General features: G+C 37.8%; 58 protein-coding genes (1 of these 58 running past the window's edge). 56 read left to right on the top strand and 2 right to left on the bottom strand.

Features of this window, described 5'->3' with window-relative positions:
• On the top strand, positions 1-1,100 hold the 3' portion of the coding sequence (locus JEOSCH030_RS08135; protein ID WP_185126094.1) for a cytochrome P450. It extends 169 nt beyond the left edge of the window; 1,100 of the gene's 1,269 nt are visible here — the last part of the coding sequence; its start codon lies beyond the left edge, outside the window; the stop codon is at positions 1,098-1,100.
• 482 nt (positions 1,101-1,582) lie between these two features.
• Here the strand turns inward: JEOSCH030_RS08135 and JEOSCH030_RS08130 are convergent, their stop codons facing one another.
• Positions 1,583-1,882: a rhodanese-like domain-containing protein gene (locus JEOSCH030_RS08130; protein ID WP_235962258.1), complete on the bottom strand. Its 300-nt coding sequence runs from the start codon at positions 1,880-1,882 to the stop codon at positions 1,583-1,585.
• Between the two features lie 90 nt (positions 1,883-1,972).
• Here JEOSCH030_RS08130 and rsgA point away from each other — a divergent pair, with 90 nt between their 5' ends.
• From rsgA to JEOSCH030_RS08110, 4 genes are read left to right on the top strand one after another with little or no spacing between them, the layout of a single operon-like run.
• Positions 1,973-2,833, top strand: coding sequence for a ribosome small subunit-dependent GTPase A (gene rsgA, locus JEOSCH030_RS08125; RefSeq protein ID WP_185126092.1), 861 nt, complete (start codon positions 1,973-1,975; stop codon positions 2,831-2,833).
• A 2-nt stretch (positions 2,834-2,835) separates the two neighbouring features.
• The gene (rpe, locus tag JEOSCH030_RS08120; RefSeq protein ID WP_185126091.1) at positions 2,836-3,483 is read left to right on the top strand and encodes a ribulose-phosphate 3-epimerase; all 648 of its coding nucleotides are present in this window, start codon (positions 2,836-2,838) and stop codon (positions 3,481-3,483) included.
• Position 3,484: 1 nt separating this feature from the next.
• A complete protein-coding gene (locus tag JEOSCH030_RS08115) occupies positions 3,485-4,096 on the top strand; it encodes a thiamine diphosphokinase (protein ID WP_185126090.1) in 612 nt (203 codons plus the stop codon).
• Positions 4,097-4,106: 10 nt separating this feature from the next.
• Positions 4,107-4,808, top strand: a complete 702-nt coding sequence (locus JEOSCH030_RS08110; RefSeq protein ID WP_185126089.1) for a DUF554 domain-containing protein — start codon at positions 4,107-4,109, stop codon at positions 4,806-4,808.
• A gap of 54 nt (positions 4,809-4,862) precedes the next feature.
• Here the strand turns inward: JEOSCH030_RS08110 and rpmB are convergent, their stop codons facing one another.
• On the bottom strand, positions 4,863-5,051 hold the full coding sequence (rpmB, locus tag JEOSCH030_RS08105) for a 50S ribosomal protein L28 (protein ID WP_026867566.1): 189 nt from the start codon (positions 5,049-5,051) through the stop codon (positions 4,863-4,865).
• A 190-nt stretch (positions 5,052-5,241) separates the two neighbouring features.
• On the opposite strand from rpmB, the gene JEOSCH030_RS08100 reads away from it, so the two are divergent.
• From JEOSCH030_RS08100 to rpsO, 51 genes are all read left to right on the top strand, one after another.
• Positions 5,242-5,610: an Asp23/Gls24 family envelope stress response protein gene (locus tag JEOSCH030_RS08100; protein ID WP_185126088.1), complete on the top strand. Its 369-nt coding sequence runs from the start codon at positions 5,242-5,244 to the stop codon at positions 5,608-5,610.
• Positions 5,611-5,631: 21 nt separating this feature from the next.
• On the top strand, positions 5,632-7,278 hold the full coding sequence (locus JEOSCH030_RS08095; RefSeq protein WP_185126087.1) for a DAK2 domain-containing protein: 1,647 nt from the start codon (positions 5,632-5,634) through the stop codon (positions 7,276-7,278).
• A 57-nt stretch (positions 7,279-7,335) separates the two neighbouring features.
• Positions 7,336-8,001 (top strand): L-serine ammonia-lyase, iron-sulfur-dependent subunit beta, encoded by a 666-nt coding sequence (sdaAB, locus tag JEOSCH030_RS08090; RefSeq protein ID WP_185126086.1) that lies wholly within the window; start codon positions 7,336-7,338, stop codon positions 7,999-8,001.
• Positions 8,002-8,004: 3 nt separating this feature from the next.
• Entirely contained in the window at positions 8,005-8,880 is an 876-nt protein-coding gene (sdaAA, locus tag JEOSCH030_RS08085; RefSeq protein WP_185126085.1) for an L-serine ammonia-lyase, iron-sulfur-dependent, subunit alpha, read from the top strand.
• The gene (gene recG / locus JEOSCH030_RS08080; protein WP_185126084.1) at positions 8,881-10,851 is read left to right on the top strand and encodes an ATP-dependent DNA helicase RecG; all 1,971 of its coding nucleotides are present in this window, start codon (positions 8,881-8,883) and stop codon (positions 10,849-10,851) included.
• Positions 10,852-10,859: 8 nt separating this feature from the next.
• Positions 10,860-11,480, top strand: coding sequence for a sortase (locus JEOSCH030_RS08075; protein WP_185126083.1), 621 nt, complete (start codon positions 10,860-10,862; stop codon positions 11,478-11,480).
• 153 nt (positions 11,481-11,633) lie between these two features.
• On the top strand, positions 11,634-12,206 hold the full coding sequence (gene fapR / locus JEOSCH030_RS08070; RefSeq protein WP_185126082.1) for a transcription factor FapR: 573 nt from the start codon (positions 11,634-11,636) through the stop codon (positions 12,204-12,206).
• Positions 12,199-13,182 (top strand): phosphate acyltransferase PlsX, encoded by a 984-nt coding sequence (plsX, locus tag JEOSCH030_RS08065; RefSeq protein ID WP_185126081.1) that lies wholly within the window; start codon positions 12,199-12,201, stop codon positions 13,180-13,182. The genes fapR and plsX overlap by 8 nt, the downstream gene beginning before the upstream one ends.
• Positions 13,175-14,080 carry an ACP S-malonyltransferase gene (fabD, locus tag JEOSCH030_RS08060; RefSeq protein ID WP_185126080.1) on the top strand — a complete coding sequence of 302 codons (906 nt, stop codon included), beginning with the start codon at positions 13,175-13,177 and terminating at the stop codon, positions 14,078-14,080. The genes plsX and fabD overlap by 8 nt, the downstream gene beginning before the upstream one ends.
• Positions 14,073-14,810: a 3-oxoacyl-[acyl-carrier-protein] reductase gene (gene fabG / locus JEOSCH030_RS08055; RefSeq protein WP_185126079.1), complete on the top strand. Its 738-nt coding sequence runs from the start codon at positions 14,073-14,075 to the stop codon at positions 14,808-14,810. The genes fabD and fabG overlap by 8 nt, the downstream gene beginning before the upstream one ends.
• Positions 14,811-14,846: 36 nt before the next feature.
• Positions 14,847-15,086 carry an acyl carrier protein gene (locus JEOSCH030_RS08050; RefSeq protein ID WP_185126078.1) on the top strand — a complete coding sequence of 80 codons (240 nt, stop codon included), beginning with the start codon at positions 14,847-14,849 and terminating at the stop codon, positions 15,084-15,086.
• A gap of 83 nt (positions 15,087-15,169) precedes the next feature.
• Positions 15,170-15,931: a ribonuclease III gene (gene rnc, locus JEOSCH030_RS08045; RefSeq protein ID WP_185126077.1), complete on the top strand. Its 762-nt coding sequence runs from the start codon at positions 15,170-15,172 to the stop codon at positions 15,929-15,931.
• Between the two features lie 3 nt (positions 15,932-15,934).
• Positions 15,935-19,489, top strand: coding sequence for a chromosome segregation protein SMC (smc, locus tag JEOSCH030_RS08040; RefSeq protein WP_185126076.1), 3,555 nt, complete (start codon positions 15,935-15,937; stop codon positions 19,487-19,489).
• Positions 19,490-20,599, top strand: coding sequence for a signal recognition particle-docking protein FtsY (gene ftsY / locus JEOSCH030_RS08035; protein WP_185126075.1), 1,110 nt, complete (start codon positions 19,490-19,492; stop codon positions 20,597-20,599).
• A complete protein-coding gene (locus JEOSCH030_RS08030) occupies positions 20,589-20,921 on the top strand; it encodes a putative DNA-binding protein (protein ID WP_185126074.1) in 333 nt (110 codons plus the stop codon). The genes ftsY and JEOSCH030_RS08030 overlap by 11 nt, the downstream gene beginning before the upstream one ends.
• A 13-nt stretch (positions 20,922-20,934) precedes the next feature.
• A complete protein-coding gene (ffh, locus tag JEOSCH030_RS08025; RefSeq protein WP_185126073.1) occupies positions 20,935-22,281 on the top strand; it encodes a signal recognition particle protein in 1,347 nt (448 codons plus the stop codon).
• Positions 22,282-22,374: 93 nt separating this feature from the next.
• The gene (gene rpsP / locus JEOSCH030_RS08020; RefSeq protein WP_185126072.1) at positions 22,375-22,650 is read left to right on the top strand and encodes a 30S ribosomal protein S16; all 276 of its coding nucleotides are present in this window, start codon (positions 22,375-22,377) and stop codon (positions 22,648-22,650) included.
• 5 nt (positions 22,651-22,655) lie between these two features.
• Complete coding sequence (locus JEOSCH030_RS08015) at positions 22,656-22,883, top strand: KH domain-containing protein (protein WP_185126071.1); 228 nt, start codon at positions 22,656-22,658, stop codon at positions 22,881-22,883.
• Between the two features lie 54 nt (positions 22,884-22,937).
• Positions 22,938-23,432 carry a ribosome maturation factor RimM gene (rimM, locus tag JEOSCH030_RS08010; protein WP_185126070.1) on the top strand — a complete coding sequence of 165 codons (495 nt, stop codon included), beginning with the start codon at positions 22,938-22,940 and terminating at the stop codon, positions 23,430-23,432.
• Positions 23,432-24,100: a tRNA (guanosine(37)-N1)-methyltransferase TrmD gene (gene trmD / locus JEOSCH030_RS08005; protein ID WP_185126069.1), complete on the top strand. Its 669-nt coding sequence runs from the start codon at positions 23,432-23,434 to the stop codon at positions 24,098-24,100. The genes rimM and trmD overlap by 1 nt, the downstream gene beginning before the upstream one ends.
• A gap of 149 nt (positions 24,101-24,249) precedes the next feature.
• Positions 24,250-24,597 (top strand): 50S ribosomal protein L19, encoded by a 348-nt coding sequence (gene rplS, locus JEOSCH030_RS08000; protein WP_185126068.1) that lies wholly within the window; start codon positions 24,250-24,252, stop codon positions 24,595-24,597.
• Positions 24,598-24,714: 117 nt separating this feature from the next.
• Positions 24,715-25,692, top strand: a complete 978-nt coding sequence (locus JEOSCH030_RS07995; RefSeq protein WP_185126067.1) for a nuclease-related domain-containing protein — start codon at positions 24,715-24,717, stop codon at positions 25,690-25,692.
• Positions 25,693-26,037: 345 nt separating this feature from the next.
• Entirely contained in the window at positions 26,038-26,892 is an 855-nt protein-coding gene (gene ylqF, locus JEOSCH030_RS07990; RefSeq protein WP_185126066.1) for a ribosome biogenesis GTPase YlqF, read from the top strand.
• 4 nt (positions 26,893-26,896) lie between these two features.
• Positions 26,897-27,646, top strand: coding sequence for a ribonuclease HII (locus tag JEOSCH030_RS07985; RefSeq protein WP_185126065.1), 750 nt, complete (start codon positions 26,897-26,899; stop codon positions 27,644-27,646).
• Between the two features lie 98 nt (positions 27,647-27,744).
• Positions 27,745-28,950, top strand: coding sequence for an ADP-forming succinate--CoA ligase subunit beta (gene sucC / locus JEOSCH030_RS07980; RefSeq protein WP_268883987.1), 1,206 nt, complete (start codon positions 27,745-27,747; stop codon positions 28,948-28,950).
• A gap of 17 nt (positions 28,951-28,967) precedes the next feature.
• The gene (sucD, locus tag JEOSCH030_RS07975) at positions 28,968-29,876 is read left to right on the top strand and encodes a succinate--CoA ligase subunit alpha (protein WP_185126063.1); all 909 of its coding nucleotides are present in this window, start codon (positions 28,968-28,970) and stop codon (positions 29,874-29,876) included.
• A 157-nt stretch (positions 29,877-30,033) separates the two neighbouring features.
• Positions 30,034-30,822, top strand: a complete 789-nt coding sequence (gene dprA, locus JEOSCH030_RS07970; RefSeq protein ID WP_185126062.1) for a DNA-processing protein DprA — start codon at positions 30,034-30,036, stop codon at positions 30,820-30,822.
• Positions 30,823-30,927: 105 nt separating this feature from the next.
• On the top strand, positions 30,928-32,991 hold the full coding sequence (gene topA / locus JEOSCH030_RS07965; RefSeq protein ID WP_185126061.1) for a type I DNA topoisomerase: 2,064 nt from the start codon (positions 30,928-30,930) through the stop codon (positions 32,989-32,991).
• 262 nt (positions 32,992-33,253) lie between these two features.
• Positions 33,254-34,141, top strand: a complete 888-nt coding sequence (gene xerA, locus JEOSCH030_RS07960) for a site-specific tyrosine recombinase/integron integrase (RefSeq protein ID WP_407929474.1) — start codon at positions 33,254-33,256, stop codon at positions 34,139-34,141.
• Positions 34,138-34,665 carry an HslVU peptidase proteolytic subunit gene (gene hslV, locus JEOSCH030_RS07955; RefSeq protein ID WP_185126059.1) on the top strand — a complete coding sequence of 176 codons (528 nt, stop codon included), beginning with the start codon at positions 34,138-34,140 and terminating at the stop codon, positions 34,663-34,665. The genes xerA and hslV overlap by 4 nt, the downstream gene beginning before the upstream one ends.
• 17 nt (positions 34,666-34,682) lie before the next feature.
• Complete coding sequence (hslU, locus tag JEOSCH030_RS07950) at positions 34,683-36,059, top strand: ATP-dependent protease ATPase subunit HslU (RefSeq protein ID WP_185126058.1); 1,377 nt, start codon at positions 34,683-34,685, stop codon at positions 36,057-36,059.
• Between the two features lie 19 nt (positions 36,060-36,078).
• The gene (gene codY, locus JEOSCH030_RS07945; protein WP_185126057.1) at positions 36,079-36,849 is read left to right on the top strand and encodes a GTP-sensing pleiotropic transcriptional regulator CodY; all 771 of its coding nucleotides are present in this window, start codon (positions 36,079-36,081) and stop codon (positions 36,847-36,849) included.
• 143 nt (positions 36,850-36,992) lie between these two features.
• Positions 36,993-37,757, top strand: a complete 765-nt coding sequence (gene rpsB, locus JEOSCH030_RS07940; protein WP_185126056.1) for a 30S ribosomal protein S2 — start codon at positions 36,993-36,995, stop codon at positions 37,755-37,757.
• Positions 37,758-37,832: 75 nt separating this feature from the next.
• Complete coding sequence (gene tsf / locus JEOSCH030_RS07935; RefSeq protein WP_185126055.1) at positions 37,833-38,711, top strand: translation elongation factor Ts; 879 nt, start codon at positions 37,833-37,835, stop codon at positions 38,709-38,711.
• A gap of 66 nt (positions 38,712-38,777) precedes the next feature.
• Positions 38,778-39,500, top strand: a complete 723-nt coding sequence (gene pyrH, locus JEOSCH030_RS07930; protein WP_185126054.1) for a UMP kinase — start codon at positions 38,778-38,780, stop codon at positions 39,498-39,500.
• A gap of 17 nt (positions 39,501-39,517) precedes the next feature.
• Positions 39,518-40,075 carry a ribosome recycling factor gene (frr, locus tag JEOSCH030_RS07925; RefSeq protein WP_185126053.1) on the top strand — a complete coding sequence of 186 codons (558 nt, stop codon included), beginning with the start codon at positions 39,518-39,520 and terminating at the stop codon, positions 40,073-40,075.
• A gap of 112 nt (positions 40,076-40,187) precedes the next feature.
• A complete protein-coding gene (locus JEOSCH030_RS07920) occupies positions 40,188-40,949 on the top strand; it encodes an isoprenyl transferase (RefSeq protein WP_185126052.1) in 762 nt (253 codons plus the stop codon).
• Positions 40,939-41,724 (top strand): phosphatidate cytidylyltransferase, encoded by a 786-nt coding sequence (locus JEOSCH030_RS07915; RefSeq protein WP_185126051.1) that lies wholly within the window; start codon positions 40,939-40,941, stop codon positions 41,722-41,724. The genes JEOSCH030_RS07920 and JEOSCH030_RS07915 overlap by 11 nt, the downstream gene beginning before the upstream one ends.
• 14 nt (positions 41,725-41,738) lie before the next feature.
• Positions 41,739-42,866: a 1-deoxy-D-xylulose-5-phosphate reductoisomerase gene (gene dxr / locus JEOSCH030_RS07910; protein ID WP_185126050.1), complete on the top strand. Its 1,128-nt coding sequence runs from the start codon at positions 41,739-41,741 to the stop codon at positions 42,864-42,866.
• Positions 42,867-42,871: 5 nt separating this feature from the next.
• Complete coding sequence (gene rseP, locus JEOSCH030_RS07905) at positions 42,872-44,155, top strand: RIP metalloprotease RseP (protein WP_185126049.1); 1,284 nt, start codon at positions 42,872-42,874, stop codon at positions 44,153-44,155.
• A 12-nt stretch (positions 44,156-44,167) separates the two neighbouring features.
• On the top strand, positions 44,168-45,862 hold the full coding sequence (locus JEOSCH030_RS07900; RefSeq protein WP_185126048.1) for a proline--tRNA ligase: 1,695 nt from the start codon (positions 44,168-44,170) through the stop codon (positions 45,860-45,862).
• 54 nt (positions 45,863-45,916) lie between these two features.
• Positions 45,917-50,200, top strand: coding sequence for a PolC-type DNA polymerase III (locus tag JEOSCH030_RS07895; protein WP_185126047.1), 4,284 nt, complete (start codon positions 45,917-45,919; stop codon positions 50,198-50,200).
• Positions 50,201-50,315: 115 nt separating this feature from the next.
• Entirely contained in the window at positions 50,316-50,783 is a 468-nt protein-coding gene (gene rimP, locus JEOSCH030_RS07890) for a ribosome maturation factor RimP (protein ID WP_185126046.1), read from the top strand.
• A 16-nt stretch (positions 50,784-50,799) separates the two neighbouring features.
• Complete coding sequence (nusA, locus tag JEOSCH030_RS07885) at positions 50,800-51,855, top strand: transcription termination factor NusA (RefSeq protein WP_185126045.1); 1,056 nt, start codon at positions 50,800-50,802, stop codon at positions 51,853-51,855.
• 11 nt (positions 51,856-51,866) lie between these two features.
• The gene (gene rnpM, locus JEOSCH030_RS07880) at positions 51,867-52,151 is read left to right on the top strand and encodes an RNase P modulator RnpM (RefSeq protein WP_185126044.1); all 285 of its coding nucleotides are present in this window, start codon (positions 51,867-51,869) and stop codon (positions 52,149-52,151) included.
• Complete coding sequence (locus JEOSCH030_RS07875; protein ID WP_185126043.1) at positions 52,148-52,444, top strand: L7Ae/L30e/S12e/Gadd45 family ribosomal protein; 297 nt, start codon at positions 52,148-52,150, stop codon at positions 52,442-52,444. The genes rnpM and JEOSCH030_RS07875 overlap by 4 nt, the downstream gene beginning before the upstream one ends.
• 14 nt (positions 52,445-52,458) lie before the next feature.
• Positions 52,459-54,549, top strand: a complete 2,091-nt coding sequence (gene infB, locus JEOSCH030_RS07870) for a translation initiation factor IF-2 (protein ID WP_185126042.1) — start codon at positions 52,459-52,461, stop codon at positions 54,547-54,549.
• 1 nt (position 54,550) lies between these two features.
• A complete protein-coding gene (rbfA, locus tag JEOSCH030_RS07865) occupies positions 54,551-54,898 on the top strand; it encodes a 30S ribosome-binding factor RbfA (protein WP_185126041.1) in 348 nt (115 codons plus the stop codon).
• Positions 54,899-54,974: 76 nt separating this feature from the next.
• Positions 54,975-55,910 carry a tRNA pseudouridine(55) synthase TruB gene (gene truB / locus JEOSCH030_RS07860; protein ID WP_185126552.1) on the top strand — a complete coding sequence of 312 codons (936 nt, stop codon included), beginning with the start codon at positions 54,975-54,977 and terminating at the stop codon, positions 55,908-55,910.
• Positions 55,897-56,838 (top strand): riboflavin biosynthesis protein RibF, encoded by a 942-nt coding sequence (ribF, locus tag JEOSCH030_RS07855; RefSeq protein ID WP_185126040.1) that lies wholly within the window; start codon positions 55,897-55,899, stop codon positions 56,836-56,838. The genes truB and ribF overlap by 14 nt, the downstream gene beginning before the upstream one ends.
• Positions 56,839-56,973: 135 nt before the next feature.
• On the top strand, positions 56,974-57,243 hold the full coding sequence (gene rpsO / locus JEOSCH030_RS07850; RefSeq protein WP_185126039.1) for a 30S ribosomal protein S15: 270 nt from the start codon (positions 56,974-56,976) through the stop codon (positions 57,241-57,243).
• Positions 57,244-57,671: the final 428 nt, after the last annotated feature.

Below are 57,671 nucleotides of genomic sequence, written 5' to 3'. Positions count from 1 at the left end.
TGTTCTATAATAACGATTTAGTGCAACGTGAAGGTATGTTACCAAAACGTATTGTAAATACTTTATTTGGTAAAGGTGCAATCCACACAATCGATGGTAAAAAGCATATCGACAGAAAAGCGTTATTCATGAGTTTAATGACTGAAGGAAATTTAAACTACGTGCGTGAATTGACTCGTACTTTATGGAAAGCAAACACTCAACGTATGGAAAGTATGGATGAAGTTAACGTTTACCGTGAATCTATCGTCTTACTAACTAAAGTAGGTACACGTTGGGCTGGTGTTCAAGCTGCACCTGAAGATATCGATAGAATCGCAACAGATATGGATATCATGATTGACTCATTTAAAGCACTTGGTGGTGCCTTTAAAGGTTATAAAGCATCTAAAGAAGCACGTCGTCGTGTTGAAGATTGGTTAGAAGATCAAATCATTGAAACACGTAAAGGAAATATTCATCCACCAGAAGGTACAGCACTCTATGAATTTGCACACTGGGAAGATTACCTAGGTAACCCAATGGATTCAAGACAATGTGCGATTGATTTAATGAACACATTCCGTCCATTAATCGCGATTAACCGTTTTGTAGCATTCGGCTTACATGCTATGAATGAAAATCCAATTACGCGTGAAAAAATTAAGAGTGAACCTGACTATGCTTACAAGTTTTCTCAAGAAGTTCGCCGTTACTATCCATTCGTACCATTCTTACCAGGTAAAGCAAAAGTTGACTTTGACTTCAAAGGATACACAGTACCTGCAGGTGTTGGTCTAGTAATCGATGTTTACGGTACAACACATGATGAATCATTATGGGAAGATCCAAATGAATTCCGTCCAGAAAGATTTGAAACTTGGGATGGTTCACCATTCGATCTAATTCCACAAGGTGGCGGAGATTATTGGACAAACCACCGTTGTGCAGGAGAATGGATCACTGTCATCATCATGGAAGAAACTATGAAGTACTTTGCAGAACATATTACTTACGATGTTCCAGAACAAGACTTAACAGTCGACTTAAACAGTATCCCAGGATACGTTAAGAGTGGCTTTGTTATTAATAACGTTCGTGAAGTTGTTGACAGAACATAAGAATATAAAAATTTAGGTTTAGACCTATAAGAAAAACGGCTTAGAAAATCTTCGGTTGAAGATTTCTAAGCCGTTTCTTGTTAGTCTAAGTGGTTGATGCGAGTGGTGAGTATAGTTGGTGCAGTTTAATTTTCTTGATAAAAGCTGTTACCTGGACTATGAGCAGTGCTCATTGAACTGATAGGGCTTTATCAGGACTTCGTTCTGTTCTCATTGTCCTGATAGCGCGTTACCTGGACTTCGTCGTGTTCTCATTGTCCTGATAGCGCGTTACCTGGACTTCGTCGGGTTCTCATTGTCCTGATAGATTTTTTAACTGGACATTGAGTGCTCAAATTTCAAAATTAATGGACATTCAAGTCTCTTTCAGTTTTACTTCAGGACAAATGTGAATATTTCTTTAAGATCTCGGGCTCTGGAGGCCAATGAGCAACTCTCATTGAACCGCCAGCACTCAAAACTAAATCTAAATCAACACTTATTTAAAGATATTCTCTCTGACCTTCATATTGACTCATGCCGCCTTCGACATTATGCGCTTTATAGCCGTTTTCTTGCATATATTCTTGAACGCGTTTTGAGCGTCCACCAGATTTACAAACTAAGTAGTAATCTTTATCCTTATCTAGAGCCAGCTCGTCTAAATCAAAGTTACTCATCGGTTGATGAATGGCACCAGGTAAATAGCCTGTTTCTTCGAGTTCCGATGTTTCACGAACATCGATAACAACATTTTGATCTTCTTCTAAAACTTTATTTACATCTGAAATATTAATATCCATCATAATTCCTCCACAAACTTGTTCTCACATGATTTTAACATAGTTAAGAAATTGATATAATATACTAAGATTAAGAAACTGAGGTGTTATATGCAGACAGGTAAAATTATAAAAGCTTTATCCGGTTTTTATTATGTTTTGTCAAACGATCTTATATATCAGGCTCGCGCGCGTGGTCTGTTTAGAAAAACGGAAGAGAGCCCCTTAGTCGGGGATGAAGTTAAATTCCAAATAGAAAATGAAAATGAAGGTTATATTACTGAGATTTTGCCTAGAAAAAATGCTTTAGTGCGACCGCCTGTCGCAAATATTGATCAATTGTTATTAACAGCAAGCTTAAAGTCACCGGACTTCAGCTTTTATCTGTTAGACCGTTTTATTGCTTACAGTGAAGCACATGATATTGAACCGGTAATTATTATTACTAAGAATGACTTGAATGAAGATACGGATTTGCTCGAAGAAATCAAACAGGTCTATAGTCCTTTTTATGAATTGCACTTTACAAGTAAATCACAAATTAAAGAAGAGTTATCCGATTTATTTACGGATAAAATTAGCGTCCTTGCCGGACAATCAGGAGCGGGTAAATCGACCTTGCTCAACACTTTATTACCGGACTTGGACTTAAAAACAGATGAAATTTCAAATGCCTTAAACCGCGGTAAGCATACGACTCGACATGTTGAACTTATTGAACACAATGGGGGATACATCGCAGATACTCCAGGATTTTCTACAATTGATTTCATCAATATTGATAAGTACAATATTAAGTCTTGTTTTATTGATTTTAATCAATTCACTTGTAAATTCCGTGAGTGTTTGCATATTAACGAACCAAAATGTGGTGTTAAAAATGCGGTTGAAAATGGAGCGCTAGCAAAAAGTCGTTACGAGTCATATGTAAAAATTTATAATGAAATTGACAACAGAAAAGAGAGGTACTAATCATGACTAAAGTTTTACCATCATTACTTGCAAGTGATTTTTCTAACTTAGATAGAGACATTAAGGAAATGGAAGCTGCTGGTGCAGACATGTTTCATTTAGATATTATGGACGGCCAGTTTGTACCTAATATTTCTTATGGTATTCCGGTTTGTGAAGCGATCTCAAAATCATCTTCTATTCCTTTAGATGTTCATTTAATGACTTATGATCCAACTCAGTTTATTGAAGACTTTAAAAACATGGGTGTAGAGATGTTGTCCTTTCATATTGAAGCGACACCTCATGCGCACAGAGCGGTACAGGAAATTAAAAATGCAGGAATGAAGGCGGGTATTGCCTTAAATCCTCAAACACCTGTTGAAGCGATAAAACACCTCTTAAGAGACGTGGATTTTGTCTTAATTATGACAGTCAATCCTGGCTTTGGTGGGCAGACTTTTATCGACAGCTGTTTAGATAAGCTCGATGACTTAGTTGCTTTAAGAAAATCTCTTGATACTGATTTTGATATTGAAGTTGACGGCGGTATCAACGACGAAACTGCACAGTTATGTAAGTCTCATGGGGCAAATCTCTTAGTGTCTGGTTCTTATTTATTTAAAGCAAGTGATAAAGAAAAGACCATTTTTAAACTAAAGGAAGACTAAGATGACACACATCAATGTGCTGTTGAGGCAAGTAGCAGTAAATGAAGTAATTAAAGGACCATGGGCAGGGGTAGATGCGGGAGTACTGCAGCTTCTTGAAATGAACAAGCAGGTGACCTATGCCTATGGTGATTTTGATAGTGTTAATGCAAATGAACTTAAAAAAATAAGAAAAACGATTGATCTTGACATAGTACCAAGTGAAAAAGATTATACAGATAGTGAACTTGCGCTCTTAGATTTACGAGATAAAGGTTATAAAAACATTGATGTATACGGTGCTTTAGGGGGAAGGCTCGATCACGAACTCATCAATATTCAGCTCTTAAATCACCCTAAATTAAGAGACTCATCCATTCACTTACGAAATGATAAAAATGACATTTGTTTATTAACGAGTGGTCATCATGAACTTTTAGCATCACAAAAGCAATATGTGTCTTTTATCCCACTGTACGATGAAACCTTAATCAGTTTAGAGGGTTTTAAATATGATATAAAGGATAGATATATAAATATTGGAGATTCGCTCACTGTTTCCAATGAGTTTACTGAAAAGACAGCGAGACTCACAACAAATCAAAATATCTTAATGATAAATTCTACAGATTAGAGGTGGATGAATGATATTTGCAGGTGCATTAGTCAACTCCTTAGCGATATTAATCGGTGGAGTTCTGGGTATGGTATTAACTTTTATTCCAGAAAATATTAAAGATGCCATCATGAAAATTCAAGGTCTTTTTATTATTACAATGGGCGTTCAAATGGTGGTCACAGCGACGGATATATTAACGACACTCATCTCACTTATCGTCGGGGTGGTCATCGGTGAAATTATTCAGTTAGAAAAACAACTCAATAGAATGGGGCATATGTTAGAACTTCGTCTAGGGGATAAGCACGGAGGTAATATTTCTCAAGGTCTTATTTCCGGGATGTTAATCTTTATCGTTGGAGCCATGGGGATTGTCGGTGGTTTAGATGCCGGTCTACGTGGTAATAATGATGTGCTGTATACTAAAGCTGCTATGGACTTCTTCATTGCCTTAGTGATGACAGCAGCCTATGGTCGTGGGGTCATATTTTCAAGTGTGCCGACCTTCATCTATTTAGTTATGATTGTCTTAAGTGCGAGACTGATTGCGACCTTTATTCCACAAGGGACGCTCGATATGATGATTGATCAGGTTAGTGCAACGGGTGGTGTCATCTTACTTGCAATTGGTTTGAACATGCTAAATGTGACACAGATGAGAGTGGGAAATATGATTCCTGCTATTTTTATTGGCATGATTTTAGTCTGGCTTTTAACATTCTTTTAAACAGAAAAAAACCTTTGGTTTCTATAAAAGAAACCAAAGGTTTTTTTACGTGTATTAAACGCGTTCTACTTTACCTGATTTTAATGCGCGAGCTGAAACCCAAACTTTTTTAGGTTTACCATCTACAAGAATTCTTACTTTTTGTAGGTTGGCACCGAAAGTTCTTTTGTTAGCATTAAGCGCGTGAGAACGGTTGTTACCAGATCTAGATCTGCGTCCTGTTACATAACATTCTTTGACCATTCATCTCACTCCTCTACTTTGATTTACATAATTACATCATTTCTACTTTATGCATACTCTAATATGGTACACTAAGACAGATGATAAAACAATAGAAAAATAGGCTAGGTGTTTAAAAATACTAGATTAACACTTGTATTTGATATGCTCTTTTGCTTATAATTATATGATGTATTGGAGGCGAACTTAAATGGCGCTAGAAATTGAAAATGATTTAGGTAAAATTGAAATTTCAACAGATGTAATTGCAAATATTGCAGGTGGTACTGTCGTCGAGTCTTACGGCGTTGTCGGCATGGCTTCTAAAAATCAAGTGCGTGATGGTTTTGCTGAACTATTAGGTAAAGAAAACTATTCTAAAGGTGTCGTCGTCGAAAACTTAGACGGTGAACTCACAATTGATTTGTACATTATAGCCGGTTACGGTGTAAAGATATCAGAAGTCGCTTCGAATCTACAGTCATCTGTAAAATATAAATTAGAAAAAACGTTAGGCTTGAGTATAAAAGCTGTTAATATTCACGTACAAGGTGTACGGATTATCTCTACAGACGAATAGCCGGGGAGGAAATACAAGGTAATGAATAAAATAGATGGTTTAATGTTCCGTCAAATGATTTTAAGCGGGGCAAAGAATCTTAAAAAAAATGCAGACTATGTCGATTCATTAAACGTCTTCCCAGTCCCGGACGGAGATACTGGTACGAATATGAATCTGTCAATGTCATCTGGTGCACAAGAAGTTGAGAATTTAAATGAAAAGCATATCGGTACAGTGGGTAAAAGTTTCTCTAAAGGTCTTTTAATGGGTGCCAGAGGTAACTCGGGCGTCATTTTATCACAGTTATTTAGAGGCTTCTCAAAAGCACTTGAAGATAAAGAAGTAGTGGATACTGATGATTTCATTGCTGCTTTAAAACAAGGGGTTAAGACCGCTTATAAGGCTGTCATGAAACCAGTAGAAGGAACAATCTTAACTGTTGCCAAAGATGCGAGTCATAAGGCTAAAGAATTCCAAGGACAAAACGCAGATATTGAAACAGTCATGATGGCAACTTTAGAAGAAGCTAAAGCATCACTGAAACGCACACCTGAATTATTGCCCGTCTTAAAAGAAGTCGGTGTTGTTGACTCAGGTGGTCAGGGCTTAGTTTATGTTTATGAAGGCTTTTTAAGTGCCCTCACTGGTGAAGAAGTAGAAGAAGATGAAAAAATCTCTACATCTGACTTACTTGTCGATGACCATGAGCATGAAAATGATTTTGACGACTTTATGAGTGTCGATGATATTGAATTTGGTTACTGTACTGAGTTCATGGTGCGCTTTGAAGATGGTAAGCGCCCATTTGATGAAGATCAGTTCCGTCAAGATATGGCTGAATTCGGAGATTCTCTCTTGGTTATTTCAGATGACGAAATTGCTAAGATTCATGTTCATACAGAAACACCAGGTGAAGCATTTACCTATGGTCAAACTTATGGTGAACTGATCAAACTTAAAGTTGAGAATATGCGTGAACAATTCAGAACGGTTCACGGTAACAACAGTAAAAATACTGATAAAAAATCTTATGATACGGCAATTATTACCGTTTCAACAGGTGAAGGTATCAAAGCACTCTTTGAGAGCGTCGGGGTGACTCATGTGATCAACGGTGGTCAAACGATGAACCCATCTACAGAAGATATTGTTAATGTCATCAAGGATGAAGATGTTAAAGAAGTATTGATCTTACCTAATAATAAAAATATCGTTATGGCAGCTGAACAAGCGACACACATGTTTGATATTCCAGCTGCTGTCGTACCAACCACATCAATTCCAGAAGGTTTAGCCGCACTGTTAAGCTTTGATCCGAATGCTAAACTTGAAGATAACAAGAAAAATATGACTGAGGCATTTGAATTTGTTAAAACAGGACAAGTGACTTATTCAGTCAGAGATACTAAAATTGATGGTGTAGAAATTAAGAAAGACCAGCACATGGGAATCGCTGATGGACAAATTATTACAGCAGATGATTCCAAAAAAGATGTGCTTAAAGCTTTAATCACGAAAATGATAGACGATGAGACTGAAATTATTACAGTAATTGTTGGTGAGGACGGCTCAGAAGAGGAAGCGAATGAAGTAATTGAAGAAATTGAAAGTCAGCATGAAGATCTTGAATTTGAACTTCATATCGGTTCACAACCAGTCTATAGCTACTTAATTTCTGTAGAATAATATTTCAACCGCATCGGTTTTTCCGATGCGGTTTTTTCCAAACTAGGAGGTCATAGAATGAAATTTAAGAGCGTGTTTGACATAATTGGCCCCGTCATGGTCGGGCCATCATCATCACATACTGCTGGTGCCGCAAGAATTGGCCTATTAGCAAGAAATCTTTTTGGTGGTCAAGCTGAAAAGGTAGATATATATTTATATGGCTCTTTTAGAGATACTTATCAAGGACATGCGACAGACGTTGCTTTATTAGGTGGCTTACTTGGTTATGATACTGATGACGACCGAATTATTAGAGCTAAAGAAGAAGCCAAATTAAATAATATGGAGTATTCCATTATTGAAATGAATGAAGAACGCTCTCACCCAAATACAGCCGTCCTCCATTTATTTAAAGGAGAAGAAGAGCTCGTAATTGAAGGCGTCTCTATCGGTGGTGGTAAGATAGAACTTGTGAGTATTAACGGTTATAACATCAATTTATCAGGTAACTATCACGCGCTGTTAGTCTTTCATAAGGATGAGTTTGGAACCATTGCTCGTGTGACGACTAAACTTGGGGATGAAGAATTAAATATTTCCCAAATGAGTGTGTCACGTAAAGAAAAAGGTCAAGTTGCTTTGATGACTGTAGAACTAGATGACACTATTTCTAAAGAGGCACTAGAGGAAATCAGAGCAGTTAAAGGTGTAGACAGAGTAATCGAAATGACTGGAGGCTAAATTATGTTTAACAGTATAAATCAGTTAGTAGAACGTGCAGTAAAAGAAGATATTTCTATTTCAGAAGTCATGATTCAACAAGAGATGGAAAACACAGGGCAATCATATTTAGACGTATATAACTTGATGAAAATTAACCTTGAAACTATGGAAAACGCAGTAAAAGAAGGTATTGAAGGTGTCAACTCAACAACAGGACTAACGGGTATGGATGCAGTTAAAATGGCTAAGTACATCGAATCAGGCCGAGGTTTAAGCGGAGAACTTAATCTACTAGCGATTCAAAATGCAATTTCTACCAATGAAGTTAACGCAGCTATGGGTAAAATTTGTGCGACACCAACAGCAGGCTCTGCAGGTGTAGTTCCAGGCGTACTTTTTGCCATGGTTCAAAAAGATCCATCCATCACTGAAGAACAAAAAGTTCGCTTTCTCTTTACCTCTGGTGCCTTTGGTTTTGTAGTCGCAAATAATGCGAGTATTTCAGGAGCTGCAGGAGGCTGTCAAGCCGAAGTCGGCAGTGCTTCAGCAATGGCAGCAGCGGCACTTGTAGAACTTGCAGGCGGTACACCTGAAATGAGTGCGCACGGCTTTAGTATCGCTATGAAAAATATGCTCGGTTTAGTATGTGACCCAGTAGCTGGATTAGTGGAAGTCCCATGTGTTAAACGTAACGCAGCAGGTGCTTCAAATGCTTTAACAGCAGCTGACATGGCTCTAGCAGGTATTGAATCACGTATTCCAGCTGATGAAGTTATTGAAGCGATGTACAAGGTTGGTTTAACTATGCCATCAGCACTGCGTGAAACAGGTCGCGGTGGACTCGCTGCTACACCGACAGGAGAGCGTTTAAAAGAAGAACTTTTTGGTGTTAAATAAATGACACGGATTCATGCTGTGCAATCACCAGACAAGAGTGTCTTAGAATTAAAAGGGGTCGGTGAAAAGGTAGCGGAAAAATTAGCGACTATCGGCATCAATGGCATTAACGATGTGCTCTTTCATTTACCATCTTCTTATACTGATCAATCCGTTGTCGATTTAAATCAAGCAGACAACGGAGCAAACATCACTGTAGAAGGAACGGTCAAAACAGAACCTCAGATTGCTTTTTTTAGAAAGGGTAAGAGTAGATTAACTTTTTTTATGGACGCCAATGGCATCTATGTTAAGGTTACTTTTTTTAATCAGCCCTATTTAAAGAAAAATATTGTCAACGGGGAATTTATTAGACTGTACGGTAAATTTAATAGACATCGTTTGGAAATTAATGGTCAAAAACTGATTTATGACGCGAGCGGTGGTATGTATGTAAAATATCCACTTGCTGGTGTCATGCAGTCAAAAACCTTTCAAAAGATTGTGAGTTCAGCCTTTGAAGTGGCAACCTTTAACATTGATATAGCTGAAGATTTAAGAGCGAAGTATAAATTAATGCCTATCAAGGATGCCTTGTATGAAATGCATTTCCCAAGTTCACAAGAGAGCACGGACCTCGCTAGGCGCACCATCAAGTTTTTTGAACTCTATAAATATCAGCTGATGATTATGGAGAAAAGGCAGCTAGAAAGAATCCGTAGTGAGCGCTTTATAGTGGACTATGACATTCAACGATTGAAGGGCTTTATCGACACCTTACCTTTTGAATTAACTAACGATCAGAAGATGAGCGTAAACGATATATGTAGAGATTTAAAACAAAATATATCCATGCACCGCCTCCTACAAGGTGATGTGGGTAGTGGTAAGACTATTGTTGCAGGTATTTGTGTCTATGCTGTTAAGACGATAGGTGAACAAAGTGCAGTCATGGTGCCAACAGAGGTCCTTGCTAATCAGCATTACCAAAGTTTTTTGGATACTTTTAAAGACCGTTTAGTAATTGAAAAACTAACGGGTTCGACTAAACCAAAAGAGAAGCGAGAGATTTTAGAGCGTTTGAAAAATGGTGAAATTGATCTCATAGTAGGTACCCATGCCTTGTTTGAAGATGATGTTGTCTTTAACAAGCTGTCCTTTACCATTATCGATGAACAGCACCGCTTCGGTGTTAAACAGCGTCAGCGTCTTAACGATAAGGCTTATAGGAAAAACGTCTTGTATATGACTGCGACTCCGATTCCGAGAACTTTATCTATTACAACCTATGGTGATATGGATGTGTCTTTAATTAAAGAAATGCCAGCAGGTCGTATACCAATAGAAACAAGCTGGAGACGTTTCAATGAAATAGACGACGTCTTAAACTCGGTAAAAGCTGAAGTCGATAAAGGTCATTCGGCCTACATAGTGGCGCCACTTATAGAAGAATCTGAAACGCTCGATTTAAAAAATGTCTATGAAATTTACAGTGTCTTTGAAGAAAAATTCGGTGATGACGAAGTCATACTGGTGCACGGTCGCATGAAGGCTGAAGAAAAAAATGCTGCTATGGCGGCCTTTGAAAGTCTAGAAAAACCAATTCTCGTCTCAACGACAGTGATCGAAGTCGGTATTAATGTACCGAATGCAACGAGCATTGTCATTTTTAATGCTGAACGTTTTGGACTTTCTACCCTTCATCAACTGAGAGGGCGAGTAGGTAGAAGTGATAAAAAGAGTTACTGTGTACTCGTCAGTGACGCAGCCACTGATAATGCTAAACTAAGAATGGAAATTATGACGTCGACAACAGATGGTTTTTTACTCAGTGAAAGAGATCTAGAGATGCGTGGACCAGGAGACTTCTTTGGTGTGAGACAGAGCGGTTTACCACAGTTTAAAGTAGCTGACATTACTGAAGATTATCGTATACTGGAAGTGGCAAGATTAGAAGCAATTGAAAGATATGAAAAAAAATCCCTTAAGTGAGGAACATTATGAGAATTTTTTTAAGAATAGTGGGTATTCTAATGATTTTAGCTGCACTGGTTCTGTTTTTTTATCAAGATATCAGAGAGTATTTCACAGATCAAATCAACGAGCGCATCATTACAGCCTATGAAGACGGTCAAGATGATGTAAAGATTAATCCGATAGAATCCATGTTAACAGGCGTGGAAGGTAAGGATACTAAACTCAATATTTCAGATGACATGCTCGCTGCCTTAGAAATAGAAAGTGCAGATATTTTAGAACCGCTCTTTAAAGGTCCACTAACAGAAGAGAAACTAAAAAATGGTGTCAGTGTCTTAGAAGAAACAGATAATCTAGAGATGCAAAACATCCCTATTGCAGGGCATAGGGTTGAAGGTGCTGGTATCAGATTTAATTATATAGACCGTGCAGAAGTTGGCGATGAGGTTAAACTGATCACAAGAGAAGAAACTAAAGTCTATAAAATCACTGAGATGTTTGAAGTCGACCCAACCGAAGTGGATGTCTTAAATCAAGAAGAAGACGCCACACAAGAGCTGACCTTAATCACATGTGAAGACTATAACCCAGATACTTTATTATTTGAAAAGCGTTTGATTGTTAAAGCTGAATTAGTGTCTTAAAACTTAGGCATGTCCTCGTCTAAAGAGATAAGGACATGCTTTTCTTATACTTAAAACAATTGAAAAATATAGAGACTTTTTATATACTGAGTGAAGTGTTATGTTTAGATATTAATACCAACTACTAAATGTATGACAGATAAGAGGGAATGTATGGTGAAATTAAAAAAGTTTCAGCGACAAGAAGAGCTACAAACGCATCTACAAGAAGACCCTTTTCTTACAGATGAACAACTAGCGACAACTTTTGGTGTCTCTATACAGACAATACGTCTTGACCGGCTTGAATTAAATATACCAGAGCTAAGAACTCGAATTCAAAATGTCGCACGTGAAGGCGCTGATAAGATTCGTTCATTATCTGTGCAAGAAGTAGTCGGAGAAATTATCGATATTGAACTGAACAACAATGCGCTATCTCTATTTATCATTGAAAGAGAACACGTATTTGAAAAAAATGAAATTGCTCGTGGCCACTTTCTCTTCGCTCAGGCGAACTCACTCTGTGTTGCTTTGATCGATGAACCTCTAGCTTTAACGACGCATGCAGAAGTGGATTTTAAAAGGCCGGCTAAACTAGGAGATAAGGTTGTGGCTAAGGCTAGAGTTAAATCGATGGATGATAATAAAGCATCTATTGAAGTTGAATCAAAAATTAGTAATAAGACAATTTTTACTGGAAAATTTGAAATGTATTATAAAGATGAAGGTGAGTTAAATGGCTAGAATTGCTGTAGATTTAATGGGTGGCGATAAGGCACCTAAAGCGATAGAAAAAGGAGTCTTACAAGCAGTTGAGACTTTTGAAGATGTAGAAATTCTCGCCTTTGGTACGAAGGGCTCCTATAGTGGAAATCATCCAAGAGTCACATTCATCGAAGTTACTGAAAAGATAGAATCTGATGATGACCCAGTTCGCTCTGTAAGAAAGAAAAAAGATTCCTCTTTAGTCAGAGCAGTTAAAGCTGTTGCTGATGGAGAAGCTGATGCCATTGTCTCAGCGGGAAATACTGGTGCTTTAATGTCAGCTGGTTTGTTTGTCGTTAAGCGCATCAAGGGTATTGAAAGACCAGCAATTACCTCCATTATTCCTACAACAGCGGGTCAAGGTATGATGCTACTTGATATGGGGGCAAACTCAGAAAATAAACCCAACCATCTCCTGCAATTTGCGCAAATGGCAACAGTTTACATGGAGAATATTGAAGGGCGTAAAAATCCATCTGTTGGTTTAATCAACAACGGTTCTGAAGAAATAAAAGGAACAGAATTAACAAAAGAAACTTACCAATTACTGAAAAATAGTAATTTAAACTTTGCAGGTTATTTTGAAACGAGAGAAATTTTATCTGGTACAGTCGATATTGCGGTCACTGATGGTTTTACTGGAAACGTCGTTTTAAAAACCATAGAAGGAACATCCATGGCTTTAATGAGTGAACTGAAAAAAATCATGTTAAGAAACCCGATTAATAAAGGGGCAGCCTTAGTACTTAAGAAAGACTTAGCAGGATTAAAAGATATGTTGGATTATCGTCAATTTGGTGGTGCGCCATTGATGGGCTTACAAGGTAACGTCATTAAAGCACATGGTTCATCTGACGAGACGGCTATCGTCAATGCTGTTAAACAAGCAAGAATTATGGTGAATTCACAAACCATTGAAAAAATTAAAGAGTTGATAGGTGAAACAAATGAGTAAATTAGTTATTTTTCCAGGTCAGGGTGCTCAGTATGCTGGAATGGCAAAAGATTTATATGACAATAATGAAAAAGCTCGACAACAACTTGATGAGATTTTTGAATATGCAAGCGCAGATTTAAAAACAATTATGTTTGAAGAAGATGACCGTTTAAATGATACGCGCTATACACAACCTGCCTTGTTCGCTCATAGTTTAGCTGTACTTGCTGCGACTGGTATTAAAGGCGACTATCTCTTAGGTCATTCACTAGGTGAGTTACCCGCTCTCGTTCATGCTGGGGTTGTTTCACTATCTGATGGTGTCCGTTTAGTTGAAAAACGTGGGGCTTTGATGAGTGAAACGAAAAGTGGTGCTATGGCAGCAGTCATCGGTATGGAAATCAAAGATTTAGAAGCACTATGTGAAAAAGTGTCAACGGATGAAGAAAAAGTGACACCAGCAAATATCAACGCACCAGATCAAGTGGTAGTGTCCGGTGATATTGAAGCGGTTGAACGCTTTAAAGAACTCGCTAAAGAATGGGGGGCACGAAGAGTCATTCCTTTAAAAGTATCTGGTGCTTTCCACTCTCATTTAATGGAGGATGCAAAGTTACAGTTTAAAGAATTTGTGGATACAGTTGACTTTAAGGATGCAGAGATTCCAGTAATACAAAACGTTTCAGCAGAAAGAGAAACGGATAGTGCAACGATCAAAAGAAACTTCGTTGAACAAATCACTCATCCTGTACGCTTTGTAGAGTGTGTAGAAAAAGCAGTAGAACTCGGGGTGACTGAGTCTATTGAAGTCGGTCCTAAGAAAGTACAATCCGGTTTAGTTCGTAAAATTACTAAAGAAATCGAGACGTCTCATATCGATACTATTGAACAAGTAGAGGTGTTTTTAAATGAGTAAAATCGCATTAGTTACTGGTGGCTCACGTGGCATAGGAAGTCAGATTGCTAAACGTTTAGGAAAAGATGGATTTTATGTTGTCGTGAACTACTCAGGCTCTGAAGATAAGGCTAAAGAGGTCGTCAAAGAGATTGAAAATAATGGCGGTCAAGCTGAAATTTATCAGTGTCATGTCCAAAACGGAACTGACGTTAAAGATATGATCAAGTATATTACAGATACACATGGCTCAATTGACCTCGTTGTTAATAATGCAGGTGTGACTAAAGATAATCTCTTGATGAGAATGAAAGAAGAAGAGTTTGATCAAGTTATCGATGTCAATCTAAAAGGTGCATTTAACGTCATTAAAAGTGTATCTAGACCAATGATCCGTCAAAAATCAGGGCGCATCATTAACATCTCAAGCATAGTTGGTTCACTTGGTAATGCGGGTCAAACTAACTATGTTGCTTCAAAATCTGCTATTGATGGAATGACTAAATCAGTGGCGCGTGAACTGGCGAGTAAAAACATTACAGTTAACGCTGTAGCACCAGGTTTTATCGAGAGTGATATGACCGATGTTTTAAGTGATGAAATTAAAGATGGTATGTTACAACAAATTCCACTTAAGCATTTTGGTTCAACAGAAGATATCGCAAATGCTGTGAGTTTCTTAGCAAGTGATCAAGCATCTTACATTACAGGTCAAGTACTTCACGTCAACGGCGGTATGTACATGGGCTAGAAGCTATGATATTATTTAAGGGAGGTGAATTGAATAATGGCTAACATTGACAAAATTAAAGATATCATCGTTGACAAACTTGGCATCGATGAAGAAAAAGTAACTAGAGATGCATCTTTTAAAGATGATCTTGGTGCGGATTCACTTGACATTGCTGAATTAGTAATGGAACTTGAAGACGAATTTGACATGGAAATTCCTGATGAGGAAGCTGAAAAAATTAACACAGTAGGCGACGCATTAGACTTCATTGACAAAATTGAAAAAGAACAATAAAAACTGTGAAAAATCCACTACTTGAGAGTGGATTTTTCTTTGTGAATAACTGCGCGATTTAGTAGAATAGGAGAGGTGAAGATATGGATTTTAACATTGTTTTACAGACGATCGACAAGGATAAATTAGCTAAAAAGAAATTGCAGAAATTCAATGACTTATTTAAAGCATTTACTGACAAAGTTGGACTCGATATAAAAGATTTATCACTTTATCAACAGGCTTTTATGCATTCTTCTTACATCAATGACTTAGGTTTAGACAAACGCTATAACAATGAGCGCTTAGAATTTCTTGGTGATGCAGTACTAGAATTGATGGTTTCAGATCATATTTTTCTTAAATACGAAGCACTTCCAGAAGGTCGGTTAACAAAACTTCGTGCCAATATTGTATGTGAACCTTCACTTGTAGTATTCGCCTCTAAACTCAATATGGAAGCCTTAATCTTACTTGGACGAGGAGAAGAAAAGACAGGTGGTAGAGAACGACCATCTATAGTGTCTGATGCTTTTGAAGCATTTTTAGGCGCGCTCCATTTAGATTTAGGTCAAACTGGTGTTGATGCTTTTCTATCAACTTATGTCTATCCTGAAATACAGTCAGAAGAATACAATGCAGTCGTCGATTATAAAACTAATCTTCAAGAGTATGTCCATCAAGCCTTTAAAGGTAGTGTGACCTATAAGCTCGTCAATGAATCAGGACCGAGCCACCATAGACAATTTGATACGGAAGTATTAATAGGTGATAAAGTCATCGGCGTTGGACACGGATTGTCCAAAAAAGAATCCGAACAACAAGCAGCGAAGAGGGCTCTAGAGTCACTCAGTCAAGAGGGGTAAGTCATGGTATTTTTAAGACAAATTGACGCGCATGGATTTAAATCCTTTGCAGATAAAGTCAATATAAAATTTGATAGTGGTGTGACAGCGGTAGTCGGACCGAACGGTAGTGGTAAAAGTAATATTACAGATGCTATTCGTTGGGTACTTGGTGAACAATCTGCACGCGTGATGCGCGGTGCTAAAATGGAGGACATTATTTTTGACGGAACAGACAACCGTCAGTCCATGGGTAGTGCTTCAGTAAGTTTAATCTTAGATAATACTGATAAAGTTCTTGGAGAAAAAGATGAAGTAATCATCACAAGAAAGCTTTATAGAAATGGTGATAGTGAATACTTTATCAATAATGAAAAATCTAAGTTAAGGGATATTACTGAACTCTTCATGGATTCAGGACTTGGTAAAAATGCTTATAATATTATCAGTCAAGGTCAGGTGGATGAAATACTTAAAGCAAAACCACTAGAGCGAAGAAAACTGATTGAAGAAGCAGCAGGCGTTATGAAGTATAAGTCTCGAAAGCTAGAGTCAGAAAAGAAACTGGACGATACTAGAGTCAACCTTTCAAGGGTCAATGATATTATTCAAGAAATTTCATCACGAGTGGAAAGACTGGAAAGAGAAAGTGCAATTGCAGAAGAATATTTAGCCTTAAAAGAGGAAATGACTGAATCTGATATAGAAGTCACTGTCTATGATACAGGGCTTCTATTAGAGCGTTTTGAGACCCTTCAAGCGGCTATTAAAACTGAGGAAGAGAAGTTAACAAATAACCGTGAACAACTTCAAGCGCTCTTAGAAAACCAAGAGCATCTCGGCGCACAAAGAGATGAGTTTGAGGGTCAAGTCAAAAATTTAAATGAGGACTTGTTAGAAGCTTCAAGAGCCTTAGAAAAAGTTGAAGGGCGAATCACTTTATTTGAAGAAAGAGAAACAAATAAAGAGTCCTTAAAAGAAGATTTGAATAAGCGCTTAAAAGATAGTCAAAAAGAAGTTGAGCGCTTAAGAGAAGAGTGCGATTTAGAAACTGATAAAAAAGATAATTTACTTGAGGAAGCGAGACGTTTATCTCAAAAGATTACTAATAAAAAACGTGAATTAAATGTGCTTGAATCCGGTGATGAATCGGACTTAGAATCCTTAAAAGATCAGTACTATCAATTGATGGTAGATAAGACTACTTTAGAAAACGATAAAAGACGTAATCAGGATCAGGCTGAAAAAACAGAAAGTAACATCACTTATAAAAAAGAACGTTTAAACAATCTCCAACTAGAAATCAATCGATTAAAAGAAGAGCATGATGAAGAATCTAAAAAAGGCACTGAAGTTAAAGCGGAATTGTTAGCTACAAGAAGTGACTATAAAGAGACTAAACTTCACTTGCAAAACATTAACAATGAATACGATCAAGCTAAAAGTGATTTTAATCGTGCGAATAACTTTATTTCGAACCAACAAGCCAAACTCGATATGCTGAAAAACATGGAAGATAACTATCAAGGTTACTATCCTGGAGTTCGTGCAGTCTTAAAAAACCAAGCACAAATCCCTGGTGTCATTGGAGCAGTCGGTGAACTTATTTCTACAACACCTGAATATATGACGGCTCTAGACACAGCACTAGGACAAGCGAGTCAAAATATCGTCATGGATGTCGAGCATAATGCGAGAGGTGCCATCAATTATTTAAAGAAACAAAAGCTCGGTTTTGCAACCTTCCTACCACTGGATACGATTCGTGAACGTCATCTATCTGTGGATATTGAACGTCAATTAGCATCTTCTGGTGTAGACTATCAAATTCTATCAGAAGTGACTGATATTGACCGTTCTTATAGAAGTGTCCTCTTACACCTTTTAAATACGACGGTTGTCGTTAAGGATTTGACAGATGCTTCGAATATTGCACGTCAAACCAATCAAAGGGTTAAGATTATTACTTTAAAAGGTGATATCATCATGCCTGGAGGTGCCATGAGTGGTGGTTCTAAAAACCGTAAGGGTTCCATCATGGACACTAAAAAGGAAATTCAAGAAATCACACTTAAAATCGAAGAGTATAAGAGTCAAACGAAACGTTTGAAAAACACTGTAGATACTTTAGGTGATGAAATCGCGTCTTATACAGTTCAGCTGTCAAAACTTGAAAGTAAAGGACAAGCCCTCGCAAAAGAGGATGAAGAAATTACTCAAACATTGCAGCGCTTAAGTCTGTCACTAGAAAACAGACAAGACACCATTGATGAATTGAATTTAGAGCTTTCTAACTTATCTGTTTCTGAAAGTCGAGAAGACCTCAATATGAAAATTGAAGACTTAACCAATCAGATGGCAGATATTCAGACTGAAATTAACATGATGAGTCGCTCTAAAGAAGATCAAGCTAAAGCCTTAGAATTGTTAAGAAACGAGATTCAAAGCTTAAATAATGATAAAATAAATAAAGATGCAGATATACGCTATACAACATCTTTACTTGAAAGACTTCATGAAAATCTAAAGACCAAGTCTTTAGAAGTGGACAAGGTAAATTCAGAACTAGACATGATCGATGATGATTTATCAAATCTCGATATCGATGACTTAAATGCTAATAAAGCATCGCTTAGTCAAACTGTAAATGACTTAGAAGTTCAACAAGAACACTTAGATGACAAACTAAGTAAGGTTAAAGAAGAAATACTTGTAAACACAGGTAAAGACACAGCACTAAGAGCAGAGATTGATGACAGTCAAAATAGTTTAAGAAGCCTATCGTCTGAGCGAGAAGGTATTGATACGCAAATCGAGAATAAGTTTGCCTATATTAGTGATAACTATAAGATGACTTATGAGCTGGCAAAAAGTAAGTATACCAACTTCGAAAATATCGATGATAAGAGACAAAAGATTCTTTTAAACAAGAAAAGTATCGAGGAACTCGGTTCAGTGAATCTAGGGGCCATCGATGAATTTAAGACAGTCAATGAGCGCTATACCTTCTTAAAAGAACAAGAAGATGATTTAATAGAAGCGAGACAAACCCTCTTAGATGTCATTTCAGAAATGGATATCGAAGTGTCAGAACGATTTGAAGAGACCTTCCTACAAGTGAACATTCACTTCCAAGACGTCTTTACAGAAATGTTCGGTGGGGGTAAGGCTGAGTTACGTCTGACAGATCCAGGCAACTACTTGGACTCAGGTATAGAAATATTCGCTCAACCTCCAGGTAAGAAGCTCGCAAGTTTATCGCTTCTTTCAGGTGGGGAACGTGCCTTAACAGCCATTAGTCTCTTATTTGCAGTCTTAAAAGTTAAGGTGAGTCCTTTTATCATCTTAGATGAAGTAGAGGCAGCCTTAGACGAAGCAAATGTGTTGAGATATGCAAAATACTTGAAAAAGCTCTCGGTGGACACGCAGTTTATCGTCATTACCCACCGAAAAGGTACCATGGAAGAAGCGGACCGCCTCTTCGGTGTGACCATGCAAGAACAAGGTGTAACGAAGATGATCAGTGTTGATTTGAAAAACTATAAAGATCCTGGAGTTAAAAGAGAGGAAGGCGCATAGATGGGAATTTTTGATCGTTTTAGACGTAAGAAAAAAAGTGTTGATGCAGAACCCGCATCTTTAGAAAGTCAGGCTGATAAACTTGATGATGGCCTGATAAGTTTAGATGAATTTGAAGAGTGGGAACAAGAACAACTCAGTTATAAATTCGAGCAAGGTCTAAAGAAAAGTAGAGACAAGTTCCAACAAGATATTAATGCTTTGATGTCGCGCTATAGAAAAGTCGATGAAGACTTTTTCGAAGCGCTAGAAGAAGTGCTCATCTCTGCTGACGTTGGTTTTAATACGGTTTTAGAACTGACTGAAGAGTTGAGACGTGAAGCTCAATTAAAAAATATTACAGAAACTAGTGATTTAAGAGAAACCATCGTTGAAAAAATGGTTGAAATCTATGAACGTAATGGCGAAAAATCTCAAGAGATGAACATTCAAGACAATGACTTAACGGTTGTTCTAATGGTTGGAGTCAACGGTGTTGGTAAGACAACATCTATTGGTAAACTTGCCTATAAATACACACAAGAAGGTAAAAAAGTCATGCTAGCCGCGGGTGATACTTTCCGTGCGGGTGCTATAAACCAACTTCAAGTGTGGGGCGACCGAGTTGGTGTGGATGTCATCAAACAAGCTGAAGGTTCAGATCCAGCAGCAGTCATGTTTGACGCAGTCAATGCTGCAAAAAAACGTGGGGCTGATATTTTATTTTGTGACACAGCTGGTAGACTACAAAATAAAGGCAACCTCATGAACGAGCTCGGTAAGATTAAAAAAGTCATTCAAAAAGTTGTACCAGATGCACCGCATGAAGTACTTTTAGTCTTAGATGCAACAACAGGTCAAAATGCCTTGAGTCAAGCTAAGGCTTTTAAAGAAGTTACAGATGTTTCGGGTATTATCCTATCTAAACTCGATGGTACGGCTAAAGGTGGTATCGTCTTAGCAATTAAAAATGAACTGGGTATACCAGTGAAATTTGTTGGTCTCGGTGAAAAACTTGATGATCTGCAGCCATTTGATGCTGAAAACTATGTCTACGGCTTATTTAGAGATATGATTGAGGACTCAAGTGAACTAGAAGAAGCACTTGAGGATGATTCAAATGACCAATGATTTAGAGCGCACAATGCGCATGAATTACCTCTATGATTTTTATCAAACGCTACTGACAGATAAACAACAAAAATATATAGAGTTATACTATCTTGAAGATTTTCAGTTCTCAGAAATTGCTGAAGAAATGGACGTGACACGTCAAGCAGTGTACGATAACTTGAAACGCTCTAGAGATCTATTAGAACATTACGAAGAAAATTTAGGTATGTATAAAAATTTTTATAAGCGCCTAGAACTTTATCAACAATTAAGAACAGACTTAGGTGACTTATCACCAAAAACTGAAGAGATTATCAGTAAATTAGAAGACTTAGATTAAGGAGGACACTGTAATGGCATTTGAAGGACTAGGTGAACGTCTGCAAGCCACAATGGACCGTATTAAAGGTAAAGGTAAAGTCACAGAATCAGACGTCAAAGTCATGATGCGTGAAGTTCGCTTAGCTTTACTAGAAGCAGACGTTAACTTTAAAGTAGTTAAACAATTCATTAATGATGTAAAAGAACGTGCCCTTGGCCAAGATGTCATGCAAAGTTTAACGCCAGGGCAACAAGTGATTAAGATTGTCCAAGAGGAATTAACTGCCTTAATGGGCGGTGAAAACCAGAAATTAAACTTAGCACAAAAACCACCTACAGTTATTATGATGGTGGGTCTACAAGGGGCAGGTAAAACGACTACAGCAGGGAAGCTTGCCCTTTACCTACGTAAACAATTCAATAAAAAGCCAATCTTAGTTGCAGGAGATATTTATCGTCCAGCAGCGATTGATCAATTAGAGACAGTCGGTAAGCAACTAGATATTCCAGTCTTTTCTTTAGGTGATCAAGTAAAGCCTGAAGAAATTGCAGAACGTGCACTAAAATATGCTAAAGAAGAACATTTAGACACAGTTATTGTCGATACAGCAGGTCGCTTGCACGTCGATGAAGTACTGATGAATGAATTAAAAAATGTTAAAGAGATTACAGAGCCTGATGAAATCATGCTCGTCGTTGACTCTATGACCGGTCAAGACGCTGTCAATGTCGCAGAGAGCTTCAATGACCTCCTCGACATCACAGGAGTGACCTTGACGAAACTTGACGGGGACACTCGTGGTGGGGCAGCTCTATCAATTCGTTCTGTGACTGAAAAACCGATTAAGTTTATCGGGGTTTCAGAGAAAATGGACGGTTTAGAAGCCTTCCACCCAGAAAGAATGGCTTCGAGAATTCTCGGTATGGGAGACGTTTTATCGATTATCGAAAAAGCGCAAAGTAATATCGATGAAGAAGAACAAAAAGCCTTAGAGAAAAAACTTAAGAACTCAAGCTTTACTCTAGATGACTTCTTAAGTCAGATGGATCAAGTGAAAACTTTAGGACCGCTTGATGAATTACTGAAGATGATGCCAGGGGCAAACAAGATCAAAGGTTTAGATAAAATGCAGTTCAGTGGTAAGGAAATCGACCACGTTCAAGCGATTATTCGTTCTATGACCTTAGAAGAAAGAGAGCATCCAGAAAAGCTCAATGCCAGTCGTAAAAAAAGAATTGCTAAAGGGTCAGGTCGTTCCTTACAGGAAATCAACCGCCTATTAAAACAGTTTAATGACATGAAGAAAATGATGAAACAAATGACCAATGGTAAGAAAAAAGGTAAAAATCCATTTGGTAACATGGGTCTGCCATTTTAATTTTAAGTATGTAAAGAAAAAACTCTTTACATGCTTGGAGTCATTTGTTATGATAAGAAAGTCGAAAAGAAGTACAGAGAGGAGTTTTCACACATGGCAGTAAAAATTAGATTAACTCGCATGGGTTCTAAAAGAAATCCTTTCTACCGTATCGTAGTTGCAGATGCACGTGCACCAAGAGATGGTAGAATTATCGAGCAAATCGGTTCATATAACCCGGTTTCTAAATCTGAAGATAACGTTGTTTTAGATAACGAAAAAGCACTTGATTGGATGCAAAAAGGCGCTAAACCAAGTGACACTGTAAGAAATATCTTCAAACAACGTGGCATCATGGAACAGCACCACAATGCTAAATACGGGAAATAATTCCCATGGACAAATTACTTCAAACAATTCTTGAACCGATGCTAGATTATCCGGAGGCGCTCGTCATTTCAAAAGATGAGACGCCTGACAAGATTTCTTACAAAATCAGCTTACATGAAGCTGATGCAGGACGTGTCATCGGCCGTGGAGGCCGTGTGATTAAAGCCATTCGCATCATCATGTCAACTGCTGAAAAAGATGCATCAAAGAAAGTGTTTGTTGATTTGCATTAAAAGACGCACTTTTTTAAAAGTGTGTCTTTTAATATTTTATAAGAGGTGTTCAACTTGAGCATTAAAATTGGTAAACTTGTAAATTTTCACGGCGTCAAAGGTGAAGTTAAAATACTAAGTGATTCGGACTTTTTAAAAGAACGCTTTGTTCCAGGGGTAAACGTTTCTATCAAAGGTCAAAGCTACACTATAAAATCTTATCGCACACATAAAAATTTCCACCTTCTAACTTTTGAAGGTGTCTCTAACATGAATGACATCTTGGATTTAAAAGGCGAAGATGTTTTTATCGATGAAGGCACAGATGACTTATCACTAGATGAGCATGAATTTCATGTTAAGGATATCATCGGGCTAACTGTTATCAACTTAGATGATAACAAAGAGCTAGGTAAAGTGACTGATGTGATGTTTACCGGTGCCAATGATGTCTGGGTGATCGAAGGCGATAAGGAATATTTAATTCCTTATATAGAACAAGTGGTTAAGACCGTTGATCTTCATGCTGGCATAGTTGAAATTACACCGCTTGAAGGACTGTTAGATTAATGGATATATATTATTTAACTTTATTTCCTGAAATGTATAAAGGTGTTTTAGGTTCTTCTATTTTAAAGCGTGCAGAAGATAAAGGGATTGTGAATTATCACATGATAAACTTCCGTGATTTCTCACATAATAAGCATAACAAAGTCGATGATTATCCCTATGGCGGCGGCGCCGGAATGGTGCTAAAACCCGAACCTGTCTTTGAAGCGATGGACTCACTAAAGCTAGATAATAAGCGTGTGATCCTCATGTGTCCACAAGGACAACCCTTCAATCAAAAACTTGCTGAAGAGTTAGCAGAAGAAGAGAATATTGTCTTTATCAATGGGCATTATGAAGGTTATGATGAGCGTATCCGTAGCTTAGTAACAGATGAAGTCTCTATTGGAGACTACGTCTTAACTGGTGGAGAACTTGCGTCAATGGCTATGACAGATGCAATTGTTCGCTTAATCCCAGATGTCTTAAGCAATGAAAAAAGTCACCAAGAAGACTCTTTTTCAACTGGCCTCTTAGAACACCCGCACTACACTAGACCGAGAGAATACCGAGGCATGAAAGTGCCCGATGTCCTCCTGTCAGGAAATCACAAATTAATTGAAGAATGGCGCTATGAACAAAGCTTAAAACGCACAAGAGAGAGACGACCAGACTTACTAGAAGACTAGGTAAGGAAAGTTAAAGAACTTGTAAAAAGTGATTGAATGGTCGTTCTTTATATGGTAATATAATACGAGTGTAAATACACGTAAATATCACAATCATCCGCTGTCAAAGTTCGTCGGCAAGATAATTGGAAGAATGGAGAAGAGATATTATGTCACAAGAATTATTAAATTCTATTGTCAAAGATCAGTTAAGAACTGATATTCCTGAATTCAAAGCAGGAGACTCAGTAAAAGTTCATGTACGTATCGTTGAGGGAGACCGCGAAAGAATCCAGCTATTCGAAGGTGTTGTAATCAAACGCCGCGGTGGTGGAATCTCAGAAACATTTACAGTTCGTAAGATTTCTTACGGAGTTGGTGTTGAACGTACTTTCCCAATTCACACGCCTAAAATCGAAAAAATTGAAGTATCACGTCGCGGACGCGTACGTCGTGCTAAACTTTACTACCTACGTAACCTACGTGGTAAAGCTGCGCGTATTAGAGAAATCCGCTAATCGCATATTCGTAATCAAACCGAACCCTTTGAGGTTCGGTTTTTTTGTATTTTAAATCTGGATTTGTGTTAATTAATGTTGTATAAATGATGTGTAAATGATAATTGGAGGTTAACAATGTTCCTGACAAATCGTCATCCCCCTGAGCAACTACTTCAACTTAAAGCCCTATCCCATCGCACATCATTAGGCGATAAAAATCATCAACAACTCGAAAGATTATCTTTAGGTTACCAAGGCGAATGCTTATATGACCGGGTTTTTACTGAAGTTGGCCATGAAAATTTACATATTTACAGAGATATCTATCTAAAAGTAGAAGACAGCACCACCCAATATGACACATTAATCATCACTGACCAAGGTGTCATTGTTAATGAAATTAAAAATTTTAAAGGTACCTATACGGTATCAGAAGGAAGCTGGGCACTTGGCGACTTTGTCCTTCCCGACGATCCCTTTGCCCAGCTCAGACGTGCCATTGGTAAATTAAGACGACTATCAAACCTGTCCGATTTAAATTTTAAGGTTTCTGGTAAGTTAATATTTCCTAATGAAGAATGCACCTTAATTATTAACGACGAGAAATTAAAAGAAAACATCATTATCAGAAGTAATTTACGTAGATATTTTGAGAGGTTTAAACAAAGTTACTCTAGCAATTATGCCAGTGCAATTTCGAATGTGATTAGTGAACATATTGTCGAGAACCCTTATTTAAAAGAGGGAGTTGCTTTCGATGATATTCGACACGGCTTATATTGTGAAGCCTGTCGCACCTTTGACTTGTCGACAGAACGATATCATCTCAGATGTTTATCATGTGGCACTATAGAAACGAAAGAAACACACTTAATTCGTGCCATCAGTGACTTTAAGTATCTATTTGGAAAGCTGCCATTAACGACTGAAAAAATGATGAGATTTACCGGTGGTCAAATTAGTAAGAGGACAGTTCAGAGAGTACTAGACAAGTATTGTGACCGTCACGGAATAAGTAAATCATCAACTTACACCTTTAAATACTATGATTTTAATGAAGCGATGAAACATGAAGGGGTAAAAAGGCGCTATAAAGATCATTTATTAAAATAAGTGATGATTGCGCGTCATCGAGGAATCGACGACGTCACACAAACAGCTTTGCGTGCCATCGAGAAACTGACGACGTCACAGAAATGGATTTGCGTGCCATCGAGAAATTGACGACGTCACACAAACGGCTTTGTGTGCCATCGAAGAATTGACGACGTCACACAAACGGCTTTGCGTGCCATCGAGAAATTGACGACGTCACACAAACAGCTTTGCGTGCCATCGAAATTCCGACGGTGTCCGATAAAGGCAGATATCAGCCATCGAATTTCAAACAAGTTCCATCATCCCCTCAAAAAATGATAAAATTAAAGGTAAGTGACAAAGAACACGGAGGGAAAATATATGTCTATCAACTGGTTCCCAGGCCATATGGCAAAGGCACGAAGACAAATTGAAGAAAGTTTAAAAAAAGTAGATGTAGTGATTGAAATATTAGATGCTCGCATTCCGCTGGCATCAAAAAATCCTATGTTAGATCACGTTATCGGTGACAAACCGAGAGTGGTCATTTTAAATAAAAAGGATATGGCGAGTCAGAGCGAAACTGACAAGTGGTTAAATCATTTGAAGAGACAAGGGGTTTATCCTGCTGCGGTGAATGGTAAGGAGCCAAATATTCTAAAGAAAATAGAAGCGCCTGTCGTAGAAGCGACTAGAGAGATCTTTGAGAGAATGGAGAAAAAAGGCATTAATCCACGTGCCATTAGAGCAATGATTGTCGGCATTCCAAACGTTGGTAAGTCTACAATCATCAATAATATTGCTAAGAGAAAAGTGGCCAAAACCGGTAATACTCCGGGTGTGACTAAGGCTCAACAATGGATCAAAGCAGGTACTAAAATGGAGCTTCTAGATACGCCAGGTGTACTGTGGCCAAAATTCGAAGATCCAGAAATCGGTCTAAAATTATCACTGACAGGGGCAATAAAAGACAATGTCGTTAACTTAGACGAAGTTGCAATTTTTGCACTTAAATTCATGCAAGAGCATCACCTTGCAGAACTAAATAAATTTTACAATATCAATATCGACTCAACGACTGAGATTGTTGACATATTCGATGCCATTGGAAACTCTAGAGGTTTCAAGATGAGCGGCAATGAAATCGACTATGAACGTGTAACAGAGAAGGTAATCTACGACACCAGAGATGCTAAAATCGGCCAACTAACTTTCGATTTAGCTGAGGAGATATAAAACTATGAAAGTTTCAGATATAAAAATAAAGATTAACGAGATAAAAAACCTAGACGATTTAAAGTCATCTCCATTCCAAGATGATCAGCGCACAGGGGTTAAAAACGCGCTTAAATCAAGGGCGCGCCAGCTTCAAAAAGAAGTAGATTTAATTGAAAAATATAAGAACATGATGATTTACGAAAACGAACATTATGGAAAAGTAATTGCAGGCATCGATGAAGCAGGGCGAGGTCCGCTTGCTGGGGAAGTTGTTGCTGCAGCTGTAATTTTGCCCTTAGACCATGATTTTTTGGGCTTAGACGATTCCAAAAAAATACCGGCTAAACGCCGGGACACGCTCCGCCAAGAAATTTTAGCCTATGCTGATGTCGGTCTTGGCGTCGCGACCCCTGAAGAAATCGATCGCTACAATATCTATGAAGCAACAAAACTCGCTATGAAAAGGGCAGTTGACCAACTTTCAGTTAAGCCAGACCATCTCTTAATCGATGCGATGACTTTAGATAATGGAATCGCACAAACTTCAGTCATCAAAGGTGATGCCAAATCAAATTCAATTGCAGCAGCTTCTATTATTGCTAAGACTACAAGGGATGCTTTGATGACTAAATATGGTGAAGAATATCCAGGATATGGTTTTGAACAACATATGGGTTACGGTACTAAAAACCATCTTATAGCATTAGAAGAATACGGTATTACGCCACTTCATAGAAAGTCTTTTGAACCGATTAAGAGTAAGTTTTTATAATGGTTTAGGTCATTTCTAATTAGAGTTACTTATTACATCATTTAATTTTATAGTGAAGATATACAAGTTTACATTCAAGTTCATGTTTCATATAATTAATTTGTAAGCTTTATAAAAGTCTTAGGAGGAAAACCATGAATATCCATGAGTATCAAGGTAAAGAAATTTTTCGCTCAATGGGTGTAAACGTACCGGATGGTGGCGTTGCTCTTACACCAGATGAAGCAGTTGAAGTTGCAAAAACACTTGATTCAGATGTCTATGTAGTAAAAGCTCAAATCCACGCAGGTGGTCGTGGTAAAGCTGGCGGTGTTAAGATTGCTAAATCTTTAGATGAAGTTAAAGAATATGCTGAGGAATTACTTGGCAAAGTTCTAGTGACTCATCAAAATGGTCCAGACGGAACTGAAATCAAGCGTCTTCTTATCGAAGAAGGTTGCGATATCGACAGTGAATACTACTTAGGTTTCGTTATTGACCGCGCGACAAACCGCGTCACTTTAATGGGGTCTGAAGAAGGCGGAACTGAAATTGAAGAAGTAGCAGAAAAAACTCCTGAAAAGATTTTCAAAGAAGTCATCGATCCAGCAGTCGGATTACTACCTTTCCAAGCGAAGAGACTCGCTTTTAATATTAATATTCCAACTGCATCTGTAAACAAAGCAGCTAAATTAATGCTATCTCTATACGATGTATTTATTTCTAAAGATGCATCAATTATGGAAATTAACCCACTTGTAACTACAGGTGAAGGTGAAGTTATTGCCTTAGATGCTAAGGTTAACTTTGATGCTAACGCACTTTACAGACACAAAGATGTCGTTGAATTACGTGACTTCGATGAAGAAGATGAAAAAGAAATCGAAGCGTCTAAACATGATCTTGCTTACATCGCACTTGATGGTAACATCGGTTGCATGGTAAACGGTGCAGGTCTTGCAATGGCGACTATGGATACAATTAACCACTTCGGCGGTAAACCTGCTAACTTCCTAGATGTAGGGGGCGGCGCGACAGCTGAGAAGGTTACAGAAGCATTCAAATTGATCTTAAGTGACCAATCAGTTGAAGGAATTTTTGTTAACATCTTTGGTGGAATCATGCGTTGTGATGTCATCGCACAAGGTGTTGTAGAAGCAGTAAATAATGTTGGTTTAGAAATTCCTTTAGTTGTACGCTTAGAAGGTACAAACGTTGAAGAAGGTAAGAAAATTCTTGCAGACTCTGGTCTTGCAATTACTCCAGCTAGCACTATGGCTGAAGGTGCCGAAAAAATTATTGCTGCAGTTAATGAAAATAAATAGTAACGGAGGAATATATAGTGGCTGTATTTGTCGATAAAGATACGAAAGTAATCGTCCAAGGTATTACAGGTTCAACAGCTATGTTCCATACAAAGCAAATGCTTGAGTATGGAACTCAGATCGTGGCAGGTGTCACACCAGGTAAAGCTGGTCAAGAAGTTGAAGGCGTACCTGTTTTTAACACAGTTGAAGAAGCGAAAAAAGAAACTGGTGCAACAGTATCAGTTGTCTACGTTCCAGCACCATTTGCTGCGGACTCAATCATGGAAGCAGCAGATGCTGAGTTAGAACTTGTTATTTGTATCACTGAGCATATTCCTGTTTTAGACATGGTCAAAGTAGTCCGTTATTTAGAAGATAAAAATACTCGTCTAATCGGACCAAACTGCCCAGGTGTTATCACTGCAGATGAAACTAAGATCGGTATCATGCCTGGATATATTCACAAAAAAGGTCATGTTGGTGTCGTTTCACGCTCTGGTACTTTAACTTACGAAGCGGTTCACCAATTAACTGAAGAAGGCGTTGGTCAAACAACAGCTGTTGGTATCGGTGGGGACCCTGTTAACGGAACAAACTTCATCGATGTGCTAAAAGCTTTCAATGAAGATCCTGACACATATGCAGTAGTCATGATCGGTGAAATCGGTGGTACTGCAGAAGAAGAAGCAGCAGAATGGGTTCGTGATAACATGACTAAACCTGTTGTTGGCTTCATCGGTGGACAAACTGCACCTCCAGGAAAACGTATGGGCCATGCTGGTGCGATTATTTCTGGTGGTAAAGGAACTGCAGATGAAAAAATTCGCATTATGAATGAATGTGGAATTGAAACTGCAGACACACCATCTGAAATTGGAGAAACATTAATTAACCGTATTAAAAAAGAAGACGGTTTATATGAAAAATGTCTCACTGTAAAATAAATGTATTGAAAAACGTTTAAGTGATAAAAAAGCGACAATCTGACGTCAGATTGTCGCTCTTTTTTGTATGTTTTTACCATCATTATTAATGGAATTGAAATGTGTCTTGATCCATTTTCTTCATATAATAGATATATAAATATAGGGAGGCTTAAAGATGGATCTCTTACTTTTATCGTTTGCGGGTGTGACAGCTAAAGAGTATTTAATTTTGAAAAATGGCGAGGCAATCACACCAAATTTAGAAAAGAAATTAGCGCTTTATAAAAATTTAAGCCGTCAAGAAATTCTTGCTTTGTTAGAAAGAAAAAATGTAGGTTTTATTACCTATCAACATGAATTTTATCCATCCTTATTAAAGGAGATTTATGATTTTCCTTACCTTCTATATTACAGGGGCAAGCTTGAACTTTTAAAGACGGATATGCTCGGTGTTGTTGGGAGTAGAAAGGCGAGTCTCTACAGTGAAAAAGCACTACAAACTATCTTTCCTGACTTAAATAAAATTACCATTATTTCAGGTCTTGCTTACGGTGCAGATGAGTTTGCACATAAGACTGCTATGGAGGTTGGTCTAGCGACTATTGGCGTCCTTGCTTTTGGTCATGACACTCACTATCCAAAGTCGACCTTCAAAGTTAGAAATGACCTGGAAAAGTCTCAGTTAACAATCAGTGAATATCCGCCTCATACACAATTAAGTAAGTGGAGATTCATTGCACGTAATCGTATTATTGCAGGGGCAAGTCGAGGTGTATTAGTGACAGAGGCCGAAGCAAAAAGTGGTTCGCTCGTTACTTTAGACATGGCTTTAGATGAAAATAGAAATGGGTATTGTCTACCTGGAAATATAACTTCTTCCTTATCAACTGGTACAAATTCAAGGCTAAAAGAAGGTGCAACTTTAGTAACTTCTGCTAGTGAAATCATGCAAGATTATATTTGATTTTTTATAAAGAAAAATAAAGAAAAGTTTATTTTCATTGACAAAGTAAAATTTGACTGTGTATCATTTGGTCTTGAACAGAACTTGTGAATGGGGGACAAAAGAGTGGCAGACAATTTAGTGATTGTGGAATCACCTGCAAAAGCAAAGACAATTGAAAAGTACCTCGGTAAAAGATATAAAGTCGTTGCTTCTATGGGTCACGTTAGAGACCTACCAAGGAGCCAGACTGGCATTGATACTGAAAACAATTATGAACCAAAATATATTACGATTCGCGGTAAAGGACCTTTACTGAAAGAATTAAAAAAAGAAGCGAAGAAAGCAAAAAAAGTATTTCTCGCAAGTGACCCCGATAGAGAGGGTGAAGCTATTGCTTGGCACTTAAGTCATGCGCTAGGACCGGATAATGACTACTACCGGGTCGTCTTTAACGAGATTACTAAAGATGCGGTTAAAGATAGCTTTAAATCACCTAGTGAAATTGATATGCAGTTGGTGGACGCTCAACAAGCACGTCGTATTCTAGACCGCTTAGTGGGCTATAACATTTCACCAGTACTATGGAAGAAAGTTAAGAAAGGCTTATCAGCTGGACGTGTTCAATCAGTTGCCTTGAAGCTCATCATTGACCGTGAAAATGAAATTCGTAACTTTGTACCCGAAGAATACTGGTCAATCGAAGGCACATTTAAAACGGGTCGTTCAAAGTTTACTGGTAAATTTAACAAGCTCAAAAGCGATAAACAAAAGACTAAGCTAAGTTCAAAAAAAGATGTAGACAAGGTCATGGCACAAATAAAAGGTAATGAATTTTCTATAGATAAGGTCGAGAAAAAAGAGAAAAAACGCTACCCAGCACAACCATTTACAACGTCTTCCCTACAACAAGAAGCAGCAAGAAAGCTAAACTTCAAAGCTCGTAAAACGATGATGCTCGCTCAACAATTATATGAAGGTATCGACATTAAAAAAGAAGGTACTGTCGGTTTAATTACCTATATGAGAACAGACTCAACTCGTATTTCAGATACTGCTAAAACTGAAGTCTTTAAACTAATAGAAGAAAATTATGGTAAAGAGTATCTCGGTGGACAAAAAGCTAAAAAAGCGGATCAAGACGCTCATGAAGCAGTTAGACCAACATCAGCTAACCGTACACCGGAAAATATGAAGCAGTATTTATCACGTGATCAACACAGATTATATAAATTGATTTGGGATCGTTTTGTAGCAAGTCAAATGGCACCTGCAGTTTTAGATACTGTAAAAGTTGATCTAAGTAATAACGATGTGCTCTTTAGAAGTACAGGCCAAACAATTAAATTTAAAGGTTTTATGTCTATATATATAGAAGGAACTGACGATGCTGAAGATGATTTAAATAGTCGTTTACCAGAAATGACTGAAGGTGAGAATGTAACATCAGAAAAAATCGAACCCAATCAGCATTTCACTCAGCCACCGCCACGCTTTACAGAGGCGAGACTAGTCAAGACGCTTGAAGAATCCGGAATCGGTCGTCCATCTACTTACGCACCTACAATTGATACCATTCAAAAACGTAACTATGTCCGCATGGACCAAAAGCGTTTTATCCCAACAGAGATTGGTGAAATTGTAAACGAACAAGTTGTTGACTACTTCCCAGATATCATCGATATTGATTTTACTCGTCACATGGAAGAAAACCTCGATGCTGTAGCAGAAGGTGAAAAAGAGTGGCGTCAAGTTATCGATGAGTTCTATAAAGGCTTTGAACCTCAAGTTGAAAAAGCGGAAGAAGAAATGGAAAAAATCGAAATTAAAGATGAACCAGTCGGTGAAGATTGCGAAAAATGTGGTTCACCTATGGTTTATAAAATGGGACGTTATGGTAAATTCATGGCATGCTCAAATTTCCCAGAGTGCCGTAATACGAAAGCAATTGTAAAATCCATTGGAGTCACTTGCCCAACTTGTAAAGAAGGCGATATCGTTGAAAGAAAATCAAAACGTGGTCGAATCTTTTACGGTTGTGATAAGTATCCAGATTGCGACTTTGTTTCTTGGGACCGCCCAATTGGCCGCAATTGTCCTAAATGTGATCACTATTTAGTCGAGAAGAAAAAAGGACAAAAAGCGCAAGTTAAATGTACAAATTGTGATTATACAGAAGAAGCAAACTAAGCTCGTTCAATCTAGGAATCTTGATTCACTTGAGATTTCTAGATTTTTTTATTTCTGACTAGAAAAGTCAAATAAAACAAAGTGGAAAATACAAATTGTCTATGTTTGTGACTGAATTATAAATATTTGTACAATTTCGTGCAATTTATCCTCAAATAGTTTAAAATAACTAATGGAATTCATAGGGAGTATACAGCTTATATTATTTGGCTATATATTCACAATTGTGATAAAATTCAGATAAAGTAAGAAGGTGGTTACCATATATGTAAGTGACTTTCTTAGGATGCTAGAGTATCAACGAAATTTTTCATCACATACACTTAGAAGTTATGATCATGACATTCATGAATTCATAACTTTTTTAAAGACTGAAAGTTTAACGGTTGGAGAATTTAAATATACTGATGCTAGAAATTACTTAGCGATGTTATATGATCGAGGATTAAAAAAATCAACAGTATCCCGTAAAATTTCAACTTTGAGAAGTTATTATCATTATCTAGTTGATCGGAAAAAACTTGATTCGAATCCATTCGTCAATTTGCCTTTCCCTAAAAAGGAAAGCAGCTTGCCAGATTTTTTATATGACAATGAAATCAATGCTTTATTTGATAGTCTAGACAAAAATCATCCGATGTATGTCAGAGATAGGGCAATTCTTGAATTATTATATGCAACTGGCATGCGGGCAAGTGAAATGATTAATATAAAAAAAACAGATTTCGATTTTACTGTTCAAGTTGTTAGGGTATTAGGAAAAGGTAGGAAGTGGAGAGTCGTGCCTTTTAATGACCATGCGAGTCGTGCTTTAATAGACTATCTAGATAAGTACGACACAAAGCTCGATGATGATTCACCGATCTGGCTAAATGCAAGAGGCGAGCATTTAACAGTGCGTGGCCTACGCCATATTCTTGATATGGTAGTTAAAAGAAGTGCGCTGCATTTAGATATTCATCCGCATACCTTTAGACATACATTTGCAACACACATGTTAAATAATGGTGCTGACTTAAGGGCTGTCCAAGATTTACTTGGACATGAGTCTTTATCAACAACTCAGCGCTATACTCATGTCACAACTGAACAGATGAGAGAAACATATTTAAAGGCCCATCCGGCTAATAAGAAGAGGGGACACAAATGACAACGATATTTGCCGTAAAACATAAAGGAGAAATGGCAATGGCAGGTGATGGTCAAGTGACACTTGGTAATCAGGTCGTCATGAAACACACTGCTAGAAAAGTTAGACGTCTGTTTAACGATAAAGTCATTACTGGTTTTGCAGGAAGTGTAGCAGATGCTTTTACACTGTCAGAGAAATTTGAAGCGAATCTTTACGAATATAATGGCAACCTCCAAAGAGCAGCAGTAGAGCTTGCCAAAGAATGGCGTGGAGATAAGATGCTGAGACAACTTGAAGCGATGCTCATCGTCATGGACCAAGATAATTTATTGCTCGTCTCAGGTACAGGTGAAGTGATTGAACCTGACGATGGAATTCTTGCCATTGGTTCAGGTGGTAACTATGCCTTAGCTGCAGGTCGGGCACTTGTTAAGCACGGCGGAGACTTAAATGCAAAAGACATCGCAGAAGAAAGCTTAAGACTGGCAAGTGAAATTTGTGTATTCACAAATAGCAATATAATTGTAGAGACAATCGATTAAATATAAAGGTGAGATATATGTCTAATAAAAACCTTTCTCCAAAGGAAATAACGACACTTTTAGATGAAAGTATCATCGGACAAAGTGAAGCTAAGAAAAAAGTCGCTATCGCTATGCAGAACCGTTATAGAAGAATGAAGTTGGAAGATGATTTAAAAGAAGAAGTGATTCCGAAGAACATTTTAATGATCGGACCAACTGGTGTTGGTAAAACCGAAATTGCACGTCGTATTGCTAAAATCACCGGCAGTCCTTACACCAAAGTAGAAGCAACTAAGTACACGGAGGTCGGTTATGTTGGCCGCGATGTAGAATCTATGGTGAGAGATTTAGTCGAAGCTTCAGTTAGAATGGTCAAGGATCAAAAGAAAAAAGAAGTTGAAGATGATGCTTTAAACTTAGCTAATGAACGCCTAGTGACTTTATTAGCACCAGGTAAAAAGGTAAAAAAACCAGCGTCAAACAATCCTTTTGAAATGCTGATGAACCAGAGTAAACCAGAAGAAGTCGAAGAGGTGGATGATACTGTTCGCACTAAGCGAAAAGACATCAAATCTCAACTCGAAAATGGTCAGCTCGAAAATGAAAAAGTAACGATTGAAGTAACTGAACAAGGTAATCAACTCGGCATGATGATGCCAGGTATGGATAATAATGGTATGGGAGATATGCTTCAAAACCTAATGCCTAAGAAAAAACATAAACGTACCATGACAGTTAAAAAAGCGCGTCAATATTTAAAAGATGAAGAAGCAGAAAAACTCATCGATCTAGATAATGTTAACGATGAAGCGATTGAACTCGCTGAAATGACAGGAATTATTTTTATCGATGAGATAGATAAGATCGCTAAGAGTAGTCAACACTCAGGAGATGTGTCTCGTGAAGGTGTACAAAGAGATATTCTACCGATTGTAGAGGGCTCTCAAGTGCAAACGAAGTACGGCACCATTAAAACAGATTATATTCTCTTTATCGGTGCAGGTGCTTTCCATGTGAGTAAACCAAGTGATCTTATTCCTGAACTGCAAGGGCGTTTTCCACTAAGAGTAGAGCTCGATAAGCTTAAAGCTGAGGACTTTGAACGCATTCTAAAAGAACCGAAGTTTTCACTGTTAGAGCAGTATAAAGCACTACTTGCAACGGAAGAAGTCAGCGTGACCTTTACGGATGAAGCTATTCACACATTAGCTGAAATTGCTTACCAGGTGAATAGTACAAATGATGACATTGGTGCAAGACGACTGCATACGATTTTAGAAACTTTACTAGAAGAGCTACTGTTTGAAGCGAGCAATATGCAAGGTGCACACGTTGAAATAACAAAACAATATGTAGATTCTAAATTAGCCCATATCTCAACAGATAAAAACTTAAGCGAATTTATTTTATAAAAAATTAGGAGTGACCATTATGGCCAGTTTATTACAGAAAACAAGAGAAATTAACAATTTAATTCAGTCGAGTTCTACAATCAAAGTAGATTTTGAAGAAGTAGCAGACAAGGTAAGTCGCGTTTTAGAATGTAATGCTTTTATCGTCTCAAAGCGAGGTAAACTTCTTGGAATTGGACAAGTAGAAGCGATTGAAAACGATCGTATTGTTAAAATGTTTGAAAACAGACAGTTTCCTGAAGAATATGTTAGTCAGATTATGCGTCTAACAGAAACACGTGAAAACATTGCATTTGAAGATGAGCTTACTATTTTCCCAACAGAAGATTCTTACCAGGATTCTGAGACATGTATCGTTCCTATTTACGGTGGGGGTAACCGCCTTGGAACTTTAATACTTGGGCGTAGCGAAACTGAATTCTCAGAAGATGACCTAGTACTTGCAGAATATACTGCAACAGTAGTAGGTATGGAAATCTTGAGAGAGAAAAATGATGAAGTAGAACAAAAAGCACGCGATAAGGCGAGCATTGCTATGGCGATTCGTTCTTTATCATATTCTGAAAGAGAAGCAATTGAACACATTTTTGATGAACTAGATGCAGACGAAGGTCTACTCGTTGCTTCTAAAATTGCAGACCGTGTTGGTATTACACGTTCAGTAATTGTAAATGCGTTACGTAAATTAGAAAGTGCAGGGGTTATCGAATCACGTTCACTTGGTATGAAAGGAACTTTCATCAAAGTGAAAAAAGAAGACTTCTTACCAGAGCTTAGAAAAGAAAGCTAAGCTTGCAAAGTAATTTTCAATATGTTATAGTTTAAAACGGTCAAAGGACCAAATACGCACAATTTTGTAGGGGTTTAACCGGTGCCTATATGGTGGTTAAACAGCGCGAAATTGGAGGTATAAAACCAGAGGAGGAAACAAACATGGCAGTAATTACTATGAAACAATTGCTTGAAGCTGGTGTACACTTCGGACACCAAACGCGTCGTTGGAACCCTAAGATGTCTAAATACATCTTTACGGAACGTAACGGTATCTACATTATCGACTTACAAAAAACAGTTAAGAAGGTTGCGGAAGCATACGATTTCGTAAAATCTGTTTCTGAAGAAGGCGGACAAGTCTTGTTCGTTGGTACTAAGAAACAAGCACAAGATGCTATCAAAGAAGAAGCAGAACGTGCTGGACAACTTTACGTTAACCAACGTTGGTTAGGTGGTATTTTAACTAACTACCAAACAATTAACAAACGTATTAAGAGAATTTCTGAAATTGAAAAAATGGAAGCAGATGGCATCTTTGATGTACTTCCTAAAAAAGAAGTTGTTGAACTTCGTAAAGAATACGCACGCTTGAACAAATTCCTAGGCGGAATTCGTGACATGAAGAAAATGCCAAGTGCTATTTTCATCGTTGACCCACGTAAAGAGCGTAACGCGATCGCTGAAGCTAAGAAATTAAACATTCCTATCGTTGCGATGGTTGATACTAACTGTGATCCAGATGAGGTTGACTACGTAATCCCTGCTAACGACGATGCAATTCGTGCGGTTAGATTAATGACTAGCAAAATGGCAGATGCTGTTTTAGAAGGTCAACGTGGTATCTCTGATGAAGAAGTTGCAGAAGAACAAAACATCGATCTAACAGAAGAAGCTTCAACTGAGACTTCAGAAGATAACGAGTAATATTTAAGACAATCTTGGTGATAAGCGTTAAAACTTATCACCTTTTTTTAAACAAAGTTATGGAGGACTGAGAACATGGCTATTTCAGCAAAATTAGTAAAAGAATTACGTGAAAAAACTGGCGCAGGTATGATGGATTGTAAAAAAGCTCTAGTTGAAACTGATGGCGACATCGACAAAGCGATTGACTACCTACGTGAAAACGGTATTGCTAAAGCAGCTAAAAAAGCAGACCGTATCGCAGCAGAAGGTGTAGTTTACATCACTTCTGAAGGTAACGAAGCTGTAATCGTTGAAATCAACTCTGAAACTGACTTCGTTGCAAGAAACGAAAGTTTCCAAGAATTAGTTAAAACTATTGCATCACACATCCTTAATACAAAACCTGCAAGTGTAGAAGAATTGTATGAATCAGAAGTTGACGGTGAATCTGTTACTTCATTAATGAATAATGCAGTTGCTACAATTGGTGAAAAATTAAGCATCAGACGTTTTGCAGTTGAAACTAAGACTGACAACGGTGCTTTCGGTCAGTACATGCACATGGGTGGACGTATTGGTGTACTTACAGTTGTTGAAGGTACAACTGATGAGAATGTTGCTAAAGACGTTGCTATGCACGCAGCAGCATTAAACCCTAAATATGTATCACGCGATCAAGTTGATCCTGCTGAATTAGATCACGAACGTGAAGTATTACGTCAGCAAGCACTTAACGAAGGAAAACCAGAAAAAATCGTTGATAAAATGGTTGAAGGTAGAATTCGTAAGTACTTAGAAGAAATTTGCATTGTAGATCAGCCATTTGTTAAAGATTCTGATCAAACTGTACAGCAGTACCTAGACACTAAAGATGCTAAACTTGTTAACTTTGTTCGTTTCGAACTAGGTGAAGGTATGGAAAAACGTGAAGAAAACTTCGCTGATGAAGTACTAGGTCAAGTTAAAAAATAAGTTTTAAAAAAGACACTTCGGTGTCTTTTTTTCTAAGATAATTTCATAAGAAAAGGATTGAAACACATGGCTGAAACTTCAAAATTTAAACGCGTTGTCCTAAAGCTAAGTGGTGAAGCACTAGCGGGCGATGATGGCTTTGGTATCAACCCTGTTGTCATTAAAAATATTGCAAAACAGGTATCAGAAGCTGAAAAACTTGGTGTTGAAATGGCGATTATTGTCGGTGGTGGCAATATATGGCGAGGTAAAATAGGAAGTGACTTAGGTATGGACCGCGGTACAGCTGACTATATGGGCATGCTTGCGACGGTCATGAACTCACTTGCACTTCAAGATAGCCTTGAACAACTCGGACATGAAACAAGAGTGTTAACGTCTATTGAAATGAAACAAGTTGCAGAGCCGTATATTAGAAGACGTGCAATCCGTCATCTAGAAAAAGGCCGTGTTGTGATCTTTGCTGCTGGAATTGGTAATCCATACTTCTCAACTGATACGACCGCTGCACTACGTGCGGCTGAAGTTGAAGCTGATGTTATTCTAATGGGCAAAAACAATGTTGATGGCGTCTATTCTGCAGATCCTAAGACGGATAAAAATGCAGTGAAATACGAATCATTAACTTACATGGAAATGCTTCAGAATAATTTACAAGTGATGGATTCAACTGCATCTTCCTTCTGTATGGACAACAACATTCCACTTGTGGTATTTTCAATTACAGAAGATGGTAATATTAAACGTGCTGTATCCGGTGAAACAATCGGTACCACAATTACAAAATAATAGGAGAAGATTTTTCTATGAGTGATGCTGTATTAAAAACAACTGAGCAAAAAATGTCTAAATCTATCGAAAGTTTGCAAAGAGAATTGGCTGGGATCCGTACAGGTGCTGCCAACTCAAGTATGCTTGATAGAGTAACAGTAAATTATTACGGAGCAGATACTCCAATCAATCAGCTTGCAAGTATTTCTGTACCTGAAGCTCGTATGTTAGTCGTTCAGCCTTATGACAAAGGATCTGTTGATGACGTCTTAAAAGCAATCCAAATTGCAGACTTAGGCGTTAACCCTACAAGTGATGGAACTTTAATCAGAATTACAGTACCACAACTGACTGAAGATCGTCGTAAGGAATTTGTTAAAGATGCACGTAAGGAAGGCGAAACTGCAAAAGTTGCCATCCGTAATGTCCGTCGTGACTCTAACGATGACTTAAAAGCCGAAGAGAAAGCAGGGAATATCTCAGAAGATGAACTGCGTAATTTAACAGATGATGTTCAAAAATTAACTGATAAATTTATCGCACAAGTAGATAGCTTATGCGACGATAAAGAAAAAGATATCCTAGAAGTTTAAAGTAGAAACAGGTAAGGGGACTTACCTGTTTTTTTATTATACATATATGTTAAAATTAATTAATCGAAGAAAAGATCATTATACATATACATAGACGGCACGGAGGATTGTCATGTTTAAAGCCACAAAAAGTCAAACTGTAAATACGAGACCATTACCAAAGCATATTGCAATCATTATGGATGGTAATGGTAGATATGCACAATTAAGAGGTTTGCCTCGTATCAAGGGACATTATGAAGGAATGCAAAATGTTAAAAGCATTGTCAGGCATCTATCGAACTTAGATGTAAAATATTTAACACTTTATGCATTTTCAACAGAAAACTGGTCAAGGCCTTCAAGTGAGGTCAAGTACCTACTTAAGTTACCGACGGATTTCCTCGGCACATTTTTACCTGAATTGATGGAGAAAAATGTTAAGGTGACAACCATTGGGCATTTCAATGACCTGCCAAAGCATACTAAAAAAGCAGTTCAAACCGCCATTGATCGAACGAAAGATAATACGGGATTGAATTTAATTTTCGCCTTGAACTATGGTGCGAGAGATGAAATCCAGTGGGCGATAAAAAACATCGTTAAAGATGCTAAAGCTGGACGAATTGATGAAGAAGAGATTGACAATAATCTTATCGATTCTTACCTGATGACTAATGGAATACCCGATCCAGAAATGATCATTCGAACTTCTGGAGAATACCGTTTAAGCAATTTCCTTCTATGGCAATCATCCTATAGTGAACTATTCTTTTCGCATACATTATGGCCAGAATTTTCTACTGAAGAATTAGATGATTTAATTTATCAATATCAAAAAAGAGAACGTCGCTTTGGTGGATTAAAAGAGGAGGATGGTGTAGATGAGGACTAGAACGATAACAGCAATTATTGCACTGCTGTTATTTTTACCTATAGTAGTACTCGGTAATTGGCCATTATTAATTCTGGTTTACTTAATGGCGATTACTGCGCTGTATGAAATACTAAAGATGAATCGCATCCATATTTTTTCACTTCCAGGAATTTTGTCTTTAGTCGCTCTCTGTATGATTTTAATACCTAAAGATTCCTATACGACCTGGCTCGGAGATTGGCAACTTGAGATTATTGTGGGCTTAGCTCTCATTATGCTATCAACGACTGTCGTCTCAAAAAATAGATTCAATTTTGTAGATATGGGCTTTTGTGTTCTTGCGGTTGCCTACATTGGCATTGGTTTTATGTACTTTTATGAAACGCGTGAAGCAGGACTCATCTATATCTTATATGCGCTACTGATTGTCTGGCTAACAGATACTGGGGCTTATCTTTTCGGTAAAGCTTTTGGTAATAGAAAACTATGGCCACAAATTTCTCCTAATAAGACTATTGAAGGCTCCTTAGGTGGCACAGTCTTATCTATTTTAATTCCAATCGTTTTTGTGTCTTTAAACTGGATGGAAGGGTCTTTATGGCTTATTATTCCATTTACAATTATTCTATCCATAGTAGGACAGCTAGGAGACTTGGTGGAGTCTGCCTTAAAACGTCACTTTGACGTCAAAGACTCAGGTAACATTTTACCTGGACACGGGGGAATTTTAGACCGCTTTGATAGTTTTATCTTCGTCTTACCCCTGATGAATATTCTACCGATAATATCTTAACAAGGTGACTAAATATGGTAAAAACAATATCAATACTTGGTGCGACGGGTTCTATCGGCAGCCAAAGTATCGACGTAATTAAAAATAACCCTGAACACTTTAAGCTCGGTGCAATATCAGTTGGACGCAATATGGTTAAGCTAAAGGAAATTCTAACTGATTTTCGTCCCGAGCTCGTTAGCGTTCAAGATGAAAAAGATGCTCGAGAACTATCTAAACTATACCCTGAGATTCATTTTAACTATGGTGAAGAAGGTCTAATTGAGGTAGCGAGTTCAAAAACAGATTTACTCTTAACAGCAATTATGGGCAGTGTAGGTTTAAAACCGACCTTAAGTGCAATTGATCAAGGCACAGATATTGCCTTAGCAAATAAGGAAACCTTGGTCGCAGCAGGTGACATCGTCATGAAACGCGCCTACGACAAAGGTGTAAATATTATCCCTGTAGATTCAGAACATTCTGCACTGTTTCAATGTTTAAAAGGTGAAGATATCAAGAGCGTCTCAAACTTGATCATCACTGCAAGTGGAGGCTCTTTTAGAGACTTAAGTCGAGACCAACTGAAACACGTCAGCTTAAAAGATGCTTTAAATCACCCCAACTGGTCTATGGGTCAGAAGATTACTATTGACTCTGCAACTATGATGAATAAAGGTTTTGAAGTCATCGAAGCAAAACATCTCTTTGGTCTTGAAGCTGACAAGATAAAAACACTCCTTCATAAAGAGAGTATTATTCACTCTATGGTGGAGTTTATCGATAATAGTATTATGGCTCAGATAGGAAATTCAGATATGAGAACTGCCATTCAATATGCTTTTACTCATCCTGATCGAATTTATAAAAACAATCCCTTAAAGTTTGAAGAATTGAGTCAATTAAACTTTAAAGAAATGGATTTTGACCGCTTCAAGATGTTAAAATTCGCTTATCAAGCGCTGGAATCAGGTGGTACACTTCCGACTGTGATGAATGCAGCCAATGAGTATGCAGTCGCAGAATTTTTAGCTGGAAGAATAAGCTTCTTGGAAATTGAAGAGATTGTGGAAGATAGAATGTTGAGTCACGAAAATATTCAAAATCCGAGCTTAGACACTATACTGAGCCTTGACGCCGAATACAAAACTGATATGAGGTGAAGTAAGTGGTAGGAATTTTAGCATTTATAGTTGTTTTTGGAGTACTCGTTACTGTCCATGAATTTGGTCATATGTACTTTGCTAAAAAGGCAGGTATTTTGTGTCCAGAATTTGCGATTGGAATGGGTCCAAAAATATTTTCTTATAAAAAAAATGATACGCAATATACAATTAGATTGTTACCTATCGGTGGCTATGTTCGCATGGCTTCAAAAGATATGGAAATCAATCCTTTAAATACAGGTATGAGAGTTCAAATTAAAGTAAATGATGCTGACGAAGTTACGCACATTCTACTTGATGATAAGCACAACTTCCAATATGTCGAAGAAGTTGAAATTATCGAATCAGATATTTCGGAAGGTATGTATATTAAGGCATACCGCTTAACAGATAATGAAGTCGTCACTTATCACTTTAGTGAAGAGACTTATTTTGTAGAAGATTCAGAGTTAGAAAGAATTGCACCGTTATCAGCAAGATTTGAATCAAAGACTGTTTGGCAGAGATTTTTAACGCTTTTTGCTGGACCCCTCTTTAACTTCTTACTCGCTTTTGTGCTCTTTACAGTGCTCTTTTACATCCAAGGTAAGGCAAGCGATGAACCAATCGTTGGTCAAGTTGTAGAAGATACACCAGCTGAAGAAATCAATCTAGAGACGGGTGACCGTATTGAAGAGATAAACGGTAAGACTGTAGAAAGCTGGTCTCATATGACAACCTTGATTCAAGAAGGTGAGGGTAAACCTCAAGAATTATTGATTGAATCAGATGGTGAATATAGAACTGAAACATTAAAACCAATTGTTGATGAGACGGAATTACCGGATGGAACAGTTCAAGAACGTTTGATTATCGGAGTGGGTGCTTATTTCGAAAATGGTGTACTTCAACCGATTTGGTGGGGAATAGAAGAAACTATTTCCAGCATGTCCTTAATCTTTGAACTAGTGGTTAGAATGATTGGGACCATTTTTACAGGCGGCTTTAGCTTTGATATGTTAAACGGACCCGTTGGAATTTACAAGGTGACAGAGTCTGTTGCTGCTGAGGGTATTTTAGTTTTAATGCGCTTTACAGCCCTCTTAAGTGTGAATTTAGGTATAATGAACTTATTGCCAATTCCAGCCTTAGATGGCGGTAGAATTTGTTTTGTATTATATGAAGGTATATTTAGAAAACCAGTCAACCGTAAAGTAGAACTCAATATTCAATTAATCGGTGTGTTATTTGTTCTAGTTATTATGGTGCTCGTCACCTGGAACGATATAAAAACATTTTTCTTATAGGAGTGAACTAACTTGAGACAATCACAAATGTTTATCCCAACGATGAGGGAGACCCCAACAGAAGCTGAAAGCTTAAGTCATCGTCTGATGTTAAAATCAGGGATGATTAAGCAGTTAGCTAGAGGAATTTATGCATATTTGCCAATTACACAACTAGTCTTAAATAATATTCAAGATATAGTAAGGGAAGAAATGATGGCAATTGGAGGCGCAGAAGTTCATCTACCTGTATTGCACCCTAAAGAACTATGGGAAGAGTCAGGAAGATGGCAAGCTTATGGTAAGGAATTAATGAGATTAAAAGACCGTCATGACCGTGAGTTCGCACTTGGGCCAACGCATGAAGAAGTCATTACTGATCTAGTTCGAGATGAACTGAAGAGTTATAAAAAATTACCACTGACACTCTTTCAAATTCAGACTAAGTTTCGCGATGAGTTAAGACCTAGATTTGGTCTCTTACGTGGTCGTGAGTTCATTATGAAAGATGCCTATTCATTCCATATTGATGAAGAATCTTTAGATAAAACTTATCACGACATGTACGATGCTTACAGCCGTATTTTTTCTCGTCTAGACTTAGACTTTAGAGCAGTTGAAGCAGACGGTGGTTCAATCGGTGGTAGCCATACGCATGAATTTATGGCTTTAAGTGATATCGGTGAAGATACGATTGTCTTTTCTGAAACAAGTGACTATGCTGCCAATATAGAAAAAGCTGTGGCACCAAAACCTGAGTCAGTTAGCGATGAAGCGCTTAAAGATTCAGAGACTATAGAAACACCTAATGTGAAGACGGTTAAAGAATTAGCTGACTTTTTATCAGTTAATATAGAAGAAACAACTAAGACTATGGTCATCAAAGCAGATGACAACTTAAAAATGATTGTGCTTCGCGGCGATCAAGAATTAAATGATGTTAAGGTTAAATCGTTCTTCCAAGCAGAAGTGATTGATATGGCAACTGATGAAGAGATCATTGCTGAATTGAATGCAAGCCCTGGTTCACTTGGACCTGTTAAAGCATCTATTCCAGTTTATTTAGATTATCAAGTTGCTGCTATGAGAAACTATCCAGTTGGAGCAAACCAAACAGGTTACCACACTATCAACGTCAACCATGACCGCGATTTCCAAGCAGAAGGTATTGGAGATTTCCGTTTCATCAATGAAGGTGAAATGCTAGAAGACGGTTCAGGACCTGCTAAATTTATGCGAGGTATTGAAGTCGGACAAGTCTTTAAACTCGGAACGAAATATTCAGAAGCGATGAATTTTAAAGTCCTTGATCAAAATGGACGTCAAGCGCCTGTCTTAATGGGATGTTACGGTATTGGTATATCACGTGTCTTATCAGCGGTTGTTGAAAGTCACCACGATGATAAAGGTATTTACTGGCCAAAATCTATTACGCCATTTGATATTCATATCATTACTGCTAACACTAAAGACGAAACGATTACAGAGACAGCAGAAAAACTTTATGACATCTTAGAAGAAGACTATAAAGTACTATATGATGATCGTAACGAGCGTGCTGGTGTTAAGTTTGCGGATTCAGAACTGATCGGCTTACCTGTACGTATTGTTGTTGGCCGTGGTGCTAAAGATGGTATAGTAGAAGTTAAAGGTCGTCTTGAGGAAGCATCAACAGAAGTCAACATCGCTGACTTAAGCACATATTTAACAGACAATAACTACGCGTAAATCATAGATTTACGCGTTTTTCAGTCATTTACCTTTTCTAGGAGTGTTATACAAGTGGATGGACAAGATAAACTAAAGATATTGCTTGATAGAGCAAATATTTCACCGAATAATTATTTGGAAAATGCAGAACTGACACGTCTAGTGGTTAACGATTCACTAAGACTGTGGCAGTTTCACTTAAAGACAGATCGAACAATTCCTTCGGCACTTTATCAACTGATGAACAATAGCATTAAAGAAGCCTTTAAAGATATCGCAAAGACAGAGTTAATTATGCATGCGAGTGAATTTAATGAAGAAAACGTCCTCGATTATTTTTCCTTAGCTGTAGATAGTCTGTCGATTAACGATAATATTAAACATCAGTTAAAACAGACTGCAAAAAAACTAGAAGATCAAACACTTTTAATTGCAGTAAAAAATGCCATTGAAGAAGCGCATTTTAATAAACATATCAACGGTAATTTAAGTAAAGCCTTCTTGTACTTTGGTATTCACTTAGATGGTGTCAAAGTCACAGTGGACAATAATTTACAAACATCTAGAAGTCAGGCATTAGAAGATAGGATTTCAAATGAAAAAGAAGCTTTGATTACGGAGTTTATTAAGCAAAAAGAGCAAGAAACAGAAGATAAAAAAGACGATTTGGATGTGCCTAAGCAAATTGGTAAACCTCAAAACTTTGATGGCGTCAGACCACTTGAAAATATTTTTGACGAAGAACATAGCGTCAAGATTGAAGGGCATATCTTCGATAAAGAAATTCGTGAACTAAAAAGCGGTCGACAAATCTTACAAATCAAACTCACCGACTATACGGACTCAATTATGGCTAAGATGTTTTCTCGCCATGGTAAAAACGATGAAGATGTCTTTAAGGTTTTATCTGCTGGTGATTGGGTTATTATTGAAGGCCGTGTTGAATACGATGAATTTACACGTGATATGGTCTTAAATATTCGTAACCTCACTGCCATTAATAAAAAGCCTAAAAAAGATACAGCTGAAGAAAAGAGAGTTGAATTACATCTTCATTCGAGCATGAGTCAAATGGATGGTATGACGAGTATTAGTGAGTACATTAAAAGGGCAAAACAACTTGGCCATGATGCGCTCGCCATTACTGACCATAATAATGTGCAAGCCTTCCCTGAAGCGTTTAACGCGACCAGTGGAGATGATAACTTTAAGATGATCTTTGGTATGGAAGGAATGCTCGTTGATGACGGTGCTCCAATTGCTTATCGACCACAAGATTATGATTTAGAACAACATGACTTTGTTGTCTTTGACGTTGAGACAACAGGCTTGTCTTCAAAATATGATCAGATTATTGAACTTGCCGGGGTTAAGGTTAGAAATGGGGAAGTCATTGATAAGTTTGAACGCTTCTCAAATCCTGGTGAAAAATTAACTGAGCTCATTAAGGAATTAACAGGTATTACTGATGATATGTTAGTCGATGCACCACCTATTAGTGAAGTAATCAGTGACTTTAAGGACTGGGTAGGTGACGCGATATTTGTTGCCCATAACGCGAGTTTTGATATGGGCTTTATCGATGAAGCTTATGAAAAACAAGGCTATGGTAAGTCGACGAATGGTGTAATCGATACGCTTGAACTTTCTAGAACGATCAATACTAAGATGAAAAAGCACGGTTTGAATATACTCGCTAAACATTACAATGTTGATTTGACTCAACACCATAGAGCAATCTATGATGCGGAAGCGACTGCTTATATCTTTATTAAAATGATGGCACAATTAAAAAGAGATTACGGTATTACTAATCATCAGGATATTAACTCATCCTTATCAAATAGTGACTCATATAAGCGTGCTATGCCAAGCCATGTATCAATCTTAGTTAAAAATAATACAGGTTTAAAAAATCTCTTTAAGATTGTCAGTCTGTCACTAACAGATCACTTTTATAAGACACCGCGTATTAAGAGACAGGTGCTAGAAAACTATAGAGACGGGCTTTTAATTGGTTCTGCTTGTGATAACGGCGAAGTATTTACAGCCATGATGCAAAAGTCTTATGAAGAAGCTAAGAAAAAAGCGGTCTTCTATGATTACTTAGAAGTCTTTCCAAAACCTTTATATCAAAGACTCCTAGACCGTGAAGTAATTCGAGATGAAGCAGTTTTAGAAGAAATTATTTCAAATATTATCAAACTTGGTAAAGAACTAGATAAACCGGTCGTTGCAACAGGTAATGTGCACTACCTAGATGAATCGGATAAACTATCTCGTGATATCTTGGTTAAATCAAATCCTGGTAATCCACTGTCTAGAGGTAAACTGCCAGATGCACACTACAGAACGACTGATGAGATGCTTGAACTCTTCGACTTTTTAGGTGAAGAAGTAGCGAAAGAAATCGTCGTTAAAAATACTCGACATATCGCGAGTTTAATCGATCCTGTTGAAGTCATTAAAAAAGATCTGTATCCGCCAAAAATTGAAGGAGCGGAAGAAGAAATCAGACAGATGTCTTACGATAATGCTAAAAAACTCTACGGCGAGGACGTACCTCAAATAGTCGTCGACCGTCTAGAAAAAGAATTAGAAAGTATTATCGGTAACGGCTTTGCTGTAATTTACTTAATCTCTCATAAGCTGGTTAAACGCTCTTTAGATGATGGTTACTTGGTAGGTTCAAGGGGGTCTGTTGGATCGTCACTTGTCGCAACTATGACAGAGATTACAGAAGTCAATCCACTACCGCCACACTACGTTTGTCCAGAGTGTAAGATGTCTGAGTTTTTCACAGACGGTTCGGTATCATCTGGTTATGATTTACCGGATAAAAAATGCGACAACTGTCAGGTTGAGCTCATTAAAGAAGGACAAGATATTCCATTTGAAACCTTCCTTGGTTTTAAAGGAGATAAAGTACCAGATATTGACTTAAACTTCTCTGGTGTTTATCAACCAAAAGCACATAACTATACTAAGGAACTCTTTGGTGAGGATTATGTATACCGTGCAGGAACTATTGGTACAGTGGCAGAGAAAACTGCCTTTGGCTATGTCAAAGGCTACTTAAACGATAATGGCTTGCACAAACGCGGTGCAGAAATTGATCGTTTAGTTCTCGGTTGCTCGGGTGTCAAACGGACAACTGGTCAACACCCAGGCGGTATTATCGTCGTGCCGGATAACATGGATATTTACGACTTTACACCGATCCAGTATCCAGCGGATGATATAGAAGCGGAATGGAAGACGACTCACTTTGACTTCCACTCCATCGATAACAACCTCTTAAAACTTGATATTCTTGGACACGATGACCCGACCATGATCCGCATGTTACAAGACTTATCAGGCATTGATCCGACGACTGTACCGACAGATGATGTTGAAACGATGGGACTATTTTCTAGCCCTCAGTCACTCGGTGTCGATCAAGATCAAATACTTTGTAAGACTGGTACACTCGGTATTCCAGAATTCGGGACAGGTTTTGTTAGACAGATGCTAGAAGATACGCGTCCAACAACATTCTCTGAACTCGTTCAAATATCTGGACTATCGCATGGGACAGATGTTTGGTTAGGCAATGCTCAAGATTTAATTCGTAAGGGGATTTGTGACCTTTCAAACGTAATCGGTTGTCGTGATGACATCATGGTGACCTTAATGTATAAGGGCTTAGAGCCAAGCCTTGCCTTTAACATTATGGAGAAAGTACGTAAGGGCAAAGGTTTAACACCAGAACACGAACAAGCCATGCGTGATAACGGCGTTGAGTCTTGGTACATTGATTCTTGTAAGAAGATAAAATACATGTTCCCGAAAGCTCACGCAGCAGCTTATGTACTGAACTCTGTACGTATTGCTTACTTTAAAGTACATTATCCACTCTTTTACTATGCGTCTTACTTTACAGTCAGAGCATCAGACTTTGACCTCTTAACTATGGTCAAAGATAAAGATACGATTCGTCACCGTGTCAAAGAGATGAATTCTAACTTCCAAGAACTAAGTAAGAAAGAAAAAGATACACTCGTGGTTTTAGAGTTGGTTAACGAGATGGCCCAGCGTGGCTTTAAGATGCAAGCAGTCAATATTGATAAATCACATGCTACTGAATTTATTATTGAAGGGAATACTTTAATTCCACCATTTGAAGCAGTGCCTGGCCTCGGTCATTCAGTGGCTAAGAGAATCGTTGAAGCAAGAGAAGACGAAGGTTTTATCTCGAAAGAAGATTTAAATAAAAAAGCGGGTGTCTCTCAAAAATTAATTGATTACTTAACAGAACTTGGTAGTTTAGACCACTTACCAGACAAGGCACAGTTGTCAATCTTTGACATTTAACAATCTTGCAGCATCAATCTATATATGATATAATATTATTGATTTAAATACTCAGTCTCTAAGAGAAGAACGGGTTTACCCGTTCTTCTCTTACTTTTGAAAGGGGGATTTTGACATGAATCGAACTGAACAAGAAGTATATACACATGTCGAGCCAATAGCTAAAGAAAATGACCTTAAACTCGTAGAAGTTGCCTATGTAAAAGAAGGACCAGATTTTTTCCTGAGAATTTACCTGGATAAAAAAGGTGGTATTACACTTGATGATTGTGCCGATTTCTCTGAAATCCTCAGTGCCAAACTCGATGAATGGGATCTTGTTCAAGGTGGCTATTACCTAGACGTGTCATCTCCCGGTGCAGAACGTCCTATCAAGGATGACGAAGACTTAGAATTGACACTTAATAAAGGTATTTACATCAAGACCTATCAACAAATCGATGGAGAGAAAGAATGGACAGGTATTCTTACTTCATACGACGAAGAGTCAATCACTGTAGAGTACAAAGTGAAAACTCGTAAGAAAACAATTACAGTCGACAGAGACAAGATTGCCACAATTAGAAAAGCTGTACTACTTTAGAACGGAGGAAATTTGAGTGAATAAAGAATTGGTCAATGCGGTTGAATTCATCCACAAAGAAAAAAACATTCCGATGGAAGTTTTGGTGGATGCGATAGAAGCTGCTCTTATTACTGCTTACAAGAAAAATTATCAAGAGCATAAAAATGTATCCATAGATTTAAACTTAGAAAATGGAAGTTATCGTGTGATTTCTAGAAAAGATGTGGTGGAAGAAGTTGAAGATCCAACTGCAGAAATAGATTTAATGACTGCTAGAGACTACAACCCAGCTTATGAAGTTGGCGATCCATTTGACGAAGATGTCACACCTAAAGACTTTAACCGCGTTGGTGCCCAGGCCGCTAAACAAGCAGTAATGCAACGTATTAGAGATGCTGAACGCAGTATTTTATACGATGAGTTTATCGACAAAGAAAATGAAGTCTTAACAGGTCTAATTGACCGAGTGGACCACCGTTTTGTTTACATTCAACTCGGTAAGACAGATGCGGTGCTTGCTGAAAGTGAACGTATGCCGAATGAGTCTTACATTCCGAATGAAAGAATTAAGGTCTATGTCAACAAGGTTGAGCAGACGACAAAAGGCCCACAAATCTTTGTATCTAGAACGCATCCGAATCTACTAAAACGTCTTTTTGAAGAAGAAGTTCCAGAGATCTTTGATGGTACTGTAGAAGTGATGAGTGTGGCTCGAGAAGCGGGTGAACGCTCTAAGATTAGTGTCCATGCAGACAACCCAGATGTAGATGCAGTCGGTTCATGTGTTGGTGCACGTGGTGCCCGTGTTGAAGCGATTGTAGATGAATTACATGGTGAAAAAATTGATATTGTTCTTTGGGATGAAGACCCTAAAGTATTTGTTAAAAACGCTTTAAGCCCATCACAAGTTGTCAGTGTAACAGTAGATGAAGAAAACAAATCCACAGTCGTTGTTGTTCCAGACCATCAATTATCATTAGCTATTGGTAAAAAAGGTCAGAACACACGACTTGCTGCTAAATTAACTGGTTGGAAGATCGACATTAAAAGTGAATCAGATGCTCGTGAACAAGGCATCGATTTCGAATAAGAGGTGTAGATATGGCACGGAAAATTCCCATGAGAAAATGTATTCTAACTAATGAAATGCATCCTAAGGCTGATTTAATCCGCGTCGTTAAAACGAAAGAAGGCGAAGTCTTCGCTGATGCTACAGGTAAGAAAAATGGCCGTGGTAGCTATGTCGTTAAAGATCTAGAAAAAGTACAGGCTGCCAGAGAGAAAAAAGCCTTAGAAAAAGCACTCGCAAAGGATACTGAAAGTCTCGATCCGGTCTACGATGAAATTATCCGTTTGATCTATAGAGAGGATATACCTAAACGATGAATGATAAAATCTTGAATTATTTAGGACTTGCAACAAGTGCAGGTAAAACCGTTAACGGAGAAGAAAAAACACTAGAAGCTGTTAAGTCAAATAAAGCACGTCTTGTGTTTTTAGCTAAAGATGCGGGTAATAGTACTACAAAGCGAATGAATGATAAGTGTCAAACTTACCAAGTCACTATCATTGACAAGTATACAAACGCTGAGCTCTCACAAGCGACAGGCACCTTTAATCGCGTCACGCTCGCAATTACAGACAAGGGATTTGCCAAGGCAATCAAAGAGCTCACATAGAAGGGATTGGTTCAATGAGTAAAATTAGAATTCATGAGTACGCCAAAGAGATAGGTTTATCAAGTAAAGAGGTCATTGACTTTTTAGAATCAAAAAACATTGAAGTTAAAAGTCATATGTCATCTATAGAAGATGATGTGCTAAAAGTGCTTGATCAGAAATATAAAAACCAAGCATCCAAAAATAAAGAAACAAACAAAGGCCAAAATAAAGGTCAAAACAAGAACCAAAACAGAAACCAAAACAGAGGCCAAAAACAAAATAACGGACCTAAGAAACAAAACAAAAAACAAGACAAGCAAAATAAACAGACAAAAGAAAAGTCTGCTCCAGCTAAAAATGATCAAACAGAGGATAAACACTTCACTTATGAAGAAGGTATCACTGTTGGTGAATTAGCAGAGAAAATTAACGTCGATGCATCAACTGTCGTTAAAGACTTGTTCATGCTAGGTGTTGTGACTAACATCAACCAATCACTAGATCAAGATTCAGTTGAAGTCATTGCCGATAACTATGGTTTTACTTCTGAACTTGTTGTAGAAATTGATGATACTGATTTAAATCACTTCTTTGACTTAGATGAAGAAAAATTAGATGAAGAGCGTCCAAGTGTTGTGACGATCATGGGTCACGTTGACCACGGTAAAACAACCTTACTTGACTCTATTCGTAACACACGCGTAACTGCTGGTGAAGCAGGCGGTATTACTCAGCATGTCGGTGCCTATCAGATCGAACACGATGGTAAGAAAATTACCTTCCTAGATACACCAGGACACGCGGCCTTTACAACGATGCGTGCACGTGGTGCTCAAGTAACAGACATCACAGTTCTAGTCGTTGCAGCAGATGATGGTGTTATGCCACAAACAATTGAAGCAATCAACCATGCTAAGGCTGCGGAAGTTCCAATTATTGTTGCAGTCAACAAGGTCGATAAACCGACAGCAAATCCAGATCGTGTGATGACGGAATTAGGTGAACATGGTCTTTATCCTGAAGATTGGGGCGGGGATACAATCTTCGTTCAACTATCTGCTTTAACAGGTGATGGTATTGATGACTTACTTGAAATGATTAATCTGGTTACAGAAGTATCAGAATTAAAAACGACAAGTGAATTACCAGCAATTGGTACAGTAATCGATGCTGAGTTAGACAAATCACGTGGACCAGCAGCAAGCTTACTCGTTCAACATGGTACTTTAAAAGTGGGAGACTCAATTGTAGTTGGTTCAACTTTCGGTAAAGTCCGTGCTATGGTAAGTGATATTGGTGAGAGAATCCAATCTGCAGGACCATCTGTACCAGTAGAAATTACGGGTATCAACGATGTGCCTGAAGCGGGTGACCGTTTTGTAGTCTTTAAAGACGATAAAAAAGCACGTCAAATTGGTGAAGCACGCCATCAAGATAAGATCATTAGAGATAGAGAAGTCACTCAAAAAGTTTCGCTTGATAACTTATTCGAACAGATGAAAGAAGGCGAAATGAAAGACTTAAATATCATCATCAAAGGTGATGCACAAGGTTCAGTAGAAGCATTAAGTGCCTCATTAATGAAGATCGATGTAGAAGGTGTTAATGTTCGCATCATTCATACTGGGGTTGGTGCAATTAACGAATCTGACGTGACACTTGCTAATGCATCTAGTGCTATCATTATCGGTTTCAACGTCCGTCCTGACGTCAACGCGAAAAGAGCTGCAGAAGCGAATCAAATTGACATGCGTCTCCACAACATTATCTATAAAGTAATCGAAGAAATCGAAGCTGCTATGAAAGGTATGCTCGATCCTGAATACGAAGAAAAAGTGATTGGTAATGTGGAAGTACGTGAAATCTTTAAAGTATCTAAAGTCGGTACAATTGCCGGAGCATATGTAACAGATGGTAAGATTACACGTGATTCTGGAGTAAGAGTCATTCGTGATAGCATCGTCGTTTACGAAGGTGAGTTAGATACCTTGAAACGTTTTAAAGATGACGCTAAAGAAGTTACAGCAGGTTATGAGTGTGGATTGACAATTAAAAACTTCAACGATATCAAAGAAGGCGACCAAATAGAGCCATTCATTATGGTAGAGATTGAGAGGAAATAATATGTCACAAAGAAATGAAAGAATTGCTGAAGAAATTAAAAAAGTTCTAAGCGAAGAAATTCGTACAACTGTATCTGATAAAGAACCAGATCTTGGTATGGTCACTATTACAGAAGTCGAAGTGACAAAAGAAAATGAAATTGCAACAGCTTACTTTACGAGTCTGAACAACAACAAAGAATTTGTTCAGGACACTTTAGATAAGTTTAACGGCTTATTTAGAAAAGCTGTCGCAACAAACATTCGCCTAAGAAAAGCACCAGAAATTCAATTTAAATATGACAATTCTATCGAATATGGTCAAAAAATTGAATCACTGTTAAGTGACATTAAAAAGCGCGAAGAATAAACCATATCCGTATCAACACTTATATAAGTGCTGATGCGGATATTCTTACATATAAAGGAGTTGAAGCTAGGTGACGATGCACGGCGTGTTTCCAGTCGACAAACCAAAGGGAATGACTTCCCACGATGTGATCTATAAAATGAGAAGAGTTTTAGGAACAAAAAAGGTCGGTCATACAGGCACATTAGATCCCGAAGTGACAGGTGTCTTACCAATCGTAGTTGGTGATGCGACTAAACTAACAGAAATACTTCAAGAAAGAGATAAGCGCTACAGTGCGACAGTCACCCTAGGTGTTTCCACTGACACTGAGGATGCAAGTGGTCAAGTAATAGCGAGTCAAAGTGTGCCTAAAACCTTGACTGAAGAGGATATAAAAAAGGCTCTAGAGCATTTTATCGGCAACTACGACCAAATGGTACCACTGTATAGCTCGGTTAAAGTCAATGGTAGAAAGCTTTACTGGTATGCAAGAGAAGGGGAAGCAGTAGAAAGACCAATAAAGTCGGTTTACATTTCATCCTTAAACTTAGTATCTGATTTAAACTATCACGATGATTGTTTATCCTTTGATATTGATGTGACTTGTTCAAAAGGTACTTATATTAGAACGCTTGCCTATGATATAGGGAAATTCCTCGGCTATCCGGCCCACATGTCTTACTTAAGACGGACAGGATCATGCGGCTTTACAATAGAGCAAGCCGTACCTTTAGAGGATATACAGAAGTCTGAAGAAGAACTCCAACTGATTCCCATTATCGATATGTTAGACGAATTTACTCGAATGGATCTTAGTCATGATGAGTCCTTAAAGTATAAAGTCATGACTGGGCAAAAACTCCAGAAAAATGATATATTAAAGAAGCTAGCTTTATCTGAGCTCGATATTGTCTTTTTTACTGATGGGGATATGCCCTTAGCGCTGTATAAAACGCATAGTGAAAAGTTAGAGCAGTTAAAGCCATATAAAATGTTTAGTAATTTATGGGGGACATATGGAAATATTTAGATTGCACTATCCAAATGAAGAAGACCTTTCATCGCTTGAACCATCAGCTGCTGCCATCGGTTTTTTTGATGGTCTCCACCGTGGACACCTCGATGTCATTAATACGATGAAAAAAATCGCTGATGAAAAAGGCTTAAAGAAAATGGTTGTGACCTTTGATCCACATCCATCAGTTGTCTTAGATCCAAGTCATCAAAGAACCACTTATTTAACACCGATGGACGTTAAAATTAAAAAGCTCGAGGCTCTAGATATCGATTACTTATTAATCATTAACTTCTCTAGTAGCTTTGCAGGACTTGAACAGGATTTCTTTGTCCAAGAATATATTATCAAATCTAATATCAAGGCTTTAATTTCAGGCTTTGATTATACTTATGGTAAAAAAGGCAAAGGCACAGTAGAAGACTTAAAAGCCTACAGTGATGATTTTTCTATGACTGTCGTTGATAAATTCAAGTATCTTGATGAAAAAGTATCGACAACGCGCATTAGACATTACCTAGAAACAAAAGAACTTGAAAAAGCAAATATTGCTTTAGGTCGACCTTATGATATAGAAGGTATAGTGGTCCAAGGGGAAAAACGGGGGAGAACAATTGGTTTTCCAACTGCCAACATTGAACCAAACTACCGCTACTTTATGCCAGCGAATGGATCTTACGCTGTGACTATGACGATTGAAAACGATGATACCGTCTATAAAGGTGTGGCAAGTGTCGGTGTTAAACCTACTTTCCATGACAATGCACGACTCACAACTGAAGTTTATCTCTTTGATTTCAATAAAGATATCTACGGTGAAAACGTGACGATCTATTGGCATTACTTTGTGCGTGATGAAGAAAAATTTGATGGTATCGAGCCTTTAATCGAAGCGATTGACGGCGATGCCAAAAAAGCGCGCGAGCTATTAAAAGATTTATAAAGCTGAGATTTATGAATTAAACTTGAAATAAGTAGCTAAAACGGCTATAATATGACGAGTACCTTATCTTGGCAATGTTGAAACTCCGACGCTTGCTCGGATAATGGTTAATATATTTTATAGGAGGACTTAAATATGTCAATGTCACAAGAAAGAAAACAAGAACTAATCGAACAGTACCGCGTACACGAAACTGATACAGGATCTCCTGAAGTTCAAATCGCTGTATTAACAGAAGAAATCAACACTTTAAACGAACACCTTGCATACCACAAAAAAGACCACCACTCACGTCGTGGACTTCTTAAAATGGTAGGTCGTCGTAAACACTTACTAACTTACTTACGTAAAAAAGACGTTTCTCGTTACCGTACACTAATCGGTCAACTTGGCCTACGTCGTTAATATAAGTACAATAGCTAAGAAATCTTAATTTTGATTTTGCTATGCTCCCCCTTAAGTAGAAAAACTTAAGGCGGAGCATTTTTTATTTTGGTTGGTGGAATTATGTTCTGGGAGTGGTGAAGAGTCGTGTTAGATTTTGGTTCTTATCACCAAAATGAGCTAAAAAGTCTATTGGATATGACAAAACGGATGTCGAATAGACAAAATGAGTTGAAAAGTCTATTGGACATGACAAAAATGGTGTCGAATAGACAAAATGAGTTGAAAAGTCTATTGGACATGACAAAAATGGTGTCGAATAGACAAAATGAGTTGAAAAGTCTATTGGGCATGTTAAAAGTGATGTCGAATAGACAAAATGAGTTGAAAAGTCTATTAGACGTGTCAAAAACGATGTGGAATAGACAAAAAGTAAAAACTTATAGAAT

It is taken from the genome of Jeotgalicoccus meleagridis (assembly GCF_903994045.1).
Lineage (GTDB): Bacteria > Bacillota > Bacilli > Staphylococcales > Salinicoccaceae > Jeotgalicoccus > Jeotgalicoccus meleagridis.
This window is presented reverse-complemented; position numbering and strand designations above follow the sequence as displayed.

Bases quoted from the DNA above. Each gene is read 5' to 3' on its own strand.
- rnc (WP_185126077.1), top strand. From the start codon at position 15,170: ATGGATTTTAACATTGTTTTACAGACGATCGACAAGGATAAATTAGCT.
- ftsY (WP_185126075.1), top strand. From the start codon at position 19,490: ATGGGAATTTTTGATCGTTTTAGACGTAAGAAAAAAAGTGTTGATGCA.
- infB (WP_185126042.1), top strand. From the start codon at position 52,459: ATGAGTAAAATTAGAATTCATGAGTACGCCAAAGAGATAGGTTTATCA.
- pyrH (WP_185126054.1), top strand. From the start codon at position 38,778: ATGGCTGAAACTTCAAAATTTAAACGCGTTGTCCTAAAGCTAAGTGGT.
- plsX (WP_185126081.1), top strand. From the start codon at position 12,199: ATGGCTAGAATTGCTGTAGATTTAATGGGTGGCGATAAGGCACCTAAA.
- JEOSCH030_RS07995 (WP_185126067.1), top strand. From the start codon at position 24,715: ATGTTCCTGACAAATCGTCATCCCCCTGAGCAACTACTTCAACTTAAA.
- JEOSCH030_RS07920 (WP_185126052.1), top strand. From the start codon at position 40,188: ATGTTTAAAGCCACAAAAAGTCAAACTGTAAATACGAGACCATTACCA.
- sdaAB (WP_185126086.1), top strand. From the start codon at position 7,336: ATGAAATTTAAGAGCGTGTTTGACATAATTGGCCCCGTCATGGTCGGG.
- JEOSCH030_RS08030 (WP_185126074.1), top strand. From the start codon at position 20,589: ATGACCAATGATTTAGAGCGCACAATGCGCATGAATTACCTCTATGAT.
- JEOSCH030_RS08130 (WP_235962258.1), bottom strand. From the start codon at position 1,882: ATGGATATTAATATTTCAGATGTAAATAAAGTTTTAGAAGAAGATCAA.
- hslV (WP_185126059.1), top strand. From the start codon at position 34,138: ATGACAACGATATTTGCCGTAAAACATAAAGGAGAAATGGCAATGGCA.
- JEOSCH030_RS08075 (WP_185126083.1), top strand. From the start codon at position 10,860: ATGAGAATTTTTTTAAGAATAGTGGGTATTCTAATGATTTTAGCTGCA.
- JEOSCH030_RS08015 (WP_185126071.1), top strand. From the start codon at position 22,656: ATGGACAAATTACTTCAAACAATTCTTGAACCGATGCTAGATTATCCG.
- ffh (WP_185126073.1), top strand. From the start codon at position 20,935: ATGGCATTTGAAGGACTAGGTGAACGTCTGCAAGCCACAATGGACCGT.
- hslU (WP_185126058.1), top strand. From the start codon at position 34,683: ATGTCTAATAAAAACCTTTCTCCAAAGGAAATAACGACACTTTTAGAT.
- fapR (WP_185126082.1), top strand. From the start codon at position 11,634: ATGGTGAAATTAAAAAAGTTTCAGCGACAAGAAGAGCTACAAACGCAT.
- rpe (WP_185126091.1), top strand. From the start codon at position 2,836: ATGACTAAAGTTTTACCATCATTACTTGCAAGTGATTTTTCTAACTTA.
- smc (WP_185126076.1), top strand. From the start codon at position 15,935: ATGGTATTTTTAAGACAAATTGACGCGCATGGATTTAAATCCTTTGCA.
- rpsP (WP_185126072.1), top strand. From the start codon at position 22,375: ATGGCAGTAAAAATTAGATTAACTCGCATGGGTTCTAAAAGAAATCCT.
- dprA (WP_185126062.1), top strand. From the start codon at position 30,034: ATGGATCTCTTACTTTTATCGTTTGCGGGTGTGACAGCTAAAGAGTAT.
- truB (WP_185126552.1), top strand. From the start codon at position 54,975: ATGCACGGCGTGTTTCCAGTCGACAAACCAAAGGGAATGACTTCCCAC.
- trmD (WP_185126069.1), top strand. From the start codon at position 23,432: ATGGATATATATTATTTAACTTTATTTCCTGAAATGTATAAAGGTGTT.
- JEOSCH030_RS08050 (WP_185126078.1), top strand. From the start codon at position 14,847: ATGGCTAACATTGACAAAATTAAAGATATCATCGTTGACAAACTTGGC.
- codY (WP_185126057.1), top strand. From the start codon at position 36,079: ATGGCCAGTTTATTACAGAAAACAAGAGAAATTAACAATTTAATTCAG.
- ribF (WP_185126040.1), top strand. From the start codon at position 55,897: ATGGAAATATTTAGATTGCACTATCCAAATGAAGAAGACCTTTCATCG.
- JEOSCH030_RS08115 (WP_185126090.1), top strand. From the start codon at position 3,485: ATGACACACATCAATGTGCTGTTGAGGCAAGTAGCAGTAAATGAAGTA.
- JEOSCH030_RS08100 (WP_185126088.1), top strand. From the start codon at position 5,242: ATGGCGCTAGAAATTGAAAATGATTTAGGTAAAATTGAAATTTCAACA.
- rsgA (WP_185126092.1), top strand. From the start codon at position 1,973: ATGCAGACAGGTAAAATTATAAAAGCTTTATCCGGTTTTTATTATGTT.
- rbfA (WP_185126041.1), top strand. From the start codon at position 54,551: ATGTCACAAAGAAATGAAAGAATTGCTGAAGAAATTAAAAAAGTTCTA.
- JEOSCH030_RS07875 (WP_185126043.1), top strand. From the start codon at position 52,148: ATGAATGATAAAATCTTGAATTATTTAGGACTTGCAACAAGTGCAGGT.
- rnpM (WP_185126044.1), top strand. From the start codon at position 51,867: ATGGCACGGAAAATTCCCATGAGAAAATGTATTCTAACTAATGAAATG.
- rpsO (WP_185126039.1), top strand. From the start codon at position 56,974: ATGTCAATGTCACAAGAAAGAAAACAAGAACTAATCGAACAGTACCGC.
- JEOSCH030_RS07915 (WP_185126051.1), top strand. From the start codon at position 40,939: ATGAGGACTAGAACGATAACAGCAATTATTGCACTGCTGTTATTTTTA.
- frr (WP_185126053.1), top strand. From the start codon at position 39,518: ATGAGTGATGCTGTATTAAAAACAACTGAGCAAAAAATGTCTAAATCT.
- fabG (WP_185126079.1), top strand. From the start codon at position 14,073: ATGAGTAAAATCGCATTAGTTACTGGTGGCTCACGTGGCATAGGAAGT.
- JEOSCH030_RS08095 (WP_185126087.1), top strand. From the start codon at position 5,632: ATGAATAAAATAGATGGTTTAATGTTCCGTCAAATGATTTTAAGCGGG.
- fabD (WP_185126080.1), top strand. From the start codon at position 13,175: ATGAGTAAATTAGTTATTTTTCCAGGTCAGGGTGCTCAGTATGCTGGA.
- JEOSCH030_RS07985 (WP_185126065.1), top strand. From the start codon at position 26,897: ATGAAAGTTTCAGATATAAAAATAAAGATTAACGAGATAAAAAACCTA.
- recG (WP_185126084.1), top strand. From the start codon at position 8,881: ATGACACGGATTCATGCTGTGCAATCACCAGACAAGAGTGTCTTAGAA.
- rimP (WP_185126046.1), top strand. From the start codon at position 50,316: ATGAATCGAACTGAACAAGAAGTATATACACATGTCGAGCCAATAGCT.
- JEOSCH030_RS08110 (WP_185126089.1), top strand. From the start codon at position 4,107: ATGATATTTGCAGGTGCATTAGTCAACTCCTTAGCGATATTAATCGGT.
- tsf (WP_185126055.1), top strand. From the start codon at position 37,833: ATGGCTATTTCAGCAAAATTAGTAAAAGAATTACGTGAAAAAACTGGC.
- rpsB (WP_185126056.1), top strand. From the start codon at position 36,993: ATGGCAGTAATTACTATGAAACAATTGCTTGAAGCTGGTGTACACTTC.
- sdaAA (WP_185126085.1), top strand. From the start codon at position 8,005: ATGTTTAACAGTATAAATCAGTTAGTAGAACGTGCAGTAAAAGAAGAT.
- ylqF (WP_185126066.1), top strand. From the start codon at position 26,038: ATGTCTATCAACTGGTTCCCAGGCCATATGGCAAAGGCACGAAGACAA.
- rpmB (WP_026867566.1), bottom strand. From the start codon at position 5,051: ATGGTCAAAGAATGTTATGTAACAGGACGCAGATCTAGATCTGGTAAC.
- rplS (WP_185126068.1), top strand. From the start codon at position 24,250: ATGTCACAAGAATTATTAAATTCTATTGTCAAAGATCAGTTAAGAACT.
- dxr (WP_185126050.1), top strand. From the start codon at position 41,739: ATGGTAAAAACAATATCAATACTTGGTGCGACGGGTTCTATCGGCAGC.